The organism is Paraburkholderia agricolaris (genome assembly GCF_009455635.1).
GTDB lineage: Bacteria > Pseudomonadota > Gammaproteobacteria > Burkholderiales > Burkholderiaceae > Paraburkholderia > Paraburkholderia agricolaris.
Window position 1 is genome coordinate 857,817 of sequence record NZ_QPER01000001.1, and the last position, 56,461, is coordinate 914,277.

A 56,461-nucleotide genomic window follows, 5' to 3' on the forward strand; every position below is an offset into this window, starting at 1 on the left:
GGCGTGTCTTGATGCGTGGATCAATGCGCGGGGCGGCACGGGCAGCGCCGACCATGCGGCAATGCTGCGTCAGGTGGCTTTGTTCTTTCAGGCGCACGGCGCGGCCCGGTTCGAATGGCTCCACCGGATGCAGGACGATCATCGCGCCAACGTCATGCACCGGGCCGGGTTCAAGAAGTTGATGAGGCACGGCGCGGACGGCACTACGGCGGTGGAGACGAATGAAGCGTGGGTCGCGGAATATGGCACTGGCAAGGAGATGAGCGTTGCGGATGCCAACGATAGCGAAACGGAGTACTGGGTGTTGACCGAGGTTTTCCGCAATGAGGTTTGCAAGGGCTTTGACTACAAGCTGATTGAGCGGTTGCTGCTGGAGCGCGAAGTCTTGAGGCCGCGAGCGGACGGCCATGCAACGCGCCGTGAGCGCGTGCCGACAATCGGGCATGTTCAGGTGTACCGCGTTATGCCGTCGATTCATTCACTCGCAGCTTGATTGCGTGACCCGCGCCGGGAGGGCGGCGGCGCGGCGGTGTACTTCGCGCGCAAACTAGGTTTCAACTGCGTTCCAGCATCGGAATGGGTCGGTTCGCCTTGGTGATTAAGTCGATATCGGTAACAATGCAAGCGCATTGTCTCCATGTCTCCAGACACAAGGCGGCTGTCTCCAACCGTCTAGGAGACCCTGAAAGCCTTGTCCAGTATGGGTTGCGGCCAGAACCGTGGCGTTGTCTCCATGTCTCCAGCCGATTCGAGGCGAGGTCAAGATCGAGCACGGCGTGCCATCTTACGGTGCCTTGAATACAGGCAGCCTTGTGTGGCAAAGGGTTGACGGCTGGAGACCGTCGAAAGTGTCGTCTTTCATGGCGGGGGGTAGGGGCGCTTTACCGGGGGTAGACGTTCCCGGCTGGCGGTTGATCCTTGCGGTATCTGCAACAGCGCTCCCTCTGTCCAGGCGTCCAAGGTACTCCCGGCATCATTCCCAATGAGGGTAATTCGAACCTCGTTTTCCGCGCAGATCGGACGCCCGTAGGTTTCCTTCCTTGGTCCCCTTGTGGGTCCTTCCGATGCTTTGTCTGATGAGGGTAATTCGAACCCCACCACGCACGCCATACATAGCATTTTTCAGGGTAGCCACCAGGGTAGTCAGTAGTCACACGACAAGGGCCACGCGATGCCGCTACAGCCCATGCGGTGCCGCGCATGGGTAGCCACTAGGTATGACAGGTAGCCAGCGGGTAGTCACTCGGTGGTCATGTCGAACGGGCAAGTCGCGCCGCCTTCCGAACTTCGGCCTTGATGTGCTTCGCCCACGCTTCCATCAGCTCGCGCCGCTTGTCGAACAGATCGCCGCGACGGTACGCGCTTTCGGTTTTGTCGCGGATCGCGTGCGCGAGCGCCATCTCCACAACTTCATTGGGAAACGGAGTGCATTCGGCGGCCCAATCGCGGAACGTCGAGCGGAAGCCGTGGACGGTCAGCTCTCCCCGGCCCATGCGTTCGAGGAGTTGCAGCATCGCCATGTTCGAGAGCGGCCGGCCTTCGCGCCGCCCCTCGAAGATCGGGCCATCCGTGGACAGGGTCGGGAGTGCGCGCAGCAATACAAGCGCGTCAGCCGACAGCGGAACACGGTGCGGGCGCTTCGCCTTCATCCTCTCCGCTGGAACGGTCCAAAGCCGTGCTGACAGGTCGAACTCGGCCGGACGAGCTCCGATCACTTCGCCGGTCCGCATGGCCGTGAGAATCGCAAATTCGAGCGCCCGCGCCGCCGTTCCCACCATACCTCGCAACTCGATCACGAACGCCCCGATTTCCAGGTAGGGGAGTGCCGCATGATGGTTTGGCTTCTGCACCTTCGCCGGGGCTGCCAGCAATTGATCCAGGTGGCCGTTCCAGCGAGCCGGGTTTTCGCCTTCGCGCAGGCCGCGCACCTTCGCCCAGTCAAGGATATTTTCGAGCCGTCCGCGAAGGCGCGAGGCGGTTTCATTCTTGGTGAGCCAGATTGGTTCTAGCACGCGCCGTATCAGGTCCGTGTCAATGTCGGCGGGCCGAAGTGCGCCGATGAACGGGTAGGCGTAGGTGGTTAGCGTGTTGGTCCACTGCTGGGTGTGTTTCGGGTTCACCCATTCGGCGCTGCGCGCCTCAATGTACGCGGCGGCGCATTGCTTGAACGTAAGCGAGCGGGCTGCGTCAATCTTACGGCGGGCCTTGTCCTGCTTCCGTAGCGTGGCCGGATCATCACCGCGCGATACGGCGGCGCGGTGTTCATTGCGAGCCGTCCGCGCTGCGTCGAGCGTGACGCGTGGATATGGGCCGATCTGAATCAGCCCTTCACGGCCGTCCGGCTTCATATAGCGGAACTGCCAGTAACGCAAGCCGTTGGGCCTGACTTGCAGAAACAGGCCGCCGCCGTCGCGCAGACGATAGGCACTCGCGCGAGGCTTCGCGTTGCGGCACTGGAGGTCACGTAAAAGGCTTTCGGGCATCGCTGGAAACCCCTGAAAAAGTACCCGGAAAAGTACCCGTCGAAAATGGGTATTTTACGGTATTTTCCGGGACTTCCTGAAACTTCAGATTCGCCGGAAAGCCTTGTTGGTATTGGCTTTCTGGGATTTTGTGAGACTGCCTGAAACGTCGTTCTGGCGGAGGCGGTGAGATTCGAACTCACGGAAGGATCACTCCTTCGCCGGTTTTCAAGACCGGTGCCTTAAACCGCTCGGCCACACCTCCAAGCCCGAAATTGTAACCTGAAAAATCCCTGTTGCGGGGCTCAGCGGCTCTGCAATTACTGCGGATCCTTCAGAAACAGCGCTTGCAGATCGTTCAGGAAGGCTTGGCCAAGCGGCGTCGGGGCGATCTTTTCGTGGTCGCGCGTGATCAGCTTGCGCCGTTCCGCCTCCTGCAAAGCTGGCTCGATCGAGGTCATCGACATTCCCGTGCGTTCGATGAAACGATGAACCGGAAACCCTTCCACCAGTCGCAGCGCGTTCAACATGAACTCGAACGGCAGATCGCGCGTCCCGACCTCGTGCTCTTCCTGCACAGCCGTGCCGGTCTTGGCCTGCTCGATGAACGTGGTCGGATGCTTGTAGCGCATCTGACGCAGCACGCGGTTCGGAAACGACAGCTTGGTATGCGCGCCCGCGCCGATGCCGAGATAATCGCCGAAGCGCCAGTAGTTCAGATTGTGCTTGCTCTGCCGATGCGGCTGCGCATACGCGGATACCTCATAGCGTTCATAGCCGGCGGCCGTTGTGCGTTCGTGAATCCAGTCCTGCATGTCGGCGGATGCATCGTCGTCGGGGAGTGCCGGCGGGAATTTGGCAAACAGCGTGTTCGGTTCGAGCGTGAGGTGATACAGCGACAAATGCGGCGGCGCGAATGACAGTGCTGTTTCCACGTCGGCCTGACATTGTGCGAGCGTTTGCCCTGGCAGGGCGAACATCAGATCGAGGTTGAAGTTGTCGAAGGTGGTCGCGGCCACGTCGACCGCATGGCGTGCCTGCGTCAAATCATGAATCCGGCCAAGCGCTTTCAGATGCGCTTCATTGAAACTCTGGATGCCCACCGACAGGCGATTCACCCCGCTCGCGCGAAACTGCGCGAACTTGTCCGCTTCGAACGTACCCGGGTTGGCTTCGAGCGTGATTTCCGCGTCGGCGTCGAGCGGCAGCAGCGCGCGGATGTCGGACAGCATGCGGTCGAGCCCGGCAGCCGACAGCAGGCTGGGCGTGCCGCCGCCAATGAATACCGTGTGGACCTGACGCCCCCACACGAGCGGCAGCGCGAGCTCCAGATCGGCGCGCAGCGCGTCGAGGTACTCCGTCTCCGGGAATGTGTCGCCTTTCCACTCGTGCGAGTTGAAATCGCAGTACGGGCATTTGCGCACGCACCACGGAAAGTGCACATACAACGCCAGCGGCGGCAACGACGTCAGACGAATGCTGCCCGGCGACGTGAAAGCCTTAATGACGCCGTTGCCGATGTCGGCAGGCGCCGGTTTGATCGGAATCACGCTTCCTCCGTCAGCCGCGCGAGCAGGTGGCGCAACGCAATCGCGCGATGGCTGCTGGCGTTCTTCACGGCCGGTTCGAGTTCCGCGGCGGTTGCTTTCAGTGACGGCAGGAAAAAGTACGGGTCATAACCGAAGCCATGCCCGCCGCGTGGCGCATCCAGCATTTCGCCGTGCCAGCGGCCTTCGGCGATCAGCGGCTCGGGATCATCCGCATGACGCACGAGCGCCAGCACGCAGTAGTAATACGCGCGACGATCCGATTCGCCAGCCAGCGCTGAAACGAGCTGCGCGTTGTTCGCCGCGTCGCTCTTTTCGCCGCCGGCGCGCTGCGCGTAACGTGCTGAATAAACGCCGGGGGCACCACGCAGTGCGCGCACGCACAAGCCGGAATCGTCGGCCAGCGCGGGCAGGCCGGTCAGCTTTGCCGCGTGACGCGCCTTGGTCAGCGCGTTTTCGACGAAAGTCGGATACGGTTCTTCGGCTTCCGGCACGTTCAGCTCGCCCTGCGGAATCAACTCGATGCCCGCCGCGCCAAGCAGCGCCGCGAACTCGCGCAGCTTGCCCGCGTTGTTCGACGCCAGCACGACTTTCTTCAACGGAGAGTCAGACGCAACCCCGCCATTGTCTTGACGGCCTTCACTCACTCTTTTGCTCCAATGCTTCCTTCTGCTTCGCGATCAGCGTGTTGATGCCGTCGCTTGCCAGATCGAGCAGCGCATTCATTTCATCGCGCGAGAACGGCGCGCCTTCGGCCGTGCCCTGAATTTCGACGAAGCCGCCCGCGCCCGTCATCACCACGTTCATGTCGGTGTCGCATTGCGAGTCTTCGTCGTAGTCGAGGTCCAGCACCGGCAGGCCGTCGTACACGCCGACGGAAATCGCCGCGATGTAGTCGGTGATAGGCGAGCTTCCGATGCGCCCCGCAGCCAGCAGTTTGGCCACCGCGTCATGCGCGGCGACGAACGCGCCGGTGATGCTGGCTGTGCGAGTGCCGCCGTCGGCCTGGATCACGTCGCAATCGATATGCAGCGTGCGCGCGCCGAGCTTCTCGAGATCGAATACCGAGCGCAAGGCGCGGCCGATCAGGCGCTGGATTTCCTGCGTGCGGCCAGTTTGCTTGCCGCGCGCGGCTTCGCGGTCGCTACGGGTATGCGTGGCGCGCGGCAGCATGCCGTATTCGGCGGTCAGCCAGCCCTGGCCGCGGTCGCGCAGGAACGACGGCACGCTCTCGGCGATGCTCGCCGTGCAGATAACCTTGGTGTCGCCGAATTCGACCAGCACCGAGCCCTCCGCATGCTTCGTATAGTGGCGCGTGATGCGCACGTCGCGCAGCTGGTTGGCCTGGCGGCCGCTGGGGCGTTGGGTGTTGTTGGTCATGTTGGGATCGGTCTGGAAAAAAGCGGGAGGGAAAGCGCGATTTTACCGCCGATCGCGCCGGGCGCGGGGCGGGCTGTCGACCGGGCGCTTACCCGCATGTGCCGGGGCTTCGGGCGAGGCGGTGCGGCGCAGGCGGCGACCCGCGTATAAAGGGCCTTGCCGGTAAAAATGGGATAATGCGGATTCCCCGCCCCGCGTCTCGTACACGCCGGGCGATTCGACTCTCCGGCCATCGTCAAAACGCATGGCCACAATCGCGAGAAATACGATGATCTACAGCATGACTGGCTATGCGAGCGCCACGCGCGAACTCGTCGCGGCCTCAGGCACCGGCGGTGTGAGCGTATCGGTCGAATTGCGCACGGTGAACTCGCGCTTTCTCGATCTGAACTTCCGGATGCCGGAAGACGTGCGCGTCTGCGAACCGACGCTGCGCGAAATGCTGATGAACAAACTTTCGCGCGGCAAGGTCGATATTCGTATCAACCTGCAGCGCAGCGAACAGTCGGCCAACGCAGGCTCGGTCAATCGCGACGCACTGACGCAACTCGCGCTGCTCGAGCGCACCGTGCTGTCGACGTTCCCGGAAGCAGGGCGCCTGCGCACCGGCGAAATTCTGCGCTGGCCTGGTGTGCTGGCCGAAACCGGCGTGGCGCCGGAAGTGTTGCGCGACGCGGTGCTTGCATGCGGCAAGCAGGCGATTACCGATCTGATCGACGTGCGTGCCCGTGAAGGCGCGCAACTGGCGACGATGCTGCTCGCCAACGTCACCGAGATGGAAGCGATCGTCACGAAGATCACGCCGCTGGTGCCGGAACTGATCACCAGGCATCAGCAGAAGATCGTCGAACGTTTGCAGGAAGCGCTTGGTATTGCCGCGCCCGATACGGCGGCAACGATCGTCTCACGCGAGGAAATCAACGAGCGGATTCGCCAGGAAGTGACGATGTACGGCATCCGCATCGACATCGCCGAAGAACTGTCGCGCCTCACGGCTCACCTGAACGAAACGCGTCACGTGATCGAGAAGGGCGGCAAGGTCGGCAAGCGCCTCGACTTCATGATGCAGGAACTGAATCGCGAAGCGAACACGCTCGGCTCGAAGGCCGCCGCGAAGGAACTGGCCGATTCGTCGATGACCCTGAAGCTGCTCATCGAACAGATGCGCGAGCAAGTACAGAATCTGGAGTAAGGCAGGAGCCCCGAGAACATGACCGACCACACACGCGAAACCAGCGCCCCGCGCAACCCTTACGCCGGCGCTTACCCCGGCAACCTGTTCATGGTGGTCGCGCCTTCGGGCGCGGGCAAGTCGACGCTCGTGAACGCACTGCTCGCCGGCGACGACGCGATCCGTCTGTCGATTTCGTACACCACGCGCCCGCCGCGTCCGAAAGAGCAGGACGGCGAGCACTATCACTTCACGACGGTCGACGATTTCCTGACCCGTCACGCGGCCGGCGAGTTTCTGGAAAGCGCGGAAGTGCACGGCAACTACTACGCGACTTCGCGCGTGTGGATCGAAGAGCAGATGAAAAGCGGCCATGACGTGCTGCTCGAAATCGACTGGCAAGGCGCGCAACAGGTCAAGAAGCAGTTTCACAACGCAGTGGAAATTTTCATCCTGCCGCCGTCTCTCGACGCGCTCGAAGAGCGTTTGAAAAAGCGCGGCCAGGACGAACCGAACGTGATCACGCGTCGTTTGCTTGCAGCCGGCAGCGAGATGGCGCACGCGGCCGAAGCGGAGTACGTCGTGATCAACGACAACTTCGATCGTGCGCTCGGTGAACTGCGCTGCCTCGTGGCGGCGACGCGTTCGCGCTTCGCCTCGCAATACGCACGGCACACGCAGCTTTTCGTGCAGCTCGGCATCCACCTGCCGCACGCGTGAACGCGGCGGTGGTTCGAGCACATAAGGTAGAATAAGCGACATACTGAGAAGGAACCCAACATGGCCCGCATTACCGTCGAAGACTGTCTCAAACAGATCCCGAACCGTTTCGAACTCGCGCTTGCCGCGACCTATCGCGCGCGTCAGCTCGCTCAAGGTCACACGCCGAAGATCGAAAGCCGCGACAAGCCCACCGTCGTTGCACTGCGCGAAATCGCAGCCGGCCAGGTTGGCGTCGAAATGCTGAAGAAGGTGCCGGTTTAAGGCGCACTGTTCGGTTTTCGATTGCCTGTATTTGCCAGGTCTATTTGCTACACGTAATTGCATCACCGTGCAGACCGGCGTCTAACCCTAACCGCTACGGAGGCGAAAATGAGTACGACCCCGCCCACCGCCACGGAAGTGGAACACGACGCTGACTCGCCCTCGTCTGCACGGAAGTACATCGACGCGGTCCTCGAACAGTCGTTTCGCCATCTGTTCGGGCCGACCGCCACGCCGGAGCAACCGCGCCGGCATGACGTCGTTTCGATCGCCAAACTGACCTCCGTTCTGTCCGGCTATTTGCAGCCGGAAGAGATCAAGGACATCAAGGCGGCGTTCCATTTCAGCGACGAAGCCCACCTCGGCCAGTATCGGCAGAGCGGCGAACCCTACATTACCCATCCTGTCGCCGTCGCGGAAATCTGCGCCGGCTGGAATCTCGACGCCCAGTCGATCATGGCGGCGCTGCTGCACGACGTGATGGAAGACCAGGGCGTGACCAAGGCCGAACTCGCCGAGCGATTCGGCGCAAAGGTCGCGGAACTGGTCGACGGGTTGTCAAAGCTGGACAAGATGGAGTTTCGCAATCGCGAAGAGGCGCAGGCGGAAAACTTCCGCAAGATGCTGCTCGCGATGGCGCGCGACGTCCGCGTGATTCTGGTGAAGCTCGCCGACCGGCTGCACAACATGCGCACGCTGGGTGCGGTGCCGCATGAAAAGCGCCGCCGCGTGGCGCGCGAGACGCTGGACATCTACGCGCCGATCGCCCACCGGCTCGGCCTGAACAATACCTATCGCGAGCTGCAAGACCTGAGCTTCGCGAACTTCAACCCGCACCGCTACGCCACGCTCGAGAAGGCCGTCAAGGCCGCGCGCGGCAACCGGCGCGAAGTGGTCGGCAAGATTCTGGAGTCGGTGCAGCGCGCGATTGCCGACGCGAAGCTCGACGCCGAAGTCACTGGCCGCGAGAAAACCATCTTCAGTATCTACAAGAAGATGCGCGACAAGCAGTTGTCGTTCTCGCAGGTGCTCGACGTGTACGGCTTCCGCGTGGTGGTCGAAAGCGCGCTCGAGTGCTACACCTGCATCGGCGCGTTGCATGCGCTCTACAAGCCGGTGCCGGGCAAGTTCAAGGATTACATCGCGATCCCGAAGGTGAACGGCTATCAATCGCTGCACACCACGCTGGTCGGCCCGTTCGGCGCACCGATCGAGTTCCAGGTGCGCACGCGCAAGATGCACGAGATTGCCGAAGCGGGCGTCGCGGCGCACTGGCTGTACAAGAACGGCGGCGCGGATCTGAACGACGTGCAGAAGCGCGCGCACCAGTGGCTGAAGTCGCTGCTCGACATTCAGAGCGAAGCAGGCGATTCGAGCGAATTCCTCGAACACGTCAAGATCGATCTGTTCCCGGACGCGGTCTACGTGTTTACGCCAAAGTCGAAGATCATGGCGCTGCCGCGCGGCGCCACTGCGCTCGATTTTGCGTATTCGATCCACAGCGACCTGGGCAACCAGTGCGTCGCCGTGAAGATCAATAACGAACTGCTGCCGCTGCGCACCGAGTTGAAGAGCGGTGACATCGTTGAAGTGATCACCGCACCGTACTCGAAGCCGAATCCGGCGTGGCTCGGTTTCGTGCGCACCGGCAAGGCGCGTTCGGCAATCCGCCATTATCTGAAGACGATGCGCCTGAATGAGTCCGTCCAGCTCGGCGAGCGTCTTGTCGACCAGGCGCTGAAGGGCTACGGGCTGGCGCTGTCGGACGTGACGCCGGAGGCGTGGGAAAAGCTCGTGCAGTGGACGGGCAACAAGAACCGTCAGGAAATCTTCGCGGATATCGGCCTCGGCCGGCGTGTCGCCGCGGTCATGGCCAAGCGCATCGAAGTGCTGATGAGCGGCCGCGACGCGGACGACGACGGCTCGCGCGACGGCACAGCGCCGCATGCGCCACCGGTCGTTATCACCGGCACCGAAGGCATGTCCGTGCAGTTGTCCGCGTGCTGCCGTCCGATTCCGGGTGACGACATCATGGGCTATATCGGCATTGGCCTCGGCATGGCGATCCACACCACCGATTGCCGGGTCGCGCAGCGTATCCACAAGCGCGATCCAGGCCGCTGGATCGACGTTGCATGGGCGCCGCAGCCGGGGCGTCTGTTCGACGTCGCGGTGAAGGTGCTCGTCAAGAACACCAAGGGCGTATTCGCCCGTGTAGCGGCCGACATCACGTCGGCGGATGCGAACATCGTCCACATCGCGATGGACGAAGATCTGTCGCAGGAATCCACGGTGCTGCGCTTTGTGATCCAGGTTAGCGACCGCGTCCATCTCGCCAATGTCATGCGCCGCGTGCGGACGAATCCGGACGTGATGCGCATTGCGCGCGAGCGGCCGAGCGAGGAAGGGCATCACCGCCACGACGGCGGGATGCGGATCGACCGCGAGCGGGCGGATTACTGATCTGTGGCTGGCTGAAGCTGCTCGCAGCGGGCGTCTGAGCGCCCTGTGGGTGGCTCCGGGAAGCGCCTTCGTTGAGTCTCCGCGAACACCTCCGCCGTCGGTAAGTCTCATCTGTTCTTCAGGGAGAACCCTTATGAACGTAGCTGACCTCACCGGCGTGGCGCTCGACTATTGGGTCGCCCGCAGCCTGTACGACTTCGTGCGCGAAATCTACTTTACCGACAGCGGCGAAACGGTCTCGATTCGCGGCATTGACCGTGGCCGGCCATGGGACGGCCGTTTTACGCCGTCCAGGTCATGGGAGGCAGCCTCTGCGGTGCTGGAACGTACGCAGCGGCTGGAGGTGCGTGAGCGGACTGATCGGGGCGCGGCACATTGCATTGCGGAATTCGAGGGCGGCCATCGAACTGTGGAAGGGCGCGGAGACTCGCTGCAGATCGCGCTACTGCGGGCGTTCGTGGAAAGTCGCTTCGGCGATAGTGTGGACGACGTGTTGCGCCAGGAGCAGGCGGTTACCGGCGAGCGTGCGCGGCCGATCGGCGAGGACACGGTGGGTAGTTCGTTTGAAGATATACCGACTCCCGACGGGCAGATCGGTGATATTCAGTCGGCGCCGCGATAGTTGCCGTGACGCTGGCCCGGGCGTAAAAGCCGGACTTGGCGGCGGGGCGTGCCGATAGCAGAACCGGTCACGCAAAAACAAAGGGCCTTCCGATCGGAAGGCCCTTTATAGGTGGTGCGGCTGGCAGGATTCGAACCCACGACCCCTTGGTTCGTAGCCAAGTACTCTATCCAACTGAGCTACAGCCGCACGCTAAAGAGATGATGCCAGTTTCAGTGAAACTGCGCATAAATCCGGATAAAACAATCGGAGTAAAACACAGGGCCTCCCCGGAGGGAGGCCCTCGAATAAGTGGTGCGGCTGGCAGGATTCGAACCCACGACCCCTTGGTTCGTAGCCAAGTACTCTATCCAACTGAGCTACAGCCGCACGCAGAAACGAGATTATAGCAAAGGTTTTGAAAAAGGGAAGCATGTAACTACGATTTGTCTCATTGCCCTGATCGTGTACCCTTGATAGGCAGTCGTTTGCTGCGGTTACCGGATCATCATGAACAAGGCCTTTGTCAAAGAGTCGAGTGAAGAGAATGACGACGATCTCGACGTCGCGCAGCCCGAAATCCCACCGGGTACGAAAAACTACATCACGCCTGCCGGCTACCGGCGAATGCGCGATGAACTGCTGCATCTGATCGATGTCGAGCGGCCGGAGGTGGTCAGACTGGTGTCGTGGGCAGCCTCGAACGGCGACCGCTCGGAAAACGGCGATTACATTTACGGCAAACGTCGTCTGCGAGAGATCGACCGGCGGATCCGCTTTCTGACCAAGCGACTCGATATTGCCGAGGTAGTCGATAGCAGCAAGCAGGAAAACGTCGATCAGGTTTTCTTCGGCGCGACCGTCGAATATGCAACGGAAGACGGCGAGGAGCATACCCTGACGATTGTCGGCGTCGACGAGGTCGATCTGGATGTCGGCCACGTGAGCTGGATCTCGCCCATCGCGCGGGCGCTGCTCAAGGCGAAAATTGGTGATACGGTGACTTTGTACACGCCGGCCGGCCCGCAGCCGATCGACATACTAGACGTCAAATATCCGCCGCCCGATACCGGCGGCTAGGTCGTTATCGGCGTGTCGGAAGAGGCGGGTTGGAGTGCCCGTTTCGGGTTGTTGCGACACAAGCGGGGGCAATTTGCTCCGCTCGGCCTCGGGCAGCCAGCCCGTCTCGTTCTCGCCTGCAGCGCGTATTTTCGGTACGGCGTAAAAAAAGGCGCCGCGAACGGCGCCTTCGATACTGCGGATGCTGCCAGCTGCTTCAGAAGCGGTGACGCAGACCTGCGGTCACAGCAACCTGGCTGTTCGTTGCCGATGCACCGCCCACGCCATTGATATTCGCAACCATGCCCGAACCTTCGTTCACGCGCTGGTACACACCCTGCAGGTACACGTCCGTACGCTTCGACAGTGCGTAGTCCGTTTGCAGGTTGAACTGGTTGTAGTTCGGACGCACGCCGTTGAGGCTTGCGCGCGTGTAGGTGTACGAACCCGCGAGGCTCAGTGCCGGTGTGAGCGAGTAGCGGCCATTCACTTCGAAGTTCTGGAAGTGAGCGCTGTTGCTTGCGAAAGTCTCGCCGGCGCTGAAGCCCGATGCGGTTGCGCCAATGCCGGTCAGGCCAGTCAGGTTGGTCTGCGTGTACAGAATGCCAGCCGTTGCCGGTCCGAACGAGTAGTTTGCGCCCGCGCCCCAGGTCTGTTGACGCGTTGCGGCGAACGTGAAGTCGTCCGACACTGCGCCGCCGGTGTTCGTCGAGCCGCCGTTGTTCAGTTGCAAGTACGCGGCGGCGACGTTCAGGCCGCCCCAGTTGTACGACGCACCAGCGCTGTACTCACGGTTGTTCGCAAAGGCGCCAGCCGCGTTCGAGAAGCCGTACGTAGCGCCGAACTTGAAGCCGCCGTAGTTCACGCTCTGATACTTGATCGCATTGTTCACGCGGAACGAGTTGTTCAGGTTGTCGTTATCGAACGGGTGAGCGAACTGGGTGCCGCCATATTGCGTGCCAGTCAGCGACAGCGGGCCGACATAGTCCACCACGCTGTCATATTGACGACCGAGGGTCACCGCGCCGAACTGGTCGCTCGTCAGACCCACGAATGCCTGACGACCAAACTCACGACCACCCTGGCCAAGCTTGCCGTTGGCGATATTGAAGCCGTTTTCCAACGTGAAGATGGCCTTGAGACCGCCGCCCAGATCTTCGGCGCCGCGCAAACCCCACCGGCTACCGTTGATCGAGCCGCTGGTTTCTTGCCAGCTGCTGTGACCGTGCTGGTTATTCGTATAGGTGATGCCGGCGTCGATCAAGCCATACAGCGTGACGCTGCTCTGGGCATGTGCTGCCGTTGCAAAAACGCCCGTGAGGGCCGCGACCATGAGTGTCTTTTTCATCTTGTAACTCCGAGAGCGAGAGTGGGTTTTTTGAACCCAGGCTTAAGGAGACCTTCACGCGGGCGCAGCGAGAGGCGAAATCCGCATGAGAAGCGCGCTGTACTCCAGGCGCGCCGGTTTCCGGTTAGGCAGAGTGTAGAGAGACGCTCACAAAAGCGGACATTCCGAATTTCGCAATAAAGTATTACTGGATGTGAAACGATAGGCGAATGCCGCTTAAGCCTTGCTGATAAAGGCTTTCGGCGCTATTGATGGAGAGTGGAAAGCGAATTGGCGGAGTCGCGTTGCTCATTTGCGACAGTAATCGATGCAAAAAAGCAACGCGATAAATCGTACAAAAAAGATTGTTGTTGCTATGGAAACAGATGGTTGTTAATTATGCGAATAATCGATTGCGGTTAAACCGCTATACTGGAAGTTCTGCTTTCCGAAGCAGACTTTTTCGTTGACGAAAAAGATCTCCAAACCTTTGTCGGCGCGACTTCCCAGTCGCGCTTTTTTTTGCCTGCTGGTTATGGATTCGCGGGCGTCAGTCAGTGTGCTGGCGCGGCGTTGTCCACTTCGCTCCAGTCCGTCAAGGTTGGGATGCTCCAGTCTTCCATCACGTAGCGGCGTGCGTCCATGGGTGACGACAGCAAATTTTGCCAATGGTCCCCGTGCCACATCGGATCAAATTCGAACACTGAAGGTGACGCGGCGGCCGGTTCAGATTGAGCTGGAACCGTCTTTACGTGTGGGTGGTGCGGTTGCGTGAGCCAGGTAATAAGGCGGCGGAATTCATTGAGCAGCATAGTAATCTCCCCTGAAGCGAATTACTTCTCGCTACTGATTTCCATCATGCGGCGATGAGTGCAGCGCAACAACTCGGATAAACACTTACCAAAAACATGTCTTGTTACATATTTTCATTGGTGTGGAGAAGTTTTTGCCGATATTGCCAGTATCTGGCACCGATGGAGTAATATTGACTTGGAAGATTGTCTGGTTTTTGCTGACTATGCTGCTGTGATTTTTTGATTCATCTCGCATTGCATTATCGTGGGCCGTACTAAGGGCATATGAAAAATTCGCTTGACGGTAATTCTTCGTTCCCCGTATAACGGCAATGCTGAATTTCAATCGCCAGATCTGATTGTGCAGGCCTTCTGAAATGTTCTGTCGCGGACGCAATGGCAATGAAGTGCGGCTTGAGGGCAATGTCCCCATTTTGATAAACGTCGAGGGAAACTGGAATATGGAAACTGGTATCGTCAAATGGTTCAACGATGCTAAAGGCTTTGGCTTCATTACATCGGATTCGGGTGGCGAAGACCTGTTCGCGCACTTTTCGGAGATCCGCTCCGAAGGTTTCAAGTCGCTGAAGGAGAATCAGCGCGTTTCCTTCGAGGTCAAGGCGGGCCCGAAGGGCAAGCAGGCGGCGAACATCCAGCCGCTGTAAGTTGCGCGGCTCTGCATGTGCCTCAGGGCAGCGTGATCCTGATCGCCCAAAAGCCTTCGCTAGATGCGAAGGCTTTTTTACATCCGCTCATTATATCGACGCACCTGATTTTATTAACTATCTGGTTCGTATTAAATATATGGGCAATGCGAGCGGCAAAGTGGTGTTTCGCGAAGTTTCAAACCAGGGTCATAAAAATATAATAATACGCAGCGCAGTGAGCGGTTCATGGATCGTGCGAAATGTAGTCTTTGCAGCGCGTAGCGCCCAAGGCAAAGCAATACGGGGTGGGTGCGCGGCGGCTAACTGGTGCATACTTGCCGCAAAGCCACGCGTCCAAAGTATCCTTTTCCATGTCTGAACAGTTTGTGCCAGAGTCGGCTCTGGCTATGCCGATCGTCTTCGTCGACCTTGAAACCACCGGTGGCTCGACCAGCGAACATCGCATCACCGAAGTTGGGGTGGTTGAAATAGGGCCGGCCGGCGTATCGCGTTGGAGCAGCCTGGTTGACCCCCAGCAACCGATTCCCTCTTTTATTCAGCAACTGACCGGCATCACGAACGCGATGGTGCGAGGTGCGCCGACGTTCGATGCCATCGCCCCGGCCCTGTTCGAACGCCTGAATGGCAAACTTTTCGTGGCGCACAACGCGAGTTTCGACCGCGGCTTTCTGCGCGGGGAGTTTCGCCGGGCCGGGCTCGCGTTCGATCCGGATGTGCTGTGCACGGTGCGGCTGTCGCGCGCATTGTTTCCGGCGGAAAAACGCCACGGGCTCGACGCGCTGGTGGAGCGTCATGGCCTCGTTCCGTCCGATCGTCACCGCGCGCTGGCCGACGCCGATCTGATCTGGCAGTTCTGGCAGCGTCTGCACGGCGGTCTCGTGCCATTAGAGGTTTTGCAAGCGCAGATCGAACGCACCACACGGCGCTATCGGCTTGCGGGCGACATCACTGAAGACCTGCTCGATACCGCGCCGGCGGGATGCGGCGTGTATGCCTTCTATGGAGAAGACGACCTCCCGCTGTATGTCGGGCGAAGCGTCCGCGTGCGTCAGCGGCTGCGCTCACATCTGACGGGCGAGCGACGTTCGTCGAAGGACATGCGGCTCGCGCAGCAAGTGCGGCGGGTCGAATGGCGTGCGACGGGCGGTGAACTGGGCGCCATGCTCGCGGAGGCGCAGTTGATCGCAACACTGCGTCCCGGCCATAACCGCATGCCGCGCGTCACGAAGAGTGATCCGGTGGATGCGCCCTGGCCGTTCGAAGGTCCGGTCGTATTTGAGGAGCGTGAAGAAGCGTCACACGCACGCGCTTTTCACGTTGTCGACCGGTGGCATTACCTCGGGCATGCGCCCTCGCTCGCGCAGGCGGCGGTACTGCATGCGTCGAGCGTGACTGGCCCGTTCGAGTTGTCGACCTATCGGCTTCTGCAAAGTCATCTTGCGCGCGGCTTGCGTGTGATGCCGTTGAGCGTTTCGAACGGCATACCGGTGGCGAGTCTGGCTTAAGACGGGTTTTGCCCGGCAGCGTCCCGCCGCTGCTTGATATCGGTGCAATCCGTCTTTAGGGCGGTGGCCTGATGTAAGTTACTTGAGGCCCCGATCCGGCCGCGCAGACCGCACAGAGCGACTAGCCCGTCGCACCGACTCCACCTGTTTCGCACACATGGCCGAGCGCGCGCGTCAATGCGCTCGAGCGGGTCGAGTCGTAGCGCGTCAGCGATTTCCAGTTAGCGAGCGACTGCGCCACGCGCGACGGACAATCCTGCGCCGTGCGCAGCGGCTGCACGCGCGCGAGTCCGGCCACGAGTGACTGCGTCAACCGGTCCAACTGCGGCCTCGTGCTGGTGGCCAGGTCGGGCGCGGGACCTTCGGGCGGGCGCGTGCTGCGCCAGTTGGCAAACAGCGCGTTCTGCACGTCCTTGCTGGCGTCGATCTGATCCTGGAAGAAGGCGCGCGCAAACGCCGGATCGACGTTCGCCGCGACGGCGCGCTTTTCGACGTCGGCGAGCAGCGCGTTCTCCCGTGGCGTATCCGTAATCGGTTGATGGTTCGCCCATTTCCAGCGTGCTACCGGTTCCGCGAGCGCGAGACGCTGCGATGCCAGTGCGATCAAGCTGGTCAGCGCGGTGTCGTCGCCATCCGCGACGGCGGGAGCGGGCGCCAGCGCGAGCGCGGTGAATAAAGCGAGCGCGCATGACGCTCCAAAGCGATACGAGCGATTCATCGAAGAGGGGAGTGGCCGGATGGCCGCAGAAGAAAAACCAGAAGAATAGACGATGCGCGGAGCAAATGGCCTTAAGCGGGATTAGGTAGGCCGGGCGGGCTCAGGCTGGCGCGCCGATCGATTGCACCAAACGACCACCAAACGACCGGGTATTCAAAGACGCCCGTCAGAGACGTGCGCTAACAAGGCGCCAGGCCACATGAGCCAGGCGTCGCAATCAAGCAGGCGTAACCCGTGCCGCGCAAGCGGCAAAAGACAATCGTAGGGGCGCGTGCAAACCGTCACCGCGCGCCGGACGCGCGGACGCGGATGCTGCATCGCGCCACAGCCCAATTACTTCGAGTCGCACGACTTGCGTTGTTCGTCGAAAAATGCGCGAACGTGCTCAGGCAGTTCGGCACCCAAAAACTCGACGCCAGCGGGTTCCGGATCCGGGCTAAAGACTTTATCCGGGGTCGGAATCTTCGGTGGTTTGGCATCCATGATCTTTCTCCTTTACAAACCGATTATCTGCCTCGGTCCCCGTTTTACACCAGCGTCCGATGCGGCTCAGATGTTGTGTGTTGCTTTAACGGTACAGGCCGACATGGGAGCGGAATGTTTGAATAGAATTTATCGGTTGACTGCATCCGGCCGAATTCGCCGCTGTCAAACAAAGCAGTCCAATATCTCCGCCGTTCCTTCTTCAGCCTTGCCCCGCGCGCCTTCCGCTCATTATCTCCATTGCATCACAGTACGGCCTGTTCATCTGTGAGCATATGAACAAATCGCAGTGTTTTTTGTGCACTGCCGCATTGGAAGGATTTTCTTTGCGTTAGGCCGAACGTTCGTTAATTACCGATTCGTTCAGTGCGGTCATTCAGCCCCCCATTTGTTGGTAAACGAACGATTGCCCGAATTCGTTGACGATCGGGAGTGCTTTTCAAGTTATTTTTCGCAAATAAAAAGGCGCCGCGTCCTGGAAGAAGCGCGGCGCTTGCGTCGGATGATTTTTACGCTTTCGGCGCTGGAATTTTCACGGGTGCGGAGTAGGCCGCGGGCTTGTCGGCGACTTCGACCTGTCCGTGAATCCGCGCCTGATGGCCGTCCGCAAACATGTAGTACGGGAACGGACGGGCAGGCTCCGAGACGGCATCGAGCCGTGCGGCCAATTCCGGCGCAAGCGTGAAATCGAGCGAGCCGAGCGACTCCTGCAACTGTTCCGGCCGGGTCGCGCCGACAATGATGCTCGACACGCCGCGCTTCTGATGCAGCCAGTTCAGCGCGACTTGAGCCATCGGCCGTCCTGCCAGATTCGCAACAGCCTCGAGTTCCGCAACGATGCGAAAGTTGCGCTCAGTCAGCTTGTCGAATCCCGGCGGCGGTGCGCTCGCGAGGCTCGCAAGGCGCCCGTCGCCGGAAATGGCTTTTGCCGCTCCGCTTTGCGAAGGATGATATTTGCCCGAGAGCACCCCCATACCTAGCGGACTCCACGGCACGAGACCCATGCCGAGATTGGCGGCGAGATCCGCGAACTCGTTTTCGGCGTTGCGTTCGATCATCGAGTACTCGAGTTGCATGGCCGCGACGGGCTCGAAACCGCGCCAGTCAGCCAACGTCTGCGCGCGTCCGGCGAACCACGCGGGCGTGTCGGACAGGCCAACGTAGCGGATCTTGCCCGCGCGCACAGCGTCGTCCATCGCGCGCATCACTTCGTCGACCGGAGTGACGCGGTCCCATGTGTGCAGGTAGTACAGGTCGATGTAGTCGGTGCCCAGGCGCTTGAGCGAGCCGTCGAGCGCACGCAGCAGATTCTTCCGGTGGTTGCCGCCCGCGTTTGGATTGCCGGTCTCGGCGTTGTAGCCGTACTTGGTGGCGATCACCAGCCGGTCGCGCAGACCGCGCGCCGCGACGAATTTGCCCAGCCATTTTTCGCTGGTGCCTTCGGTGTACAGATCGGCGGTATCGATGAAGTTGCCGCCGGCATCCACATACAGGTCAAACAGACGTTGCGCCGATTGTTCCTCTGCGCCCCAGCCCCATTCGGTGCCGAAGGTCATCGTGCCAAGTGCGATCGGGCTTACGCGAAGGCCCGAGCGGCCGAGCAGGTTGTAGCGGTCCATCGTCATGTCAGTCTCCTTGAGTGATCAGGCGGGAAGAGTTGAATCGATGGAGTTATCGTGCGCTGATTTTTTACTTGGAAAAATGCCCTCTGTCTGCAAGCATTGTGAAGTGCGACTTAATAATGGAGATCGAGATGGATCCAGCCCAGCTGCCGGCGCTGACAGCGTTCGTATGCGTGGCGCGTCACGGCAACTTTACGCGCGCGGCTGCTGAATCCGGGGTGACGGCGTCGGCGCTGTCGCAAAGCATTCGTTCGCTCGAGACGCAGCTAAATGTGCGCCTCTTCAATCGGACCACCCGGCGCGTCGCCCTGACGGAGGCGGGCGCACAATTCCTCGCTCGCGTGCTGCCTGCGCTGGGTGAGTTGGAAGCCGCTTTCGAGGCGCTCGATGAAACCCGCGATCAGCCTACCGGCACGCTGCGCATTAATTTGCCGAGGGTCGCGAGCGAGATGCTGGTGCTGCCGCATCTGGCTGAGTTCACACAACGATATCCGCAGATCCGCCTCGACCTGACGCTTGACGATGGTTTCGCGGACATGGTCGGCGAAGGCTTCGACGCGGGTATCCGGCTCGGAGAACGGGTCGCGCAGGATATGGTGGCGGTGCAGCTGGGCGGCGATATCCGCATTGCCGTCGCTGGCTCACCGGCTTACTTCGAACGCTACCCGGTACCGGTGACGCCTGCCGATCTCGCTGCTCATGATTGTTTGCGTTACCGCTTCTCGACCAGCGGCGGTATTTATCGATGGGAGTTCGCGCCGCCCGACGATTCGTCGCGCGTGTTCGAAGTCGAGACGCGCGGGAGTCTGGTCACTAACGATCTGCGTACGATGGTGAGGGCGGCAGAGCAGGGCGTGGGCCTTCTTCACGTGATCGACGACTACGTGAAGGAGCAACTCGCAGATGGTCGTCTGGTGAGTGTGCTGGACGCATGGTGTCCAAGCTTTCCGGGTTTTTATCTGTACACGGCGAGCCGCGCGCAGATGCCTTTCAAGTTACGCGTGCTGATCGATTTCCTGAAGGAGAAGCGCGGGTTTCAATAGAGATTCCGCGCCATTTTAGTAGCGAATTGCGCCATCGGGCGGTGAGTACGCGCCTCGCCGTCTATGGTTGTTGCAGCGATCCACGGCGTACGGTGCGCTGGCTAACGGACGCACCGGGCCTCGCGCGGAAGATGGCTGTCTTCGCCCCTCAGAGAGTTCACCATGGAAAACGCTGTCTACTGGAAAGGATGCCAGGTAGGAATCGAGTGTGCCGGCCGGATCTCGTGGTTTCCGTCGGCGCCGCAGGAAGCGGTGTTGGCGTATGACACGAAGCCGGCTGAGAACCTGATCGTTGCAGATGCAGTGGTCGCTCGCAATCTTGGCATGACCGCGCGAAGCGATCGATGGGACTTTGGCGGGTAGATTCCGCGGACTCATAAAGTCGCCGATAGAAAGCAAAAGCCCGGTCACGAGGACTGGGCTTTTTGCTTGAATCTTGTGGTGCCGGAAAGAGGAATCGAACCCCCGACCTTCGCATTACGAATGCGCTGCTCTACCGTCTGAGCTATTCCGGCATCAGGAGAAACGAGATTATAGGGACTTTTTTACGAACTTGGCAAGCCCCTGCGATTACTTTTTTGCTTCCAGATGGTAACGGGTGACGCGGTCGACTTCGTTCTTCGAGCCGAGGAACACCGCCACACGCTCGTGCAGGCTTTTCGGCTGGATGTCCAGAATGCGCTTCTCGCCGTTGGTCGCGGCGCCGCCCGCCTGCTCGACGATGAACGCCATCGGGTTCGCTTCGTACATCAGGCGCAGCTTGCCCGGCTTGTCCGGCGTGCGCTTGTCGGCCGGATACATGAAGACGCCGCCGCGGTTCAGGATACGGTGCACATCGGCCACCATCGACGCGATCCAGCGCATGTTGAAGTCGCTCTGGCGCGGACCTTCCTTGCCTGCCTTCAACTCGCCGATGTATTTCTCGACCGGGGGATACCAGTGGCGCTCGTTCGATGCGTTGATCGCGTATTCACGCGTCTCAACCGGAATGCGCATATCGCTTTGCGTGAGTACCCACGAACCCAGCTCACGGTCGAGCGTAAAGCAGTTCACGCCGTTGCCGGTGGTCAGCACCAGCACGGTTTGCGGGCCGTAAACCGCATAACCTGCCGCGACCTGCTGCGTGCCGGGTTGCAGGAACGACTGTTCGGTGGGTTGCTGGCCGTCCGGGCAGCGCAGCACCGAGAAGATCGTGCCGATCGAAACGTTGACGTCGATGTTCGACGAGCCGTCGAGCGGATCGAACACCAGCAGGTATTCGCCCTTCGGGTAGTTGGCCGGGATCGGGAAGAACTGTTCCATTTCCTCGGACGCCATGCCCGCGAGGTTGCCGCCCCATTCATTCGCTTCGAGCAGGATTTCGTTCGACAGGATGTCGAGCTTCTTCTGCACTTCGCCCTGAACATTTTCGCTGCCTGCCGTGCCGAGTGCGTCGCCCAGCGCGCCCTTGCTGACGTGGTAGCTGATCGCCTTGCATGCGCGCGCGACGACTTCAATCAGAAGGCGCAGGTCGGCCGGCAGGTTGTTGGTCTCGCGCTGCTGCTCGATCAGGTACTTTGTGAGAGTGGTACGACGTTGCAAAGCCATTGCTGTACTCCGGGAAGGCTTGAGGAATGTCTCGATTTTAACCGCTCGCCGTGTCGGTTCCGTGCTTTTGAGATGCAAGGGCCGGCGACGGGGCTGCCGGGCCCTGCAAAAGCCCGTGAATTCAGGCTTTGCGGCGAGCCTTGATGGCCGTGACATTGCCGGTGAGGCTCGCCGCAAGCGCTGCCGCCCGGGCGTGTTCGGCCGAGACTTTCGGCAGTTTCGGCCGGTTCGCCCTAGGCATCGGCTCGATCTCGCGTTCGATCTGCTCGCCGGCCGCGGCGGTGGCGATGCGCAGGTCGTACGCGATCTGCAGATTTAGCCAGAACTGCGCACTCGCGCCAAAGTAGCGTTCGAGCCGCAGTGCGGTGTCAGCCGAGATGGCGCGTTTGCCGCGCACGATGTCGTTGATGCGCGGCGCCGGTACACGCAGCGCAAGTGCGAGCGCATTGACGGACATGCCGAGCGGGTCGAGGAACTCGCTGCGCAGAATCTCCCCCGGGTGAGTCTCCGGGATGCTTTCTCCCGTGCCGATGTCGGAGAAGTCGATGCTGCCCAGATCGGAGCGTTTGATGACCATGCTGGTCTCCCAATAATCAGTGATAGTCGACAACTTCGACATTCAGCGCCGCCCCGTCGACAAAATGAAAACAGATGCGCCACTGCGCGTTGATGCGAATGCTCCACTGCCCGCTGCGCTGGCCTTGCAAGGTTTCGAGCCGGTTGCCCGGCGGCGCATGCAGGCTGCGGATGGACTCCGCGGCGTCGATCATCAGCAGCTTGCGGCGTGCGAGCGCCTGCATGTAGAGCGGCAGTGAATGCACGAACTTGCCCTGGAAGATTGCTGCCGCAGCCTTGTCGCCAAATGTCGTGATCATGGGATGATATAACGCGATGCGTTAAACGTAAACCGTTAAATGAATGCGTTTACTTTCACCCTGCCACGCCGGCATGAACAGTCGTCCAGACGGCTAACGTCGAGGACTGCAACGCCGCGCCACGGCGCAAATTCAAGACGCAAAAAAGCCGGCAACACGTGCCGGCTTTCCGCTGCGGGAAGCGTCTTCAGAAGCGCCTTCAGAAGAACCTCAGGCCAACGCTTTCTCCACGATCTCGCGCACGTCACGCGATTTCGCCTGCGACGCCACTTTCTCCAGCGCCGCGCGCATGCCGTCACGCAGCGCCGGCGTGAAGCGGCGCCACAGTTCCAGCGAACGGGCGAGGCGGGCGGCCACTTGCGGGTTGATGGCGTCGAGCGCGATCACCTGGTCGGCCCAGAACGCGTAGCCCGAGCCGTCTTCGGCGTGGAACTGCGCCGGGTTTGCCGCACAGAAGCTGAAAATCAGCGAGCGAGCGCGGTTCGGGTTCTTCAGGTTGAACGCCGGGTGCGCCATCAGCTTGCGCACGGTTTCGATCACCGGACGCTGTGCGCTGCCGCGCTGTGTGGCTTGCAAGGCGAACCACTTGTCGATGACGAGCGGCTCCTTTTCGAAGCGCCGGTAGAAGTCGTCCAGCGCCTGCTGCGCCTGAACGCTGCCGCCGTTCGCGGCCGATGCATTGAGCAACGTGGAGAGCGCCGCGGAGCGGTCGGTCATGTTGTTGGCGGTGTCGTATTGCGCGGACGCGAGGCGCACGGCTTCAGCCGGATCGTCCAGTTCCGCCAGATACGACAAGGCAAGATTCTTCAACGCGCGATGACCGGAAGCCTCCGGCGTGGCTTCGTAGGCGCCCGGCGTGCGGTGCTTCTCGTACACCGCAAGCCAGTCTTTCCTGAGCGCATTCGCGAGGCGCTTGCGCACGAATTGCCGCGCGGCGTGCACGGCCGCCGGATTCGATTCGGCCATCTGCTCAGCCAGATAGGCTTCCGACGGCAGCATCAACGCCAGCTCGCGGAAAGCGGGCGAGAGCGTTTCGTCGGTCAGCACACGGGCGAACGCGTCGACAACCGAGTCGTCGAGTTGCAGGGGCACGCCGGTAGCAGCGCGCCCGGCGAGCGTCAGCAACTCGCGGGTGGCGAGCCGCTGGCCGGCTTCCCAGCGGTTGAACGGATCGCTGTCGTGTGCGAGCAGGAACGCGAGCTGGTCGGCTGAATAGTCGTATTCGACAATCACCGGCGCCGAGAAATTGCGCAGCAACGAGGGCAGCGGTTCCTGCGCGACGTTGACGAACGTGAAGGTCTGTTCGGTCTGCGTGAATTCCAGTACGCGCGTGGTGGCGTCCGAAGCTTTGCTTTCGCCTTCCAGTTGCAGCGGCAGGTCGTGGCCGTCGTTGCCGATCAAACCGATCGCGAACGGAATCAGCAACGGCCCCTTTTGTGTTTCACGCGCGGACGGCGCTGCATCGCCATAAGCTTGCGTGAGCGTCATGCTATAGCGCTGTTGTGCGGCGTCGTACCTGGTACGGACCGAGACGCGCGGTGTGCCGGCCTGGCTATACCAGCGCTCGAATTGCGCGAGATCGCGGCCGTTCGCGTCGGCGAGCGCGTGACGGAAATCGTCGCACGTCACCGCCTGGCCGTCATGACGCTTGAAGTACAGGTCCATGCCCTTGCGGAAGCCGTCGCGGCCGAACAGCGTCTGATACATCCGCACGACTTCGGAGCCTTTTTCGTAGACCGTCATCGTGTAGAAGTTGTTGATTTCGACGTAGCTTTCCGGGCGCACCGGGTGCGCCATCGGACCCGCGTCTTCGGCGAACTGCATCTGGCGCAGCACGCGCACGTCTTCGATGCGTTTGGTGGCGCGTGCGGCTTCATCGGTCGCGCCGCCTGCCATGTCGGCCGAGAATTCCTGATCGCGGAACACCGTCAGGCCTTCTTTCAGGCTCAGCTGGAACCAGTCGCGGCACGTCACGCGGTTGCCGGTCCAGTTGTGGAAGTACTCGTGGCCGACCACCGCCTCGATGTTCGCGAAGTCGGTGTCGGTTGCCGTTTCGGGGTTCGCCAGCACGTACTTCGTGTTGAAGATGTTGAGCCCCTTGTTCTCCATTGCGCCCATGTTGAAGTCGCTCACCGCGACGATCATGAAGCGGTCCAGATCCAGCTCCAGCCCGAAACGCTGCTCGTCCCAGCGGATCGAGTTGATCAGCGAATCCATGGCGTGACGCGTCTTGTCCAGATCGTGCGGTTCGACCCACACCTGCAGCAGCTTTTCCTTGCCCGAGCCGCTCGTCACGCGTTCTTCGAGCGCAACCAGCTTGCCCGCGACCAGCGCGAACAGATAACTCGGCTTCCTGAACGGGTCTTCCCAGCGGGCGAAATGGCGGCCGTCCGGCAGATCGCCTTCTTCGAGCAGATTGCCGTTCGACAGCAGCACCGGATAGTCGGCCTTGCTGGCGCGCAGCGTGACCGTGAAGGTCGCCATCACGTCAGGGCGGTCGAGGAAATAAGTGATGCGACGAAAACCCTCGGCCTCACACTGCGTGAAGAAGTTGCCGCCCGACACATACAGGCCCGACAGCGTGGTGTTTTCCGCCGGATTGCAGATGCTGGTGAGCGTGAGTTCGAAGTTATCCGGCACGTTCTTGAGCGTGAGGCCGTGCTCGTGCGCATGCGCGCTGGCGAACGCGGCGCCGTCGATCGCGGCGCTGACGAACTCGAGTTGTTCGCCCATCAGTTCGAGATTCGAAGCGCGGGACGCGTCCGGGTTGCGGCGCACCCGCATCGTGTTCCTGACGACGGTGCGTTCGGGGACCAGATCGAACTCCAGCGCGACGGTGTCGATCAGGAAGGCGGGTGGCGCGTAGTCTGCGCGGCGAATCACATTGGGCGTTGCGGTATCGGCCATGGCGTTCTGTAGTGATGGGACTCGAGCCGTCACGCGTGCTCATGGCGCGCGAGCCGGGCTTGTCGAGCCATTGTACAAAGGCTCGGCGGATCGTGCGGGTCGAACTTTTTACCGAATTGCCAGGTCAGCGTATTATCGGACGCCCGCGCGGCAACGGCCGCGCGCCAACGAACCCGATCAGGACTGGCAATAACAGGCAACACGAGGTAGACCATGAAAACCAATCGATGGACCCGCCACGCCGCGCTGCTGCTGGGCGCGCTGACGGTGCTGCTGTCCGGCTGCACAAGCTACGTGACTTCCCAGGTCACGGCGTTTTCCGACTGGAGCGGCAGCGACGCCACCCGTACGTATGCCTTCACGCGGCCGGCGGATCAGAAGAGCAATCTCGAACTCACTACTTACGAACGTATCGTCTGCAACGAACTCGCCACGCACGCATTCCGTCAGGTCGACGCTTCAACGGCGCGCTACCTGGTCGGGCTGTCGTACGGGATTCGTTCGGACATGGTGACAGTCGCGCAGCCGGTGTATTACAGCCCCTGGCCGTCGCCGTACTGGGGCCGGCCGTTCGATCCGTGGGGCCCGTGGGGTCCATGGGGACCGTATCCGACGGCATACGTGAACCAGAGCTACCCGATTTTCACGCATCTGCTCGGCGTGCGGATCACCGAGCGTGCTAGCGGCAAGGAGGTCTATAACGTGACGGCGCGTAGCTCGGACGACGAGTCGTCGCTGGTGAGAGCCATGCCGTATCTGGCGCGCAGCGCGCTGGCCGACTTCCCGCTCGGCAATGGGGTGGTCCGTACGGTGAAGATTCCCGTCGACAAGAATGGCGGGATCTCGAACGAGGTCGCTACGACGAGCGCCTCACCGGCGGCTGCGCCGGCAGCGGCGTCGGGCGCGAAGGTCGTGCAGTAAGCGGAAGCGACGGGTCGTTACATCGAACGGCCTGCATTGCGATGCAGTAAAAAAACGGCCCGGCAGGTTGTTCCTGCCGGGCCGTTTGCTTTGCAAGCCCGGGTGTCTCCGATCGGGCGAGATCCGATAGCAGCAGGCACGACCTTGCAAAAATGGCTGAAGGGTAAGCGTCCGTAAGTCGTGAGTATGATTGACCGATCGCACTGAAGCATTGAAGTGTTCCGAAACGAAACACGAATTTTCGAAAGTTAGTTGAAAGTTTCGGCATCTATTGCTGTGTACCGATCGAGACCGCTCACCGCGAGCTTGTCCGCGAAGCTCGCGGCAAGTGGCTTTGCGGGCCGGTCGCCGGTCGTGCAAGGGCCGCCAGGCTTGCCTCTTTGAGTTTGTCCAGTGATCCGTCGCACCTGCGACACGGATACAGATAGATACGTCTTTTGTGGCTGATTTAATCCACAATATTCAGTATGATTCCGGCGACCGTAGGGAGCCTGAGCCAATCCGCAGATTAATTGTCAAAAGGCACCTAAATAATCGGGGCCACGTGCCGTTAAATCGCTGAACCTATATAACAAGATTGGATTGACCCCCGGCTGGAGATTGTCGTTCCGCGCGGCGCGCACACGCTGTGACGGTTGCATATTCCGTCAGTGGCCCTCAGCCCTCATCGCTTTTACGCGCGAACACCGATATGCCCGATCTGCACTGGACCATTCCGGTCGCTCGCTGGTCTAGCTGGCCTGCTGCCGCATCTGTCGCACCCGATATCGGCTTTATCGAGCCGATTGTGCGGCGTCGTCTGAGCACGCTGTCCAAGGTTGCCCTGAAGGTTGCACACGATTGCGTGGCGCAAGACGAGGTGCGGGTCGTGTTTGCTTCACGCCACGGCGAATTGCGGCGCACAACGGACATTCTGCGCCAGATCAGCGCGGGCGAACCGGTCTCGCCGACCGCCTTCAGCCTGTCGGTGCTGAACGCCATGACCGGCGTGTTCGGTATCGCGCGCGACGATCGCTCCGCTGCCAGCGCGATTTCGGCCGGCGCTCAGACGCTCGGTTATGCGCTGCTGGAAGCGTATGCGCAGTACGCAACGCAACCCGGCTCGCCGGTGCTGCTGGTATACGCCGACGAGCCGGCCGATCCTGCATACGGCACGATTGAAGACGAAGTGCAGGGCGGCGCGGTCGCGATCCTGCTGAACGGCGCAGCGGCGGCGGGGCAGTTGGCCTGCACGTTGTCCGGCGCGGGCGAGCCGGAGGCTGCAGAGACCGTGCAACCGGCAAACCCCGCAAGCGAGGCAGGCGCGGAGGAAAGTTTCGCGACCCAGAGCCAGGCGCTGCTGCACTGTCTGGAAACCGGCAAGCCTGCCGTCTGGCAAGGCGCCGGCGCCACCTGGCATTGGAGGTGGCATGAACAAGCGGTTTGATTATGTTTGGCGGTTCTGCGCGACAGGCATGGCCTTCGTCGTGTTTGGCGTCTGCGGCCTGCTGTTTTCGGTGCTGGTGTTCCCGCTCGCGTGGCTATGGCCGCACCGGGCCTCGCGCCAGCTTGCAGTGACAACAGTGATCCACTGGTTCTTCCGCGCACTGGTTGCGGTATTGCGGTACATCGGCGTGATGGAGCTCGAGGTGTCGGGCGCGCACGCATTGCGCGCGGGCGCCCCGGCAATCGTGGTCGCGAACCACCCGACCTACCTCGACGTGATGGTGCTGTTGTCGCTCACGCCGCGGGCCTGTTGCGTGGTGAAAAACGCGCACTGGGGCAACCCGTGTTTCTGGGGAATCGTGCGTTCGGCGGAGTATGTGAGCAATGCCGATCCCTCGGAACTCGTCGAAGCCGGCGCGCGGCAGCTCGCAGCGGGCTACACGATGATCATTTTTCCCGAAGGCACGCGCAGCCCCGCGCCGAACCGGCTGCACGCGTTTTCACGCGGTTTCGCGCACATGGCGTTGAAGGTCGGTGCGCCGATCGTGCCGGTTCTGATGGATTGCGATCCGCCGGCATTTACGAAGCAGATGCGCTGGTACGACGTGCCGGCGCGCGCGTTCCGGATACGCGTGAACGTGCTCGAGCCGTTCGGCGTCGAGCAACTTGCGGACCATGACACTTCACCGTCTCTCGCGGCGCGCAGTGTGACCAGCGCCATCGAAGCACATATCACCCAGCACCTGTTCGATTATGGATTCTTTAAAACTGGAAATTAAACAGCTCCTGATCGAAGCCCTCGATCTGGAGGACCTGAGCCCGGCCGATATCGACGACGATGCACCGTTGTTCGATACCGACGGCATCGGTCTCGATTCGATCGACGCGCTCGAAATCGGCATCGTGCTGCGCAAACAATACCAACTGACCATCGCAGCGAACGACGAACGCACCCGCGAACACTTCCGCTCGATCAGCACGCTGGCCGCGCTGGTTGCGAGTCAACGCGAAACGGTGGACGCTGTGAACGAAACCACAAAAAAAGGGGATTAATCGTGTCCGAGGCAGAGATTCTTGAACGCATCCGCGCCATCTTCAAAGAGAACTTCGCGATCGAGCCGGAGCGCGTGACGCCCGAGGCGCACCTCTTCGAAGAACTCGATCTCGACAGCATCGACGCCGTGGACCTTGCGATCAAACTGCAGGAAATGACCGGCCGCCGGATCAAGCCGGAAGAGTTCAAGTCGGTACGCACGGTCGGCGATGTGATCGTTGCGGTCGAGTCGCTGCTGGCGGCACAGGGCTGATGCCATCCGTGCGCTCGCGAATGCAAGCGGCGACGAGCGAGCCTGTCGAGGTATCGTCCGGTGCTCAGCGCCACTGGGCCAAAGCGGCGCTGCAGCTCCTGTTGAAACTCGCGTATCCCGCGTTGATTCTGTGCGCCTGGCGCTGGGACACGCCGCGCTACATCGGCTGCATGCTGTTTGCGATTCTGTGGCTGCAGCGCTGGGCCGGCAGCGGTCCGGTCGCGACCTCGTTGCGCCGGCTTTCGTCGATAGATTGGACCGTGGTCGGCTTGCTGAGCTGCGCCTCGGCGGCGATCGTGTTCACCAACAGCGAGTTGTTACTGCGCCTCTATCCGTCGCTCGTCAATCTGGGGCTGCTGATCGCGTTCGGCGCGACGCTCGTGCGCGGGCCGTCGATGATCGAAAAATTCGCGCGGCTGGGCAATCCGAACCTGTTGCCAGGTGCCGTGCGCCATACGCGGCGCGTGACCCAGGTATGGTGTGCTTTCTTCGCGCTGAACGGCGTGTTCTCCGCTTATACAGCGCTGTACTGGAGCCGTGCGAGCTGGTCGCTCTATAACGGCGCGATCGCTTATGGATTGATCGGCGTGCTGCTGGTAGCCGAGATTATCTGGCGTTATCTGGTGGTGCTGCCGCGAGCCGCGCGTTCGGAGGCGGCATGATTGCGTTGCATGATTTGTTGTCGGCGGCCCTTGAGGCCTCCGTCGCGAATGCACCGGTATGCCGCGACGGCGCCACGGTGCTCGACCGTGCTGCGTTTCGCGCGCGCGTTTCAGCGCTGGTCGCGTTACTGCAAGCGCAAAATGCGCAACGCTACGCGCTGTGTATCGACGATCCGTTCGATTTCGCCTGCGCGCTGTTTGCGTTGTTCGCATGCGGCAAGGAGCCGGTGATTCCGGCCAACGCGACACCGGGCTATCTCGCCGATCTCGCCGACGCGTACGACGCCGTGCTGACCGACGCCGACCTGCCGCATCGTATGCAGGACGCCGATGCGGTACCCGGGCCGGCCACCCATACGATCGATCCGCACGCCCCGTTGACGCTCTATACCTCCGGCAGCAGCGGTATCCCCAAACCGATCCGCAAGTCACTCGCGCAATTCAATGCCGAAGTGCACACGCTCGAAAAGCAGTGGGGCGTGCTGGTCGGCAATGCGACGATGCTTGCGAGCGTGCCGCATCATCACATCTACGGTTTGCTGTTTCGCATAATGTGGCCGCTCGCAGCGGGCCGCGCCTTTGACCGCGCGATCAGTATCGAGCCGATGCATTTGCAGGCGCAGATCGAGCAGTGTGGGGCGACGGTGGTCGTCTCCACGCCCGCTCAATTGTCGCGTTGGCCCGCGTTGCCAGGCTTCGCCGCGTTGACGCCGGCACCGCGCGCATTCTTCTCTTCAGGTGGCCCGCTTGCCTCGGAAGCCGCGCAGGAATATGCGGCTGCCTACGGTGCCGCGCCGCTCGAAATCTACGGCAGTACGGAAACCGGCGGCATTGCGTGGCGTCGTCAGGATCAAACCGATGCCTGGCAACCGGTGAGCGGCATCGAAGTGCGCTGCGACGAAGACGGTGCGCTGAACGTTCGCTCGCCGCATCTCGATCACACCGGCTGGCATCGTACGGACGACAAGATCGCGTTCGACGCCGAGGGCCGCTTCCGCCTGCAGGGCCGGCTCGATCGTGTGCTCAAGCTGGATGGCAAGCGCGTGTCTCTGCCGGAGCTCGAAGCGCGTCTCGCACTGCATCCGTATGTCGCGCAAGCGGCGATCGTGCCGCTGGAAGGTGCCTCGCGCGAGCGCGTCGGTGCCGTGGTGGCGCTCACTGAAGCCGGCAGCGAAGCATTGCGCACCGAAGGCCGTGTGCAATTCGCGAAGATCTTGCGTCGGCATCTCGCTGCGTATTTCGATGTGGTGGTGCTGCCGCGCCATTGGCGTTTTCGCCTCGCATTGCCGTTCGACGCGCGCGGCAAACTGCCGGTGGCGGCGCTCGCTGCGGCGTTCGCGCCGCGCGCGGACGGCATGGAAATGCTTGCCGAAGCCCGCAGCGTCGATACCTTGCACTACGAATTACGCGTGCCGCCCACGCTCGTGCATTTCGCCGGCCATTTCCCCGGTTTGCCGATTCTGCCGGGTGTCGTTCAGGTGCACTGGGCCGTGCATCTGGCTGCCGAGCATGTGCCGGCCGTGAGCGCGCTGGCATCGATCGACCGGCTCAAGTTCATGGCGCCGGTGCCCCCTGGCGCGGTGCTGAATCTCACGCTCGCGCACGACGCAGCACGTGGACGCGTGCAGTTCAGCTACCGGTTGAGCGGGCGTGAATGCGCGTCCGGCGTGATCGTGTATCGGGAGGCTGCATGATGAGCATCGCTGCATGCATCGTGATTCCGATTTACAACCACAAGGACGCGATCGGCGCGACCGTTGCGCACCTCGCGGTGCACGGCTTGCCGATCTTTGTTGTCGACGATGGCAGCGATGAGGCGACCCAACAGGTGCTCGCCGCACTCGCGCAACAATACGCAGGGCAGCTCACGCTGCTGCGTTTGCCGGTCAACGGCGGCAAGGGTGCGGCGGTGATGGCGGGGCTGCGTGCCGCGCGCGCCGCGGCTTACACGCATGCGCTGCAGATCGATGCCGACGGTCAGCACGATGCGACGGATGTGCCACGCTTCATCGAAGCGGCGCGTGCGGAACCGGGTGCGGTGATCCTCGGTCGCCCGGTCTATGACGAGAGCGTGCCGAAATCGCGCCTTTATGGCCGTTATCTGACGCACGTATGGGTGTGGATCGAAACGCTCTCGCTGACGATTCGCGATTCGATGTGCGGCTTTCGCCTTTATCCACTGGCGCTGGCCTGCGAGCTGATCGACAGCGTGCAACTGCCGACCCGCATGGACTTCGACATCGAAATTCTCGTGCGTCTCTACTGGCGGCGCGCGGCCTTCCGCTCGATCCCAACGCGCGTCACGTATGCAAGCGACGGCGTCTCGCATTTCGATGTGCTGTGGGACAACGTGCGTATCAGCCGCAGTCATACGCGGCTCGTGTTCGGCATGCTGTGGCGTCTGCCGATGCTGCTCGCGCACAAGGTGATGCCACGCCGCGCGGCTGTTGCAAGTGAGCCGGATCAGCCGGGTGAACCGGGCAAGCCGGCCGGGTCGCGCGAACAGAATCAGCAAGACTGGTGGCGCATCGCCGAACGCGGCAGCCACCTGGGCATGTCCTTGCTCGCGCTCAGTTGCAAGCTGTTCGGCCGCCGTTTCACCGCGCTCTGGCTGCATCCGATCGTCGCGTATTTTCTGCTCACGGGCCGTGCCGCGCGCGAGGCGTCGAGCAATTACTTCACGCATCTCAGTCAAACCGCGCCGCACGGCGATACGCCGCGTCCGGGTTGGCTGTCCGCCTATCGCCATATGCTGGCGTTCGCGCAATCGGGCTTCGACAAGCTGGCGGCATGGTCCGGCCGTGTCAACAACGGCGACGTCAAATTCGAAGATCCGTCGGCATTCGAAGCCCTGGTCGCGAGCGGCAAGGGTGCGCTCGTGATCGGTGCGCATCTCGGCAATCTGGAAATGACTCGTGCGCTCGCCGCGCAAGGCGCCTACGCGAAAGTCACCGCCGTGGTCTACACCGAACACGCGCGGCGCTTCAATAGCGTGCTGGCGTCGGCGAATAGCCAGTTCGCGCGGCATCTGCTCGAAGTCAGCGACTTCGGTCCGGAGACCGCCATGATGATGCAGGAGCGCGTCGACTCGGGCGAGTTGCTGGTGATCGTCGGCGATCGCGTGCCGGCTCATGAAGCGGGACGCACGATCGATGCGCAATTTCTCGGCTCGACCGCTCCGTTCGCGCAAGGCCCCTACGTGCTGGCGCATGCGCTGGGCTGCCCGGTCTATCTGTTCTTCTGCCTGAAAGAGCGTGATGGTTACCGTCTGTACTTCGAACCGTTTGCCGAGCGCATCGAGTTGCCACGCCGTGAACGCACGCAGCATCTTGCGGCGTGGGCGCAGCGTTACGCCGCGCGGCTCGAACACTATTGCCGTAAGGCACCTTATCAATGGTTCAATTTCTTCGACTTCTGGGCCAGCCCCAAGCGAGGCACACATGGCCGAACATGATCTGATCGACGCACCGAATGCCAGCGCGAATGAGAACACCCGCGCAAACACGGCGGCCGTGACGATCGGCGGGCGCAAGCTGACGATCGAAGAGGTCGTCGCGATTGCCCAGCACCGCTTGCCGGTTGCATTGAGCGCCGATCCGGCGTGGCGCGCACGCATTCAGCGCGGCGCGGATTTTCTGCGCCGGCATCTGGCAGCGGGCGCGACCGTGTACGGCGTCAACACCGGCTATGGCGACGCATGCGTGGTCGACGTGCCGATGGAACTCGTCGAGGCCTTGCCGCTGCAACTGACGCGCTACCACGGCTGCGGAATGGGTCAGTATCTCGACGATGCGCAAACGCTCGCGGTGATCGCCGCGCGTCTGAACTCGCTCGCGTACGGTTTCTCCGGCGTGCGTCCCGTGTTGCTCGAGCGTCTCGCCGATCTGATCAATCATCGCGTGCTGCCGCGTATTCCGTCCGAAGGTTCGGTTGGTGCAAGCGGCGATCTGACGCCGCTCTCGTATGTGGCCGCCGCGCTTGCCGGCGAGCGCGACGTGATGTTCGAGGGCGCGTTGCGCAATGTGCGCGAGGTATGGACCGAACTCGGTCACACACCCTTGACGCTCGCGCCGAAAGAAGGTCTCGCGCTGATGAACGGCACCGCGGTGATGACGGGCCTCGCGTGTCTCGCCTTCGCGCGTGCGGATCATCTGACGCGCCTGAGCGCGCGTCTCACGGCGCTCTCTACCGTGGCGCTCGACGGTCGCGCCGCGCATTTTGATGCAACGCTGTTCGAGGTGAAACCGCACGTAGGCCAGGCCGAAGCCGCCGCATGGATTCGCAGCGATCTGAGCGGGCGCGACGATACGCCGGGGCATCGTCTGCAAGACCGCTACTCGATTCGCTGTGCGCCGCATGTGATCGGCGTCGCTCGCGATGCGTTGTCGTGGGTGCGCCGCGATGTCGAGAACGAACTGAACAGCGCGAACGACAACCCGTTGATCGATCCCGACAACGAGCGCGTGCTGCACGGCGGCAACTTCTACGGCGGCCATATCGCGTTCGCGATGGACTCGCTGAAAGTCGCGGTCGCCAATCTTGCCGATCTGATGGACCGGCAACTCGCGCTGCTGGTCGACGTGAATTTCAATAACGGCTTGCCGCGCAACCTGTCGGGCGCGGCTCCTGCGCGCGCCGCGATCAATCACGGTTTCAAGGCGGTGCAGATTTCATCGTCCGCATGGACCGCCGAAGCGTTGAAGAACACGATGCCCGCGAGCGTGTTCTCGCGTTCGACCGAGGCGCACAATCAGGACAAGGTCAGCATGGGCACGATCGCGGCGCGCGACTGTTTGCGCGTGCTGGAGTTGACCGAGCAGGTCGCCGCCGCGCATACGCTAGCAACGGTGCAAGCGGCCCGTCTGCGCTTGAAGATCGACAGCAGCACGCCGGTTCCCGTACCGCTGCAAACCTTTATCGATAGCGTGACGGCGCACTCGCCGTTCGTCGACGAAGACCGCGCGCTGGAAAGCGATCTGCGCGCGCTGACCGCACGCATCGCCGCATGCGATTTGCTGCACGACTATCGCGGAGGCTCGAACGCATGACCGGCTCCCCTAAGGTGCTGACAGCCAGCGCGACGGTCGAAGTGCCGTTTCACGACGTCGACGCGATGAACGTGTGCTGGCATGGCCACTATCTGAAGTACTTCGAGATCGGCCGCGCGGCGCTGTTACGCACGTTCGACTACGATTACCGCGAGATGCAGGCTTCGGGTTACCTATGGCCCATCGTGGAGGCGCATCTGAAGTATGTGCGCCCGGCCACCTACGGCCAGGCGATCGAAGTACGCACGCAACTGCTCGAACACGAAAACCGCCTGAAAATAGGCTATGAAATCGTCGATTGTGCATCCGGTACACGGCTGACGAAGGGTTACACGATCCAGGTCGCGGTCGACGCCGCGACCCAGGAATTGCAGTTCGTGTCGCCGCCGGTCGTGTTCGAAAAGCTGGAGCGCGTATGGGGACGATGAACTTGCGCAGCAGGGTAGCGGGCACCGCCGCGTGGCTCGTGCTGGGCACGTTGACCCTGGTTGGCGTATCAGGCCTGACAGCCTGGCCGACAGTAGCGTTTGCGGTAGAGGCAACGCAGGCCGCCGGTAACCCGGCGCTGGTTTCGCAAATCGCCTCCCATCTTGCACAAGCCAAAGGCGTGCGCGCGCAATTCACGCAGACGCAGACGCTCGCCGCGATGAAGCAACCGCTCGTCAGCACCGGCTCGCTGCTGTTCTTCCGCGAGCGTGGCGTGATCTGGCAGATCGAGACACCGTACAAGGCCACCTACGTGATCACCGATGCGGGCGTGACCGAAATCAACGCCAACGGTCAGCGCGTAACGGCTCGCAGTGCTCAGGGCACGCGCGGCGTCGCTCAGGTCTCGAAGATGATGCGCGCGATGCTCGGCGGCGATCTGTCGGCGCTGTATTCGCAATTCGACGTGCAGGCCGAAGGCAGCGCCGCGCAGTGGCGCATGCAACTCACGCCAAACCAGCCGCAGATTGCGCAGTCGATCAAAGGCTTGCAGATGAATGGCGGCGACTATCTGCAAAGTCTGCGCATCACGCTCGCGAACGGCGACGTCACGAAGCTCGATTTTGCAAAAAGTGCGGCAGTAAGCGAGCCGACGCCGGCTGAGCGCAGCCTGTTCGGAGTGCCGTAATGCAGGTGCTGCGCCAGCGGTCCGCGAAACAGGCGTGGGGCATACGCGCCGCGTGGCTGCTGCTCGCGCTCGCCGCGGCGCTTTACTGTGGCTGGCGTTTCGCCGGACCTTCGCCGTTGCAGACCAATCTGCTGGTGTTGCTGCCTGCCACCGAGGCGGATCCGGTCGCCGAAAAGGCGGTCGACACGCTGGCAGGTGCGCTTGGCGACCGCACGGTTTTTCTCGTCACCAGCAATGACGACGCGCATGCGAAGGCGGCCGCAAAACAGCTCGGCGCGTCGTTGCAGAAGAGCGGGGCGTTCGGCTCGGTGACGGCGGAATTGCCACCGTTCGATCTGTCGCAGATCGCGGCGCTGTATCTGCCTTATCGTTTCGGTCTGCTGACACCTGCCGACCGCGCGACGCTCGCGCAGAGCAGTGCTTTGAATGCGAGCTTGCGCGACGCGCTCGCGCAGCGTATCTACAGCCCGTTGCGCGGTGCGCTGAGCACGTCGCTCGCCGACGATCCGTTCGGCTGGCTCGAACACTGGCTCGGCGGCTTGCCGCTCGCCACGTCGAATCTCGAACTCGAAGACAACATGCTGGTGTCGCATCGCGGCGCCGCGACGAGTGTGCTGATCGTCGCCACGCTGCCAGGTTCGGCTTACGAATCGAAGACCCAGCGTGCCGTGCTCAGCGCGCTCGCGCACGGCGAGAGCGCATTGAAGCAGGCGTTCCCCGACGTGTCGGTAGCGAGAACCGGTGCGGTGTTTTACGCGGAATCGGCGCGCAGCGCATCGGAGCGCGAGGTGCACCTGATCGGCATCGCGTCGCTGTGCGGGATTGCGCTGTTGATGATGTGGGTGTTCCGCTCGCCGCGGCTATTGCTGCTGGGTTTTGTCTCGACAGCGCTCGGCATTGTCTGCGCGCTCGCGGCGACGATGCTGGTGTTCGGCCAATTGCATCTGTTGACGCTGGTATTCGGCGCGAGCCTGATCGGCGAGGCGGTCGATTACTCGATTCAGTATTTCGTGGTCTATCTTGGCGCGGGCCGTGATTGGGATTCGCGCCGCGGTGCGCGCGCGGTACGTCCGGCCTTGACGGTTGCCCTTGCCACCAGCCTGCTCGGCTACGCGATTCTCATGTGGGTGCCGTTTCCCGCGCTCAAGCAAATTGCCTGCTTCGCGATGGTGGGGATTACGACGGCGTTTGCCTCCGTGCTGTGCCTGTTGCCCGCGCTGCTCACGCGGCCGCCGAAACGCAGCCCGCAGCGCCTGTTTGCTGGCGCGGCGCGGCTGCTGACGGTTTGGCATCGGACGATCGGCGGCAAGCGCGCATGGTTCGTCGCGGCGCTGCTGCTGATCGTGGCGATTCCCGGCTGGCTGCGTTTGACGAGCGACGACGATATCCATTTGCTGATCCAGCGTGATCCTTCGCTGGTCGCGCAGGAAGACAAGGTACGCGCGGCGGTTGGCGTGGATAACAGCGCACAGTTTTTTGTGGTCCGTGGCGAGACGCCGGAGATCGTGCTGCAACGGGCCGAAGCGCTGGGTGCGAAGCTCGACGAACTGAACGGCACCGCGAACAGGGTCGGCACTTATCAGTCGGTGGCGCAGTTCGTGCCGTCCACGAAACAGCAGAACGAAGACCGTGCATTGCTCGCGCAGCACGTCTTCAACGATCCCGCGGCATTGCGTGCGCTGCTGCTGCAGGCCGGGTTCAAGGACGAAGTCGCTGACGCCTGGCTTGCCGCGCAGGCGAAACCGCAACCGCTGCTCACCGTCGATACGTGGCTCGCCACACCGTGGTCACGGCCGTACCAACATCTGTGGCTAGGCGTTGTCGACCCGGCTACCAGAGCGTATGCAGCCGTTGTGATTCCGCAAGGCGTGACGCCACAGAACGAACCCGCGCTGATCGCCATCGCGCGGACGGTTTCCGGCGTCGTATTCGTCGACAAGGCGGCGAGCGTGTCGAAACTGTTCGGCGAGTATCGCGTGGACAGCGGCTGGTGGCTCGGCGGCGCGCTGGCGCTCGTGCTCGTTTTGTTGATTCTGCGATACGCCCGGAAGGACGTTTCTGTGGGGGACCGGTTGCGCGGCGGCATCGCCGTGACGCTGCCGGTGTTGCTCGCGGTCGGCGTCACGCTCGCGGTGTTCGGTTACGTTCACGTGCCGCTCAATCTTTTCAATTGGCTCGCGCTGATGCTGGTGCTCGGTGTAGGCGCAAACTATGCGGTATTCCTGCGCGAAGGCTGTTTGCGCGCGGACGCCGATCTCGGCGCGGTGTGGACGGGCGTGCTGCTCTCGGCTGCCACCACGTTGTTGTCGTTCGGCATGCTCGGCATGAGCGCGATGCCTGCGCTAAGGAGTTTCGGCGCCACGCTCGCACTCGGCATCGCGGTGTCGGTGCTGCTTGCGCCGATCGGCATGCCATCGGAATCAAGGAGGGCCGCATGAAGGCGCCATCAGTTTATTTGCATGCGCTCGGCATGATCAATGCGCTCGGCAACGGCCTCGACGCGATCGTTCCGGCGCTTGCCGCCGCTCACGCACCCGGTATGGCGAACGCGCACACCGGCATTGGCGAAGCGTTTGTCGGCAGCGTGCTCGCACCGCTCGATCTGGCGCCGCCGGCCGCGCTCGCGCGTTACGACTGCCGTAATAACCGCTTGCTGCTGGCCACGCTGGAGCAGATCGCACCGGCAGTCGCTGCGGCGCGCGAGCGTTACGGCGCGCATCGGATCGGTGTGGTGCTCGGCACCAGCACGTCGGGGATCGAAGCGGCCGAAGCCGCGTTCGTTTACCAGGCGCAAGCGGGCAACCTGCCCCCCAACTTCAATTACCGGCAGATGGAGATCGGCACCGTCGCGCCATTTGCCGCCGCCGTGCTCGGCGTGCAGGGTCCGGCGTTCACGATCTCGACCGCTTGTACGTCGAGTGCGAAGGCTTTTGCGTCAGCGCGCCGGCTGCTGCAATTACGGCTCTGCGATGCGGTGGTGGTGGGGGGCGTCGATTCGTTGTGCGAGCTGACGGTGCAAGGTTTCGCCTCGCTCGAATCGACCAGCGCCATGCGTACCAATCCGATGAGCCGCAATCGCTGCGGGATCAACGTCGGCGAAGGCGCCGCGGTGTTCCTGATGAGCCGCGACGAAGCGGAAGTACGGCTCGCGGGCGTCGGCGAATCGAGCGACGCCCATCACATTTCCTCGCCGGACCCGCAGGGTGTGGGCGGCGAACTCGCGTTGCACGCGGCGTTGGCCGACGCGGGCATCGCGTCGTCGGCGATCGGCTATGTGAATCTGCATGCCACCGCTACGCGCAAGAACGACGACATGGAAGCGAAATTGATGGCGCGTGTTTTTCCCGCAGGCGTGGCGACGAGCGGCACCAAACCGCTGACCGGCCATCAACTCGGCGCGGCGGGTGCCACCGAACTGGCCTTCGCGTGGCTGACGCTGGCGCGCGCGAACGAGGCCCAACCCGTGCCGCTGCCGCGTCATGTGTGGGACGGCGAGGCCGACCCCGCTTTGCCGGCCCTGGACCTGGTCGAAACCGAACGTTTTCTGCCGCACGGCGCGGGGTCGCAGTACGTGATGAGTAATTCGTTTGCGTTTGGCGGCAGCAATGTCAGCCTGATCCTCGGACGGTGACCACGCGATGATTCAGGCGCGCTCTACTCAGGACCTCGTCCAGCAACCGATCGAAGCGATCATCCCGCATCGCGGCACGATGCTGCTGCTCGATGGCGTCAATACCTTCGGCGAAGACACCGTGAGCGCGCGGGCGACCGTTCGCGCCGACGCCTGGTATGCCGACGCCGCCGGCGCGATGCCCGCATGGATCGGCATCGAGCTGATGGCGCAGACCATTGCGGCGCACGTCGCGCTGCTGGCCATGCGCGGCGGCGGCAGGGCGCGTCCTGGCGTGCTGCTCGGCTCGCGCAGCTTCCGGGCCTTGCAACCGTCATTCGCCGGTGGTGCCCAATTGCTGATCCAGGCAACGGAATTGCTGCGCAGCGAAGAAGGCCACGGCGCCTACGAATGCACGATCCACCACGGCGAGGTGTGTTGCGCCGAGGCGGTTATCAAGGTTTTTCAGCCGCGCGATTTTCAGTCATTCATCGAAGGGAGTTTCAGTTCATGAGCCGGCGTGTTCTCGTTACCGGCGCAAGCCGCGGCATTGGCCGTGCGATTGCGTATCAGTTGGCCGCCGACGGTTTCGCGGTGTCCGTGCATTGCCGCACGGGCCGTACCGAAGCTGAAGCAGTCGCCACGGGCATTGCCGCGCAAGGCGGCACGGCGCGCGTGCTGCAGTTCGACGTGCGTGAGCGCGCCGTGTGCCGCGAAGTGCTCGAAGCGGATGTCGCCGCACACGGCGCGCACTACGGCATCGTGTGCAGCGCGGGCGTGACCCGCGACGCTGCGTTCCCCGCGCTCACTGAAGAAGACTGGGACATCGTGATCGAAACCGGTCTCGACTCGTTCTACAACGTGGTCCATCCGTTGACCATGCCGATGGTGCGGGCGAAGAAGGGCGGCCGCATCGTCACGATTGCGTCGGTCTCCGGCGTGATGGGCAATCGCGGCCAGGTCAACTACAGCGCAGCGAAGGCCGGTCTGATCGGCGCGAGCAAGGCGCTTGCCGTCGAACTGGCGACGCGCAACATCACCGTCAATTGCGTGGCGCCGGGCTTGATCGAAACCGGCATGCTCGACGAGATGCCGCTCGAGCACGCGTTGAAGACGGTGCCGATGAACCGCGTCGGCCAGCCTGCGGAAGTGGCGTCCGTGGTCAGCTTCCTGATGTCGGATGCGGCCTCGTACGTCACGCGCCAGGTGATCGGCGTCAATGGTGGGATGGTGTGATGAAACGCGTCGTCATTACCGGCATGGGGGGCGTCACGGCGTTTGGCGATAGCTGGGACGTGATCGAAACGCGCCTGAAGAGCGGCGTGAACGCGGTGCGCCGGATATCCGAATGGGATTATTTCCAGTCGCTGCATACGCGGCTCGCGTGTCCGTTGCCGGGCTTCACGGCGCCCGCGCATTATCCGCGCAAGAAAACCCGCTCGATGGGTCCGGTCTCGATGTATTCGGTGCGCGCGAGCGAACTGGCGCTCGCCGACGCGGGCCTGACCGAAGACCTCAGCATCAAGGACGGCCGCATGGGCGTTGCTTATGGTTCGTCGTCAGGTTCGGTGCAGCCGATTCGCGCGTTCGGCACGATGCTCGAAACGGGCTCGATGACCGACGTTACGTCGAACAGCTACGTGCAGATGATGCCGCATACCACCGCGGTCAACGTCAGCCTGTTCTGGGATCTGAAAGGGCGCATCATTCCGACCTCGTGCGCGTGCGCGTCGGGCAGCCAGGCGATCGGCTATGCCTATGAAGCGATCCAGACCGGCAAGCAGACGCTGATGCTGGCGGGCGGCGCGGAAGAACTTTCGGGCCCGGCGGTTGCGGTGTTCGATACCTTGTACGCGACCAGCACGCGCAACGACGAGCCGCATCTCACGCCGCGTCCGTTCGATGCCTCGCGCGACGGTCTTGTGGTCGGCGAAGGCGCGGCGACGCTGGTGCTCGAAGAATACGAACACGCAGTGGCGCGCGGCGCGCGCATTCATGCGGAGATCGTCGGCTTCGGCTGCAATTCGGACGGCGCGCACATGACCCAGCCGACCGCCGAAACCATGGCGATTGCCATGCAACTCGCCCTCAAGGATGCGCAACTGGCGCCGGAAGCGATCGCCTATGTGAATGCGCACGGCACGTCGACGGACCGCGGTGACATTGCCGAAAGCCATGCGACCGCGCAGACCTTCGGCGCGCGCATGCCGATCAGTTCGCTCAAGAGCTATGTCGGCCATACGCTCGGCGCGTGCGGTGCGCTGGAAGCGTGGTGGACCATCGAGATGATGAAACGCAACTGGTATGCGCCGACCTTGAACCTGGATAACGTCGATCCGGCCTGCGCACCGCTCGATTACATCGTCGGTGCGGGACGCGAGATCGACGCCGAACATGTGATGAGCAATAACTTTGCATTTGGCGGCATCAATACGTCGCTGATTTTCAGGCGCGTTCGATGAGCATGGCGCTGCACCGCGTGGTCATTACCGGCATGGGGATCGTATCGTGCCTCGGCAATACGCTCGACAGCGTGTCGGCCGCGTTGCGCACGGGCCGCTCGCGTATCGAGCGGATCGACGCGTGGCGTGAGCGCGGTTTCGGCTCGCAGGTGGCAGCCGTCGCGTCGGTCGCACAGGAGCCGCCGTTCGATCGCAAGCTCGAACGCTTCATGGGCGACACCGCGCGCTTTGCCTGTCATGCCGCGAAAAAGGCGATCGACGACGCCGGGCTCGATCCCGCCGCGTTGCGTTCGCCGCGCGCCGGTACGGTGATCGGTTCGGGCGTCGGCACGATGTCGAGTTACGACGTGGCGATGTCGATTGCGAACGCCCGTGGCGTCGATAGAGTGCCGCCGTACACGGTTCCGCATGCGATGAGCAGCACTGCATCGGCCAATGTCGCGCAGGTGTTCGGACTGGAGGGCGTGAGCTATTCGCCGTCGTCGGCGTGCACGACGTCGGCGCTCGCCATCGGTCAGGCAATGCAACTGATTCAGACCGGGCGCCAGCAGATCGTGCTGGCCGGCGGCAGCGAGTCGTTGCACGACAACATGACGCTGATGTTCGATTCGATGGGCGCGTTGTCGCGCGGTTTCAACGACACGCCCCAGCGCGCTTCGCGTCCTTACGACACGGCACGCGACGGCTTTGTGATCGCGTCGGGCGGCGGCGTGCTGGTGCTCGAGGCGCTCGATCATGCGTTGGCGCGCGGAGCCCGTATTTACGCCGAGCTGACCGGGTTCGGCGACTGTACGGATAGTGCCGGCATGGTTACGCCACGTGCGGCCGGTATCGCGCGAGCGATGCGCGGCGCGCTGGGCGAAGCGGGTGCGACGGGTGCAATGAGTGCAACGGGTGCAATGGATGGCAGCGCCAGACGTCCGGACTACATCAACACGCACGCGCCGTCGACCCCGCTTGGCGATGTCGAGGAACTGCATGCCTTGCGCGACGTATTCGGCGGCGAAGTGCCCGCGTTCTCATCGACCAAAGGCATGACCGGACATCCGCTCGGCGCATGCGGCGCGCATGAGGCGATCTACACGCTGCTGATGATGCGCGACGGTTTCATCGCGGGGACGGCGGGCATTGAGACGCCGGAGCCCGCCGTCGACGGGTTGCCGCTGGTGCGCACGACGCGTGACGCGCGCATCGGCACGGCGATGTCGAATTCATTCGGGTTCGGCGGCAGTTGCGCGAGCCTGATGTTTGCAGTGTGGCAGGGCGGTTGAAACGGCCGTCATTTAAAAACGAGGGCAACAAAAATGAAAAAACGTTTTGTACTGGGAGCACTCGCGGTGGTGGTGCTGACGCAGGCGGGCTGCGCGACCGACGTGAAATCGGTGCCGCTCGCGGCGGCGGCCGGTCAGTCGCGTGGCGGCGTGCCGGTCTATTTCGGTCAGCAGGACCACCCGCCGGTGACGGCTAATCTGGGGGAAGTGTCCTACTCGGCGCGGATCGCGCGCAAGGTATCGAGCCCGGACGACGCATGCCACGAAGCGCTGGCTGAAGCCGTGCAGAAGCTGCGCGCGGCAGCTCACGAACGCAACGCGAACGCCGTGATCGACGTGTCGACGCGTTTTCACAGCACGAAGACCGACTCATCGACCGACTTCACCTGTGGCGTGAGCCCCAGCGCGGCAGCGGTCGCGGTGAGCGGCCAGCTCGTCGTGCTGCAGGCGAACTAGGTCAAATCGAATCTGGAACTCACTAAAGCAACAACAACCACCAAGGAGTCTCAATGAAACGCAATGTACTGTTTGCCGCGCTGTTTGCTTCGCTCGCCACGCTGAGTGCCACTCAGGCTTTTGCTCGCGATACGGTCGACAACTATCCGATCGCGCCGGCGCTGCAAAGCGAACCGGGCAAGGTCAGTGACGACGTTGCGCTGTATTTCGCGGGTCAGCCGCATCCGGGCGTGCTGAAAAAGATGGGTGAATTCGCCACCAACAAGAAGACCAACGCTTTCGGCAAGAGCGACCTGGAAGCGTGCCAGCACGTATTCCTTTCGGCTGTGATCGAGTTGCAGGATCGCGCGCGCAAGGAAGGCGGCAATGCGGTGATCAACATCAAGAGCAACTACAAGAACGAAGTGCGCGAGAGCGCGACGGAGTTCACGTGTGGGGCGGGTGCGGTGATCGCCGGCGTGGCGTTGACGGGTGAGGTAGTGACGCTGCGCGGCAAATAAGTACGCCGCGAAGCTTGCCAGGGCGATGGCGACGCCACCGCCCTGGCAAGAAAGATTCAATCCGCCTTGACCGCCGCGACATTGACCAGCGTTTCACGGCGCTTGCCAGGTTGCGGATGGTACAGGCCGAGTCGTTCGAGCAGGCCGAAGTCTTTCGCGCGGCTCCACCAGAGATACGGCAGCGAGACGTTGCGCTGCTCGAAGCGAAAACCGCCAGCGCGGATCATGTCGAGGTACCCGTCCGCGCTTTTCTGCACGTGCATGGGATGGCGGAACAGCAACCGGATCACCCACGATTTGATGTACGCGTCGGTGGATTCGGCGAACAGCAGGATGCCGCCCGGTTTGAGCACGCGGCGGAACTCGGCGAGCGCGCGGTCCTGCTCGACCAGATGGTGGAAGGTTTGATGGCAGAACACGATGTCGGCGCTGGCATCGGGCAACGGCAATTGCGCGCAGTCGCCGTGCAGCACGTCGATGTCGGCGAGCTTGTCGCGGCAGGCGCGGGCCGCATTGGCGGCAAGCGTCAGCGACGGTTCGTGAAAATCGACGCCGACAATGCGGCGCGGCTTGAACGCGTCGGCCAGCAGGTGGAACGAAATGCCTTGTCCACAGCCGACGTCGACGATAACCGGTGCCACAGGCAGGGGCGCGTCGATCAGCCGTTTGAGGTCGTTGATCGCGACCCGCAGAACATGATGTTCCCACGTATAGGTACGCAGGAACCAGATCCCGAAGGCCGTTTCCGGCACGAAAGGCACGCTGGATGTTTCGGATGGCGACACGCTGGGCTCCCCGGCGAAATGGTGTTTTTGCTGCGAGTGTTCTTGCTGTGATGCGTAATTGTAACGAGAAGTAAGGATGCAGCGTAACGCTGCCTAGAGCAAGCAAACGATTGAGGCAACCTTGAGTACACATTCGTCAAAGCGCGTGACCGTCGATGTCGCGATCATCGGCGCAGGTCCGGCAGGTGCGGTCGCGGCGGCGCTCTTGCGCCGGGCTGGGCGTTCGGTGCTGGTGCTGGAGCGCCAGCATTTTCCGCGTTTCTCGATCGGCGAGAGTTTGCTGCCGCAAAGCATGGCCTACCTCGAAGAAGCGGGCATGCTGCAGGCAGTGGTCGAGGCCGGGTTCCAGTACAAGAACGGCGCGCATTTCATTCACCGCGGCCAGTCGTCGGCGTTCGACTTCCGCGATAAGCATTCCGCTGGCTGGGGCACCACTTACCAGGTCGAGCGCGCGGTGTTCGACGATATTCTGATTCGTTGCGCAGCCCAGCAGGGCGCCGACGTGCGCTTTGGCCACACGGTCCGCGCGATGCATCCGGGCACGGCGGGCGAGGGCGGCAATAAACCGGTACTCGAGGTGATCGACGAAGCGGACAACGCGTACGAAGTGGAGGCGCATTTCGTGTTCGACGCGAGCGGCTTCGGCCGGGTGCTGCCGCGCTTGCTGAACCTCGAAGCGCCGACGCGCATGCCGACCCGCGCCGCGATCTTCTCGCACGTTCTGGACGGCATTCCGGCCGGCGCGACCGACCGCAACAAGATTTGCGTGGCGACACACCCGGAGCGCCGCGACGTGTGGTTCTGGATGATTCCGTTGGCGGGTGGCCGCTCTTCAGTGGGTTGCGTGGCCGAGGCGAATTTCCTCGATGTGCCGGAAGCTGAACGCGACGCGAAACTGCGTACGTTGATCCAGCAGGAGCCGACACTCGGGCCGCTGATCGGCAACGCGCCGTTCCTGATGCCGGTGCGTCATATCGGCGGCTATGCGGCGAATGTGGAGCGTTTGCATGGGCCGGGCTATGCCCTGCTCGGCAATGCGGGCGAATTCCTCGATCCGGTGTTTTCATCCGGTGTGACGATCGCGCTGCGTTCCGCACATCTCGCGGTACAGACCTTGAACCGGCAACTGGACGGCGAGCAGGTCGACTGGTCGGCTGCTTACGACGTGCCGTTGCGCAAGGGGATCGATACGTTCCGCGCCTTCGTCGAACGCTGGTACACGGGCGAATTGCAGGACATCATTTTCTATCCGGACCAGACGCCTTCGATTCGCCGCATGATCAGCGCGGTGCTGGCGGGTTATGCGTGGGATGAATCGAATCCTTACGTCGCCGATCCGGTGCGCCGTCTGAATGCGTTGCACGACGTGTGTACGCATCGTTGATCGGCCCGCATCGCATGGGCAAATAAAAACGGCGCTTCTTGAAGGAAGCGCCGTTTTTTATTCAACTGTCCGAATCGGCTCGGGACTCAGCCCAACAATCCCATCAGGCCGCGATTTTCGCCGCACGCGGCGCATGCTGACGCACGTCGTCGCGACGATGCACACGCTTGCCCGCCGCATACGTTTCGTAGATCGCGCGGTCGTCGCCGAGCAGCGCGAACGCGAACAGCAGTTCTTCGAGCGATTCCGTGCGTGCGGTACGGCGCGCGAGCAGCGGCGTGGCTTGCGGATCGAGCACGACAAAGTCGGCTTCCGACTTTGGCTTCAAGGTGCCGACCTTGTCGGCCAGATCGAGTGCTTCCGCTGCGCCTGCCGTGGCCAGATAGAACATACGCGTAGCCGTCAGATGATGGCCGGTCAGGCGCGCGACCTTATGCGCCTCGTTCATGGTTTGCAGCATCGAGAACGAGGTGCCGCCGCCGACGTCCGTTGCCAGCGCGATCGGCGTGCCGGCTTCGTCGGCTTTGTCGAAGTCGAACAGGCCGCTGCCGAGGAACAGGTTCGAGGTCGGGCAGTGCGAGGCGACCGTGCCGGTTTGCGCCATGCGCTTGCGGTCTTCGTCGTCGAGGTAAATGCAGTGGCCATACACCGCGCGGCGGCGCAGCAGACCGTAGTGATCGTAGATGTCCAGGTAGCTGCGGTGCCCCGGGAACAGATCGGCGACCCACTTCACCTCGTCGGTGTTTTCGGCCACGTGGCTCTGGATGAAGATGTCCGGATGCTTGCCCGCCAGCACGCCGCACGCTTCGAGCTGCGCTTCGGTCGAGGTCGGCGCGAAACGCGGCGTGAGCGCGTACATCTGGCGGCCACGGTTGTGCCAGCGGCCGATCAATTCGGCGCTGTCGTCATAGCCCGATTGCGCGGTGTCGCGCAGGAATTCCGGGCAGTTGCGGTCCATCAGCACCTTGCCGGCCACCATGCGCAGATTGCGCGCTTCGCTTTCGGTGAAGAGCGCGTCGGCCGAGTCCTTGTGGACCGTGCAATACACGAGCGCGGTGGTCGTGCCGCAAGCCAGCAGTTCGTCGACAAAGAAGCTCGCCGTGTCGCGTGCATAGGCCGGGTCGGCAAAGCGGCGCTCCGTCGGGAACGTGTACGTGTCGAGCCACGGCAAGAGCCCGGGCGCCGGCGACGCGATCATGTCGGTTTGCGGATAGTGGATGTGCGTATCGATGAAACCCGGCACGATCAGCTTGTCGCGCATCTCCTGCACATGGGTGCCCGGCGCGAGTCGGGACGCGAGCTCGGCATACGCGCCTGCTGCGACGACATGGCCGTCTTCGACGATCAGCAAGCCGTCTTCGTTGAAGACCGCCGCGTTGGGCGATTGCGCGGGGTCACCGTTGAAGGTCAGCAGTTGTGCGCGGAATGCTGATTGGGCGGGTTGTGCCGAGGGTGCCGCTGGTGCCGCTGGTGCCGATTGAGTCATGGGAAAAGCCGTCTCCGTATTGTGGGGAGCTACGCAGCACGGGCGGCGGTTTTAGTCTGGCTCTGAAACGAACCCGTGCCGCCGCCGGCTGCTATTCATTGGCCCGTCAGTGCGGGCCGCCTGGGTGCCAGTGCGCGTCGAGCTTCGCGATCAGTTCGCTGCGTTGCTCGGGCGTGACGAACGACGCTTCGAAGCTGTTGCGGATGATCGTGTAGACCTCGGCATCGTTGAGCTTCAACGCGTCGATGATGGCGAAATAGTTGGCGTTCACGTAACCGCCGAAATAAGCCGGATCGTCGGAATTCACCGTGACGGCGACGCCGCGATCGAGCAGGTCCTTCAGTGTGTGTTGAGTCATGTCGTCGAACACGCAGAGCTTGAGGTTCGACAACGGGCACACGGTCAGCGCGACGCGCGTGTCGGCGAGGCGCGTGACGAGCGCCGGATCTTCGATGCTGCGCACGCCGTGATCGACGCGATCCACGTTCAGCAGATCGAGCGCTTCGTAGATATACGACGGCGGCCCTTCTTCGCCCGCATGTGCGACCAGTTTCAGACCGAGCGCGCGCGCCTTGGCGAAGACGCGTTCGAACTTCGACGGCGGATGGCCACGCTCCGATGAATCGAGCCCCACGCCGATCAGGCGGTGTTTGTATTGCTCGAACAAGGGCCGCGCTTCTTCAAAGGTTGCGAGCGCATCTTCTTCCGATAGATGGCGCAGGAAGCACAGAATCAGCTTGCTCGTCATGCCGCGCTTTTCCGCGTCGGCGAGCGCGCGTTCGATGCCGGCCACCGCCGTTGCGATCGGCACGCCACGCTCCGTGTGCGTCTGCGGGTCGAAGAAAATTTCGCTGTGGATCACGTTGTCGGCGAGGCAGCGTTCGACATAGGCCGTCGTCATGTCGTAGAAATCCTGCTCGTGCAGCAGCACGCTCGCGCCGGCGTAGTAGATGTCGAGGAACGATTGCAGATCGGTGAACGCGTACGCGGCGCGCAAGGCGTCGATCGAGTCGTACGCAAGCTTCACGCCGTTGCGCTCGGCGAGCGCGAAGATCAGCTCGGGTTCGAGCGAGCCTTCGATATGGATGTGCAACTCGGCCTTCGGCGCGCGAGCGGCTTTCTCGACGAGCGAAAGAGGGGTAGCGGTTGTTGTATTCATGGTCGGTCAGGAGTTCGTTGGAGTCGGTTCGCGCCGGATGCGGGATGCGTGGCAGGATGCAATCGCGTTCGGCGGCAGGTCGATTGTGCTGCAAATCAGACCGTCTGCGCCGCACGCGCGCCCGCATTCGCCTCCACGGCTTGCAACACCTGGGCGGCCGCCGAGATCGCGATGATCTCCGGCGACTTGTCGACGATACCGTCGACGCCAAGCGGGCATTTCATCCGCGCAATCTGCGAAGGATCGATGCCGCGCGCGGCCAGCCGATGTTCGAACTGCTTGCGCTTGGTGTGCGAGCCGATCATGCCGAAGAACGCGAAATCGCCGCGCCGCAGAATGCGCTCGGCCAACTCGAGATCGAGCGCATGGTTGTGCGTCATCACGATGAAGTACGTGTGCGGCGCGGCCTGGTCGATGGCTTCGTCAGGCGCGTCGTTCGGATCGATCTTCACATTCGGCGCATGCAGCGTTTCCAGCGGCGCAAACTGCGCGTCGCGCTCGTCGACCCAGCGCACGGTGCAAGGCAGCGTGGCGAGCACGCGAACCAGCGCCGCGCCCACGTGACCGGCGCCGAACAGCACGACCTGGAAGTCGCCTGGCGCGATGGTTTCGGTGAGCAGTGCGCCGCTGTCGTCGAAACCGGCGCCGTCCCATAGCAGGCAGTCGGCGGCATCGACACCCGGTTCGGGGTCGGACAGCATCACCGCATCCGGTGCGGGGCCGAATGATACGCTACGCACCGTCGAAAGGCCCGCGGCCACGCGTTTTGCGAGCGACGTGATCCAGCCGAGGTCGCCGATGTCGAGGCGCTCGAAGGCGAGAATCACCGCGCCGCCGCAGCATTGGCCGAGACTCGGCCCAAGCGCGAAGCGTTCGAGGCGGCGTGTGTGCGGCGAGCGCATGCCGTCGCGCAGCACCTGGCGGGCTGTCTCGATGGCTTTCCATTCGAGATGGCCGCCGCCGATCGTATGTTTGGCCGATTCGCGCGTGACGATCATCTTGGTACCGGCTTCGCGGGGCGCCGAACCTTCGACGCGCGCGACCGTTACCAGCACGGCGGCGTCGCCGTGCGCGAGCAGTTGTTGCAGGTCAGGTAGCCAGGCTTGCATCCGGCGGTTCTCCATACGTGGCCGCGCGGGGTGTCCGTGCGGCCGGTTGAGCGTGGCCCGACGCGTTCGTGTCGCGTCGGGCTCTGGCTTAAATTGCTGAAATCGTTGTGGTTGGGGGCGCGCTTGCCGCTTGCGTCGATTGTCCTGGTGCGTGTTCCTTTGCTGTCGTCAGCGATTGCAACGCGTCCAGCGCGTCGAGAATCGCTTCGGGTGTCGCCGGCGCGCGTAACGGCGGCGCATGATCCGCATCCGGCGCCGCAGCCGCAATCGCGTCACGAATCGCGAGGAATACCGAGAACGGCAACAACAGAGGCGGCTCGCCCACGGCCTTCGAATGGAACACCGTCGGCTCGGCGTTCCGGTTCTGATAGAGCTGTACGTTGAACGCCGCTGGCGTATCGCTCACGGCGGGAATCTTGTACGTCGACGGCGCGTGTGTCATCAGGCGGCCATCGCGGTTCCACCACAATTCTTCCGTGGTGAGCCAGCCCATGCCCTGAATGAAGCCGCCTTCCACCTGGCCGATATCGATCGCCGGATTGATCGATTGGCCGGCGTCGTGCAACACGTCCGCGCGTACCAGTTTCCATTCGCCGGTCAGCGTGTCGATCACCACTTCCGACACCGCCGCGCCGTATGCAAAATAATAAAACGGGTGACCGGTTAGCGTTTGCGCGTCCCAATGCACTTTCGGCGTTGTATAGAAACCGTCCGACCACAACTGCACGCGCGCCAGATACGCCGCGCCGACCAGTTGTTCGAACGGCATCGCACCGCCGTTCACCGACACTTCGCCGTGGGCGAATTCCACCGCATCGGCGCTACCGCCGAGCTGCCTCGCGGCGAGTTCGGCGAGCCGGCTGCGAATAGTCCGCGCCGCGGCTTCGGCGGCTTTGCCGTTCAGGTCGCTGCCGGTGGAGGCCGCCGTCGCCGAGGTGTTGGCGATTTTCGACGTATCGGCCGCCGTGACGCGCACGCGCGAAAGCGGCAACCCGAGTTGATTCGCGACGACCTGGGCGACTTTCGTGTTGAGCCCCTGGCCCATCTCGGTGCCGCCGTGATTGACGAGCACCGAACCGTCTTTGTACACATGTACCAGCGCGCCGGCCTGATTCAGAAACGGCACGTTGAACGAGATGCCGAACTTCACCGGCGAGAACGCGAGGCCGCGTTTGAGCACCGGACTCTGCGTATTGAACGCGGCGATCGCTTCGCGGCGCGCGCGGTAGTCGCTGGTTTCCAGCAGCTCGTCGGTCAGCGGCGCGATGATGTTGTCTTCGACGCGTTGTCCGTACGGCGTCGTATCACGTTCACCGATCCCGTAGTAGTTGGCGAGCCGCACGTCGAGCGGATCGCAATGCAATTGACGCGCAATGCTGTCGAGCATTACTTCCATCACCAGCGCGCCTTGCGGGCCGCCGAAGCCGCGAAACGCGGTGTTCGATTGCGTATTCGTCTTGCAGCACAGCGCGACGATATCGACGTCGGACAGGTAGTACGCGTTGTCGAAGTGACAGACGGCGCGGGTTGCGACCGCGCCCGACAGGTCGGCGGAATAGCCTGCCCGCAAAGCGATTTCCACGCGCGCGCCGAGAATCCGGCCGCTATCGTCGAAGCCGGCTTCATACTCGTAGACCGCGTCGTGACGCTTGCCGGTGATCATGAAATCGTCGTCGCGATCGGCGCGCAGTTTGACCGGGCGGCGCAGCAGTTTCGCAGCCAGCGACGCCGCACACGCAAACAGCGCCGATTGCGATTCCTTGCCGCCGAAGCCGCCGCCCATACGCCGGCATTCGCACACGACGTTGTGCGCCGGCCAACCGAGCATATGCGCGACCACCTGCTGCATTTCGCTCGGGTGCTGCGTCGAACTGTAGACCAGCATGCCGTCCATTTCCTTCGGCACGGCGTACGCGATCTGGCCTTCGAGATAAAACTGTTCCTGGCCGCCGACCTCGAAGGTGCCGCGGATCTGATGCGGCGCGGCGGCGATTTTCGCGTCGGGGTCGCCCCGCTTCAGGTGTAGCGGCGGCAGGACGAACTGCTTGTTGGCTTTCGCTTCGGCGGCCGTGAGGACGACTTCGAGTGGTTCGTAGCGCACCACGTCGTCGCTTTTGGCCAGCGCGGCGGCGCGGCGCGCGAGTTCATGACTCTCGGCGATCACCGCGAACACCGGTTGGCCGAGATACAGCACTTCGTCAACGGCGAGAATCGGATCGTCGTGCAGCACCGGGCCGCAATTGTTCTCGCCGGGGATATCTTCGGCAGTCAGAACCGCGACGACGCCAGGCGCTTTTCGTACGGCATCCAGATCGAGCGACACGATCCGCGCATGCGCGTGCCGCGAGAGTCCCAGCGCAGCGTGCAGCGTGCCTTGGCATTCGGGAAGATCGTCGGTGTAGGTGGCCTCACCGCTCACATGCAGCGTGGCGGATTCGTGCGGCAGCGACACACCGATCGCCGTCTCGCTTTCGTGGGCGGCAGCGTGCCTCGCGGCATGTTCGACAAAAGCATCGGTCCGGTTCATCACGACGACTCCTTTGCAACGGCCACGGCCCCGTCCGGTACACCGGATTCGTACGCGAACGCATTCACGTCGCAGAGGGCGAGCGGCGCTTCATCGCGCGTTTCGAGGTGGAAGCGCCACAGCAGGTTGCGCGCCACGTTGAGCCGATAGGCGCTCGATGCGCGCATGTCGGTGAGCGGCTGGTAATCGGCGACGAGTGCGTTCATCGCTTGCCGCGCGGTGCTTTCGTTCCATGTTGCGCCGGTGAGCGCAGCTTCGGTTTGCGCGGCGCGTTTCGGGGTCGCGGCCATGCCGCCGAAGGCGATGCGGGCATCCGTGATCACGCCGTTTTCGCCGATGTGCAGTGCAAACGCGGCGCACACAGCGGAAATGTCCTGATCGTAGCGCTTCGACACCTTATACGTGCGGAACCGCAAATCGCGAGCCGGACGCGGCACGCGTAGTGCCGCGACGAATTCGCCTGCCGCGAGCGCGGTTTTCTGGTAGCCGAGGTAGAACGCGTCGAGCGTGAGCGTGCGGGTTTTGGCGCCGTGGCGCAGCACGACTTCGGCACCGAGCGCGAGCAGCGCGGGCATCGAATCGCCGATCGGCGAGCCGTTCGCGACGTTGCCGCCAAGCGTGCCGGCATTGCGGATCGGCAGCGATGCGAAGCGCGTCCACAACTCAGCCAGTTCGGGATAATCGACGGCGAGCGCGGCGTAGGCGTCTTCGAGCGTAACCGCGGCGCCGATGGTCAGCGTCTGCGCATCGCGTTCGATCGTCTTCAATTCGGCGACATTGCCGATGTACAGAATGTCACCGAGATCGCGGAATTGCTTGGTGACCCACAGACCGACGTCGGTGCTGCCGGCCAGCAGGCGTGCCTGCGGATGTTCGGCGCGCAGTCTGGCGAACGCGTCGAGTTTGACCGGTGCACGGAAGATGAGCGAGCCGAATTCGGCGCCACGCGTATCGGGTGCGCTGTACTCGAAGGTGTCACGGCGCTGGATCTTACGCAGCGTGTCGGCGACCGCCTTGCGGTCCAGCGTCACGCGGGGGTATTGCGGATAGTCGAACATCTTCTGCGATGCGTCGACAATCGGGCGATAACCCGTGCAGCGGCACAGATTGCCGGACAGCGCGGCATTGATTTCGTCACGGGTGGGCAGGCCGGCGGCGGCCGGCTGGTTTTCGTACAGCGCCCACATCGACATCACGAAGCCAGGGGTGCAGAAACCGCACTGGGAGCCGTGGCAATCGACCATGGCCTGCTGGACGGGGTGCAGGGCGCCGTCGGCGGCGCGCAGGTCTTCGACGGTGAAAAGGGCTTTGCCGTCAAGCGTCGGCAGAAACTGGATACAGGCGTTGACCGCTTTCAGCGCGAGGCTGCCGTGCGCATCCAGTTCGCCGATCACAACCGTGCAGGCGCCGCAGTCGCCTTCCGCGCAACCTTCCTTGGTGCCCGTGCAATGCAGATCCTCGCGCAGGTGCTGAAGCACGGTGCGCGTCGCCGGGACGCCCGCGACCTCACGGACGGACCTCTGGTGATAAAAGCGGATGGTTTGCGTTGTCATGGCGAATCCGAAAGACAGTGCGGACCGGGCGCGCGTTACGCATGGGGTCGCGCCAAAGCCGGCCTCGCGCACGTAGATCGCCATCCAGTTCCGAAGATAGCATTACCTTGTCCCGAAAATATTTCCCAACTCGCATGAAGCTTATTCGGAAGCGGTCATGTAATTAATACGATTCGCGCCGCGCCGGGAAGTTGCGTGAGGCGGGGTGGGTCGGGAAAATCAGGCGGGATGGGGCAGAGCGGGGGAGTGACGAGCGTTGGGTGATGGTTCGCAGGGCGCCGGTGGTCAGGTTTTACCGAAGCCGCGGGGTCAGAGCCGGCATGAAAACGCCGGCCTTCGAGCCGCCATAACAGACGGTGCAAAGGCCGGCGCGAAGCCGGTTACGTCAACCGGAGCAGCCGAGAAGGCTGGCTCGGCGGGCTCAGGCGAACCGGCGGCGATTCTTGGCCAGGCTTAGCGCTAGCGGCACGAAGGCTACGACGAAAGCCACCAGCGACCAGGTGGGCAGCGACAGACCCAGAATCGGCGGATAGGCGGTTTCGCAGAGCCCTGCCACCTTGAAGACGCCCGGCAGCCAGTGCGCGGGCGGCAAACTGTCGACGACCGGCTGCAGTGCGTCGAAACCGCAGCTGAAACCCGGATTGGCCTGCACATACACGTGCCGCGCGGCGGTCACGATGCCGCCGAGGGCCGACAGGGCCGCCAGTACTTCCAGTAGCCGCACGCCGCGCCAGCTGTTGAAACGCGCGCCGAGGAACGCAAAAATCGCGATCAACAGGAAGAAATAGCGCTGGATGATGCACAGCGGGCAGGGATCTTCATGCAAGCCGTATTGCAGATAGAGCGCGCCGGCGACGAGGCCGACGCAGATCAGGCCAAGCAGAACCAGCAGGGAGCGCTCGCGGCGCAGCATCGCATTGTCGTTATTCATGGGTCGTGTGGCTGTCTGGAAACGGAAAGGGCGGGTGCCCGCGATTCTAGCGCGAACCCCCGCCCTGGCGCTTATCGCGCTTTTAAGTCGCAATCCGGCTGAATGCCCGCTCAGTGCCCCGATCCTCCTGATCAGCGAATCGCATTGAGTACCGCCTGGGCGCCGCGGCCGATGGCCAGCAACGCGTCGTCGGCGTGCGGCGCGCCTGCCAGCATCAGACCTACCGGTGCGTCGCCGCGCAGATGGCAGGGCAGCGACAGTGCGCAGGCGTCGAGGAAGTTGAACGCGCTCGGATTGCGCAGGATCAACGCGTTGGTGCGGCCAAAAGCGTCGTCATCGTGAATCAGATCGGCCACGCGCGGCGGCACCACCGGCACGGTCGGCGCGACAACCGCGTCGAAACGCTGCCACAGTGTGCGCGCGGCTTCGTCGAGCATGGCCTGACGCTCGGCGAGCAGGTCCAGATAATCGGCGGCGCTGGCGGGTTGACCCTTCAGGATGCGCACCAGCACGCGCGGATCGTACTGCTCGCGGTGTTTTTCCAGCAGCGGACGGTGCCACGCATACGCTTCGATCGGCGAAAAGCCGAAGCGGTTGATCTCGGCCAGACGGTCGAGCGGCGCAAAGCGCACTTCCGTAACGATAGCGCCGGCCGCTTCCAGATGCTTCAGGGCCGTGTCGATTGCGGCGGCGACTGCCGGTTCGACACCGTCGGTCACGAAATTGGTCAGCACGCCAAGGCGCACGCCTTCGAGCGGCCGGGCCGACGGAATGCGCGGCTCGAGCCCGGCCAGCATGCGATCGACCAGCGCGCAGCAGGCGACCGAGACGCCGATCGGCCCGAACGAGTCGAGCGTCGGAGAAAGCGGCACGCCGCCTTGCTTGGGGATACGGTCGGCGGTGGGCTTGAAGCCGGTCAGGCCGCACAGTGCCGCCGGGATGCGGATCGACCCGCCGGTGTCGGTGCCGAGCGCGACGGCCGCCATGCCGTCCGCGACCGACGCCGCCGCGCCCGACGACGAACCGCCCGAAATTCGCTCGTCGCCCTTCACGCCGCGCTGATACGGCGACAGCGGGTTCCCGTAATGCGGATTCAGGCCGAGTCCGGAAAATGCGAATTCGCTCATGTTGGTGCGCCCGACGATCACCGCGCCGGCCCGCTTCAGTCGCGCGACGGCGACAGCGTCTGCCTTGGCGGCGGGCGCGTCGGCCAGCACCACGGAACCCGCGCGAGTCGGCTGGCCTTCAATATCGAACAGATCTTTGACCGACACCGGGATGCCGGCGAGCGGCGAGAGGACCGTGCCGGCGGCGCGCAGACGGTCGTGCGCATCGGCGGCGGCGCGGGCGCTGTCGGCGTCGACGTGCATGAAGACGGCAGCGCCCTGGCCGGCCGGATCGGCGATCCGTTCGAGCGCGGTTTCGACGAGCGCGCGACTCGTGGTGCGGCCGGCGGCGAGGTCGGCGGCAAGCTGGGCTAGCGGCGGGAAGGGCGTGAATTCAGTAGCCATGGTGTCGGGGGAATCCGGTTGAACCGGCTAAAACCGGTCGAGGT

The 56,461-nt window shown here is 62.8% G+C and carries 52 protein-coding genes and 4 tRNA genes (1 of these 56 running past the window's edge); 31 read left to right on the forward strand and 25 right to left on the reverse strand.

Annotated elements, in window-relative coordinates; all coding sequences use genetic code 11:
- A protein-coding gene (locus GH665_RS03890) for a DUF927 domain-containing protein (protein ID WP_153134749.1) crosses the window boundary here: on the forward strand, nt 1–493 show its 3' end. Its footprint begins 2,387 nt before the window's first position; 493 of the gene's 2,880 nt are visible here — the last part of the coding sequence; its start codon lies off the left edge, out of view; its stop codon occupies nt 491–493.
- A gap of 757 nt (nt 494–1,250) precedes the next feature.
- Here the strand turns inward: GH665_RS03890 and GH665_RS03895 are convergent.
- The 5 genes from GH665_RS03895 to rph all read right to left on the reverse strand — a co-directional run bounded on the left by GH665_RS03895 (nt 1,251) and on the right by rph (nt 5,389).
- On the reverse strand, nt 1,251–2,483 hold the full coding sequence (locus GH665_RS03895; protein WP_153134750.1) for a tyrosine-type recombinase/integrase: 1,233 nt from the start codon (nt 2,481–2,483) through the stop codon (nt 1,251–1,253).
- 154 nt (nt 2,484–2,637) lie between these two features.
- Nucleotides 2,638–2,727, reverse strand: a tRNA-Ser gene (locus tag GH665_RS03900).
- Nucleotides 2,728–2,782: 55 nt separating this feature from the next.
- The gene (gene hemW / locus GH665_RS03905) at nt 2,783–4,012 is read right to left on the reverse strand and encodes a radical SAM family heme chaperone HemW (protein WP_153134751.1); all 1,230 of its coding nucleotides are present in this window, start codon (nt 4,010–4,012) and stop codon (nt 2,783–2,785) included.
- Nucleotides 4,009–4,656: an RdgB/HAM1 family non-canonical purine NTP pyrophosphatase gene (gene rdgB / locus GH665_RS03910; RefSeq protein WP_153134752.1), complete on the reverse strand. Its 648-nt coding sequence runs from the start codon at nt 4,654–4,656 to the stop codon at nt 4,009–4,011. Before rdgB ends, hemW begins: the two co-directional genes overlap by 4 nt.
- Nucleotides 4,649–5,389 (reverse strand): ribonuclease PH, encoded by a 741-nt coding sequence (gene rph / locus GH665_RS03915; protein WP_153134753.1) that lies wholly within the window; start codon nt 5,387–5,389, stop codon nt 4,649–4,651. Before rph ends, rdgB begins: the two co-directional genes overlap by 8 nt.
- Nucleotides 5,390–5,657: 268 nt before the next feature.
- Between rph and GH665_RS03920 the strand changes: the two genes are divergently transcribed.
- The 5 genes from GH665_RS03920 to GH665_RS03940 all read left to right on the forward strand — a co-directional run bounded on the left by GH665_RS03920 (nt 5,658) and on the right by GH665_RS03940 (nt 10,629).
- A complete protein-coding gene (locus GH665_RS03920) occupies nt 5,658–6,581 on the forward strand; it encodes a YicC/YloC family endoribonuclease (protein WP_153134754.1) in 924 nt (307 codons plus the stop codon).
- An 18-nt stretch (nt 6,582–6,599) separates the two neighbouring features.
- Nucleotides 6,600–7,280 carry a guanylate kinase gene (gene gmk / locus GH665_RS03925; RefSeq protein WP_153134755.1) on the forward strand — a complete coding sequence of 227 codons (681 nt, stop codon included), beginning with the start codon at nt 6,600–6,602 and terminating at the stop codon, nt 7,278–7,280.
- Between the two features lie 60 nt (nt 7,281–7,340).
- Nucleotides 7,341–7,544 carry a DNA-directed RNA polymerase subunit omega gene (rpoZ, locus tag GH665_RS03930; protein WP_006025620.1) on the forward strand — a complete coding sequence of 68 codons (204 nt, stop codon included), beginning with the start codon at nt 7,341–7,343 and terminating at the stop codon, nt 7,542–7,544.
- Nucleotides 7,545–7,652: 108 nt separating this feature from the next.
- Entirely contained in the window at nt 7,653–10,007 is a 2,355-nt protein-coding gene (locus tag GH665_RS03935; RefSeq protein ID WP_153134756.1) for a RelA/SpoT family protein, read from the forward strand.
- Nucleotides 10,008–10,140: 133 nt separating this feature from the next.
- The gene (locus tag GH665_RS03940; protein ID WP_153134757.1) at nt 10,141–10,629 is read left to right on the forward strand and encodes a phage protein NinX family protein; all 489 of its coding nucleotides are present in this window, start codon (nt 10,141–10,143) and stop codon (nt 10,627–10,629) included.
- A gap of 112 nt (nt 10,630–10,741) precedes the next feature.
- Here GH665_RS03940 and GH665_RS03945 read toward each other — a convergent pair.
- Both GH665_RS03945 and GH665_RS03950 read right to left on the reverse strand, forming a co-directional pair.
- Nucleotides 10,742–10,818, reverse strand: a tRNA-Arg gene (locus tag GH665_RS03945).
- A gap of 103 nt (nt 10,819–10,921) precedes the next feature.
- Nucleotides 10,922–10,998, reverse strand: a tRNA-Arg gene (locus GH665_RS03950).
- A 120-nt stretch (nt 10,999–11,118) separates the two neighbouring features.
- On the opposite strand from GH665_RS03950, the gene greB reads away from it, so the two are divergent.
- A complete protein-coding gene (gene greB / locus GH665_RS03955; protein ID WP_153134758.1) occupies nt 11,119–11,688 on the forward strand; it encodes a transcription elongation factor GreB in 570 nt (189 codons plus the stop codon).
- 196 nt (nt 11,689–11,884) lie between these two features.
- On the opposite strand, the gene GH665_RS03960 is transcribed toward greB, so the two are convergent.
- Both GH665_RS03960 and GH665_RS03965 read right to left on the reverse strand, forming a co-directional pair.
- Nucleotides 11,885–13,015, reverse strand: coding sequence for a porin (locus GH665_RS03960; RefSeq protein WP_153134759.1), 1,131 nt, complete (start codon nt 13,013–13,015; stop codon nt 11,885–11,887).
- A gap of 533 nt (nt 13,016–13,548) precedes the next feature.
- Nucleotides 13,549–13,806 carry a hypothetical protein gene (locus GH665_RS03965; protein WP_153134760.1) on the reverse strand — a complete coding sequence of 86 codons (258 nt, stop codon included), beginning with the start codon at nt 13,804–13,806 and terminating at the stop codon, nt 13,549–13,551.
- Nucleotides 13,807–14,249: 443 nt separating this feature from the next.
- Here GH665_RS03965 and GH665_RS03970 point away from each other — a divergent pair, with 443 nt between their 5' ends.
- Entirely contained in the window at nt 14,250–14,453 is a 204-nt protein-coding gene (locus GH665_RS03970; RefSeq protein WP_028200148.1) for a cold-shock protein, read from the forward strand.
- 353 nt (nt 14,454–14,806) lie between these two features.
- Nucleotides 14,807–15,961 carry an exonuclease domain-containing protein gene (locus tag GH665_RS03975; RefSeq protein ID WP_153134761.1) on the forward strand — a complete coding sequence of 385 codons (1,155 nt, stop codon included), beginning with the start codon at nt 14,807–14,809 and terminating at the stop codon, nt 15,959–15,961.
- A 121-nt stretch (nt 15,962–16,082) separates the two neighbouring features.
- On the opposite strand, the gene GH665_RS03980 is transcribed toward GH665_RS03975, so the two are convergent.
- The 3 genes from GH665_RS03980 to GH665_RS03985 form a co-directional block, all read right to left on the reverse strand.
- Nucleotides 16,083–16,679 (reverse strand): chorismate mutase, encoded by a 597-nt coding sequence (locus tag GH665_RS03980; protein WP_153134762.1) that lies wholly within the window; start codon nt 16,677–16,679, stop codon nt 16,083–16,085.
- Nucleotides 16,680–17,012: 333 nt separating this feature from the next.
- Nucleotides 17,013–17,162, reverse strand: a complete 150-nt coding sequence (locus GH665_RS38650; protein ID WP_028200145.1) for a hypothetical protein — start codon at nt 17,160–17,162, stop codon at nt 17,013–17,015.
- Between the two features lie 509 nt (nt 17,163–17,671).
- Complete coding sequence (locus GH665_RS03985) at nt 17,672–18,787, reverse strand: aldo/keto reductase (RefSeq protein ID WP_153134763.1); 1,116 nt, start codon at nt 18,785–18,787, stop codon at nt 17,672–17,674.
- Nucleotides 18,788–18,915: 128 nt separating this feature from the next.
- Between GH665_RS03985 and GH665_RS03990 the strand changes: the two genes are divergently transcribed.
- A complete protein-coding gene (locus GH665_RS03990; protein WP_246216134.1) occupies nt 18,916–19,827 on the forward strand; it encodes a LysR family transcriptional regulator in 912 nt (303 codons plus the stop codon).
- A gap of 162 nt (nt 19,828–19,989) precedes the next feature.
- On the forward strand, nt 19,990–20,190 hold the full coding sequence (locus tag GH665_RS03995) for a hypothetical protein (RefSeq protein WP_153134764.1): 201 nt from the start codon (nt 19,990–19,992) through the stop codon (nt 20,188–20,190).
- Between the two features lie 76 nt (nt 20,191–20,266).
- Here the strand turns inward: GH665_RS03995 and GH665_RS04000 are convergent.
- From GH665_RS04000 to pepN, 5 genes are all read right to left on the reverse strand, one after another.
- Nucleotides 20,267–20,342: transfer RNA gene (locus GH665_RS04000), tRNA-Thr, on the reverse strand.
- 55 nt (nt 20,343–20,397) lie between these two features.
- A complete protein-coding gene (locus GH665_RS04005) occupies nt 20,398–21,414 on the reverse strand; it encodes a class 1 fructose-bisphosphatase (RefSeq protein WP_153134765.1) in 1,017 nt (338 codons plus the stop codon).
- A 121-nt stretch (nt 21,415–21,535) separates the two neighbouring features.
- Entirely contained in the window at nt 21,536–21,991 is a 456-nt protein-coding gene (locus GH665_RS04010) for a HigA family addiction module antitoxin (protein WP_153134766.1), read from the reverse strand.
- A 16-nt stretch (nt 21,992–22,007) separates the two neighbouring features.
- Nucleotides 22,008–22,289 carry a type II toxin-antitoxin system RelE/ParE family toxin gene (locus GH665_RS04015; protein ID WP_153134767.1) on the reverse strand — a complete coding sequence of 94 codons (282 nt, stop codon included), beginning with the start codon at nt 22,287–22,289 and terminating at the stop codon, nt 22,008–22,010.
- Between the two features lie 210 nt (nt 22,290–22,499).
- On the reverse strand, nt 22,500–25,196 hold the full coding sequence (gene pepN / locus GH665_RS04020) for an aminopeptidase N (protein WP_153134768.1): 2,697 nt from the start codon (nt 25,194–25,196) through the stop codon (nt 22,500–22,502).
- Nucleotides 25,197–25,409: 213 nt separating this feature from the next.
- On the opposite strand from pepN, the gene GH665_RS04025 reads away from it, so the two are divergent.
- From GH665_RS04025 to GH665_RS04115, 19 genes are all read left to right on the forward strand, one after another.
- Entirely contained in the window at nt 25,410–26,117 is a 708-nt protein-coding gene (locus GH665_RS04025; RefSeq protein ID WP_153134769.1) for a DUF4136 domain-containing protein, read from the forward strand.
- Nucleotides 26,118–26,808: 691 nt separating this feature from the next.
- Nucleotides 26,809–27,543, forward strand: a complete 735-nt coding sequence (locus GH665_RS04030; RefSeq protein ID WP_153134770.1) for a beta-ketoacyl synthase chain length factor — start codon at nt 26,809–26,811, stop codon at nt 27,541–27,543.
- The gene (locus GH665_RS04035; protein ID WP_153134771.1) at nt 27,527–28,321 is read left to right on the forward strand and encodes a lysophospholipid acyltransferase family protein; all 795 of its coding nucleotides are present in this window, start codon (nt 27,527–27,529) and stop codon (nt 28,319–28,321) included. Before GH665_RS04030 ends, GH665_RS04035 begins: the two co-directional genes overlap by 17 nt.
- Complete coding sequence (locus GH665_RS04040; RefSeq protein ID WP_028200133.1) at nt 28,296–28,595, forward strand: phosphopantetheine-binding protein; 300 nt, start codon at nt 28,296–28,298, stop codon at nt 28,593–28,595. Before GH665_RS04035 ends, GH665_RS04040 begins: the two co-directional genes overlap by 26 nt.
- 2 nt (nt 28,596–28,597) lie before the next feature.
- On the forward strand, nt 28,598–28,849 hold the full coding sequence (locus GH665_RS04045) for an acyl carrier protein (RefSeq protein ID WP_028200132.1): 252 nt from the start codon (nt 28,598–28,600) through the stop codon (nt 28,847–28,849).
- Nucleotides 28,849–29,511 carry a COG4648 family protein gene (locus GH665_RS04050; protein WP_153134772.1) on the forward strand — a complete coding sequence of 221 codons (663 nt, stop codon included), beginning with the start codon at nt 28,849–28,851 and terminating at the stop codon, nt 29,509–29,511. Before GH665_RS04045 ends, GH665_RS04050 begins: the two co-directional genes overlap by 1 nt.
- Nucleotides 29,508–31,205, forward strand: a complete 1,698-nt coding sequence (locus tag GH665_RS04055) for an ApeI family dehydratase (protein WP_153134773.1) — start codon at nt 29,508–29,510, stop codon at nt 31,203–31,205. Before GH665_RS04050 ends, GH665_RS04055 begins: the two co-directional genes overlap by 4 nt.
- Nucleotides 31,205–32,965, forward strand: coding sequence for a glycosyltransferase family 2 protein (locus GH665_RS04060; RefSeq protein ID WP_153138220.1), 1,761 nt, complete (start codon nt 31,205–31,207; stop codon nt 32,963–32,965). The genes GH665_RS04055 and GH665_RS04060 overlap by 1 nt, the downstream gene beginning before the upstream one ends.
- Complete coding sequence (locus GH665_RS04065) at nt 32,952–34,559, forward strand: HAL/PAL/TAL family ammonia-lyase (protein ID WP_153134774.1); 1,608 nt, start codon at nt 32,952–32,954, stop codon at nt 34,557–34,559. The genes GH665_RS04060 and GH665_RS04065 overlap by 14 nt, the downstream gene beginning before the upstream one ends.
- Complete coding sequence (locus tag GH665_RS04070) at nt 34,556–34,987, forward strand: acyl-CoA thioesterase (RefSeq protein WP_028200127.1); 432 nt, start codon at nt 34,556–34,558, stop codon at nt 34,985–34,987. Before GH665_RS04065 ends, GH665_RS04070 begins: the two co-directional genes overlap by 4 nt.
- Nucleotides 34,975–35,673 (forward strand): LolA family protein, encoded by a 699-nt coding sequence (locus GH665_RS04075; RefSeq protein WP_153134775.1) that lies wholly within the window; start codon nt 34,975–34,977, stop codon nt 35,671–35,673. The genes GH665_RS04070 and GH665_RS04075 overlap by 13 nt, the downstream gene beginning before the upstream one ends.
- Nucleotides 35,673–38,111, forward strand: a complete 2,439-nt coding sequence (locus GH665_RS04080; protein ID WP_153134776.1) for an MMPL family transporter — start codon at nt 35,673–35,675, stop codon at nt 38,109–38,111. Before GH665_RS04075 ends, GH665_RS04080 begins: the two co-directional genes overlap by 1 nt.
- Nucleotides 38,108–39,304, forward strand: a complete 1,197-nt coding sequence (locus GH665_RS04085) for a beta-ketoacyl-[acyl-carrier-protein] synthase family protein (protein ID WP_153134777.1) — start codon at nt 38,108–38,110, stop codon at nt 39,302–39,304. Before GH665_RS04080 ends, GH665_RS04085 begins: the two co-directional genes overlap by 4 nt.
- A 7-nt stretch (nt 39,305–39,311) precedes the next feature.
- Complete coding sequence (locus GH665_RS04090; protein ID WP_153134778.1) at nt 39,312–39,797, forward strand: hotdog family protein; 486 nt, start codon at nt 39,312–39,314, stop codon at nt 39,795–39,797.
- Nucleotides 39,794–40,519, forward strand: coding sequence for a 3-ketoacyl-ACP reductase FabG2 (locus tag GH665_RS04095; RefSeq protein ID WP_153134779.1), 726 nt, complete (start codon nt 39,794–39,796; stop codon nt 40,517–40,519). Before GH665_RS04090 ends, GH665_RS04095 begins: the two co-directional genes overlap by 4 nt.
- Nucleotides 40,519–41,745 (forward strand): beta-ketoacyl-ACP synthase, encoded by a 1,227-nt coding sequence (locus GH665_RS04100; RefSeq protein ID WP_153134780.1) that lies wholly within the window; start codon nt 40,519–40,521, stop codon nt 41,743–41,745. The genes GH665_RS04095 and GH665_RS04100 overlap by 1 nt, the downstream gene beginning before the upstream one ends.
- A complete protein-coding gene (locus GH665_RS04105; protein WP_153134781.1) occupies nt 41,742–43,016 on the forward strand; it encodes a beta-ketoacyl synthase N-terminal-like domain-containing protein in 1,275 nt (424 codons plus the stop codon). The genes GH665_RS04100 and GH665_RS04105 overlap by 4 nt, the downstream gene beginning before the upstream one ends.
- A gap of 33 nt (nt 43,017–43,049) precedes the next feature.
- Complete coding sequence (locus GH665_RS04110) at nt 43,050–43,472, forward strand: signal peptidase (protein ID WP_030101220.1); 423 nt, start codon at nt 43,050–43,052, stop codon at nt 43,470–43,472.
- 53 nt (nt 43,473–43,525) lie between these two features.
- Nucleotides 43,526–43,972 (forward strand): excinuclease ABC subunit A, encoded by a 447-nt coding sequence (locus GH665_RS04115; RefSeq protein WP_153134782.1) that lies wholly within the window; start codon nt 43,526–43,528, stop codon nt 43,970–43,972.
- A gap of 56 nt (nt 43,973–44,028) precedes the next feature.
- Here the strand turns inward: GH665_RS04115 and GH665_RS04120 are convergent, their stop codons facing one another.
- Nucleotides 44,029–44,757, reverse strand: coding sequence for a class I SAM-dependent methyltransferase (locus tag GH665_RS04120; protein ID WP_153134783.1), 729 nt, complete (start codon nt 44,755–44,757; stop codon nt 44,029–44,031).
- A gap of 121 nt (nt 44,758–44,878) precedes the next feature.
- Between GH665_RS04120 and GH665_RS04125 the strand changes: the two genes are divergently transcribed.
- Entirely contained in the window at nt 44,879–46,141 is a 1,263-nt protein-coding gene (locus GH665_RS04125) for an NAD(P)/FAD-dependent oxidoreductase (RefSeq protein ID WP_153134784.1), read from the forward strand.
- Nucleotides 46,142–46,244: 103 nt separating this feature from the next.
- Here GH665_RS04125 and guaD read toward each other — a convergent pair whose 3' ends face one another.
- The 7 genes from guaD to GH665_RS04160 all read right to left on the reverse strand — a co-directional run bounded on the left by guaD (nt 46,245) and on the right by GH665_RS04160 (nt 56,417).
- The gene (gene guaD / locus GH665_RS04130; RefSeq protein ID WP_153134785.1) at nt 46,245–47,627 is read right to left on the reverse strand and encodes a guanine deaminase; all 1,383 of its coding nucleotides are present in this window, start codon (nt 47,625–47,627) and stop codon (nt 46,245–46,247) included.
- 106 nt (nt 47,628–47,733) lie between these two features.
- A complete protein-coding gene (locus GH665_RS04135) occupies nt 47,734–48,786 on the reverse strand; it encodes an adenosine deaminase (RefSeq protein WP_153134786.1) in 1,053 nt (350 codons plus the stop codon).
- A 95-nt stretch (nt 48,787–48,881) separates the two neighbouring features.
- Entirely contained in the window at nt 48,882–49,895 is a 1,014-nt protein-coding gene (xdhC, locus tag GH665_RS04140) for a xanthine dehydrogenase accessory protein XdhC (protein WP_153134787.1), read from the reverse strand.
- Between the two features lie 88 nt (nt 49,896–49,983).
- A complete protein-coding gene (xdhB, locus tag GH665_RS04145; RefSeq protein WP_153134788.1) occupies nt 49,984–52,422 on the reverse strand; it encodes a xanthine dehydrogenase molybdopterin binding subunit in 2,439 nt (812 codons plus the stop codon).
- A complete protein-coding gene (gene xdhA, locus GH665_RS04150; protein WP_174771698.1) occupies nt 52,422–53,975 on the reverse strand; it encodes a xanthine dehydrogenase small subunit in 1,554 nt (517 codons plus the stop codon). Before xdhA ends, xdhB begins: the two co-directional genes overlap by 1 nt.
- A 421-nt stretch (nt 53,976–54,396) precedes the next feature.
- On the reverse strand, nt 54,397–54,906 hold the full coding sequence (locus tag GH665_RS04155) for a disulfide bond formation protein B (protein ID WP_153134790.1): 510 nt from the start codon (nt 54,904–54,906) through the stop codon (nt 54,397–54,399).
- Between the two features lie 131 nt (nt 54,907–55,037).
- Nucleotides 55,038–56,417, reverse strand: coding sequence for an amidase (locus tag GH665_RS04160; RefSeq protein ID WP_153134791.1), 1,380 nt, complete (start codon nt 56,415–56,417; stop codon nt 55,038–55,040).
- Between the last annotated feature and the right edge of the window lie 44 nt (nt 56,418–56,461).

Excerpts from the sequence above, each read along its gene's own strand:
- GH665_RS03920 (WP_153134754.1), top strand. The coding sequence starts at position 5,658 with ATGATCTACAGCATGACTGGCTATGCGAGCGCCACGCGCGAACTCGTC.
- GH665_RS04075 (WP_153134775.1), top strand. The coding sequence starts at position 34,975 with ATGGGGACGATGAACTTGCGCAGCAGGGTAGCGGGCACCGCCGCGTGG.
- GH665_RS04155 (WP_153134790.1), bottom strand. The coding sequence starts at position 54,906 with ATGAATAACGACAATGCGATGCTGCGCCGCGAGCGCTCCCTGCTGGTT.
- GH665_RS04060 (WP_153138220.1), top strand. The coding sequence starts at position 31,205 with ATGAGCATCGCTGCATGCATCGTGATTCCGATTTACAACCACAAGGAC.
- GH665_RS04105 (WP_153134781.1), top strand. The coding sequence starts at position 41,742 with ATGAGCATGGCGCTGCACCGCGTGGTCATTACCGGCATGGGGATCGTA.
- pepN (WP_153134768.1), bottom strand. The coding sequence starts at position 25,196 with ATGGCCGATACCGCAACGCCCAATGTGATTCGCCGCGCAGACTACGCG.
- GH665_RS04055 (WP_153134773.1), top strand. The coding sequence starts at position 29,508 with ATGATTGCGTTGCATGATTTGTTGTCGGCGGCCCTTGAGGCCTCCGTC.
- GH665_RS04010 (WP_153134766.1), bottom strand. The coding sequence starts at position 21,991 with ATGGTCATCAAACGCTCCGATCTGGGCAGCATCGACTTCTCCGACATC.
- GH665_RS03980 (WP_153134762.1), bottom strand. The coding sequence starts at position 16,679 with ATGAATCGCTCGTATCGCTTTGGAGCGTCATGCGCGCTCGCTTTATTC.
- GH665_RS04080 (WP_153134776.1), top strand. The coding sequence starts at position 35,673 with ATGCAGGTGCTGCGCCAGCGGTCCGCGAAACAGGCGTGGGGCATACGC.
- GH665_RS04015 (WP_153134767.1), bottom strand. The coding sequence starts at position 22,289 with ATGATCACGACATTTGGCGACAAGGCTGCGGCAGCAATCTTCCAGGGC.
- GH665_RS38650 (WP_028200145.1), bottom strand. The coding sequence starts at position 17,162 with ATGGATGCCAAACCACCGAAGATTCCGACCCCGGATAAAGTCTTTAGC.
- GH665_RS03965 (WP_153134760.1), bottom strand. The coding sequence starts at position 13,806 with ATGCTGCTCAATGAATTCCGCCGCCTTATTACCTGGCTCACGCAACCG.
- GH665_RS04030 (WP_153134770.1), top strand. The coding sequence starts at position 26,809 with ATGCCCGATCTGCACTGGACCATTCCGGTCGCTCGCTGGTCTAGCTGG.
- GH665_RS04070 (WP_028200127.1), top strand. The coding sequence starts at position 34,556 with ATGACCGGCTCCCCTAAGGTGCTGACAGCCAGCGCGACGGTCGAAGTG.
- gmk (WP_153134755.1), top strand. The coding sequence starts at position 6,600 with ATGACCGACCACACACGCGAAACCAGCGCCCCGCGCAACCCTTACGCC.
- GH665_RS04005 (WP_153134765.1), bottom strand. The coding sequence starts at position 21,414 with ATGGCTTTGCAACGTCGTACCACTCTCACAAAGTACCTGATCGAGCAG.
- xdhC (WP_153134787.1), bottom strand. The coding sequence starts at position 49,895 with ATGCAAGCCTGGCTACCTGACCTGCAACAACTGCTCGCGCACGGCGAC.
- xdhB (WP_153134788.1), bottom strand. The coding sequence starts at position 52,422 with ATGAACCGGACCGATGCTTTTGTCGAACATGCCGCGAGGCACGCTGCC.
- GH665_RS04025 (WP_153134769.1), top strand. The coding sequence starts at position 25,410 with ATGAAAACCAATCGATGGACCCGCCACGCCGCGCTGCTGCTGGGCGCG.
- GH665_RS04095 (WP_153134779.1), top strand. The coding sequence starts at position 39,794 with ATGAGCCGGCGTGTTCTCGTTACCGGCGCAAGCCGCGGCATTGGCCGT.
- GH665_RS04115 (WP_153134782.1), top strand. The coding sequence starts at position 43,526 with ATGAAACGCAATGTACTGTTTGCCGCGCTGTTTGCTTCGCTCGCCACG.
- GH665_RS04110 (WP_030101220.1), top strand. The coding sequence starts at position 43,050 with ATGAAAAAACGTTTTGTACTGGGAGCACTCGCGGTGGTGGTGCTGACG.
- GH665_RS03985 (WP_153134763.1), bottom strand. The coding sequence starts at position 18,787 with ATGACGATGGACCGCTACAACCTGCTCGGCCGCTCGGGCCTTCGCGTA.
- GH665_RS03995 (WP_153134764.1), top strand. The coding sequence starts at position 19,990 with ATGGAAAACGCTGTCTACTGGAAAGGATGCCAGGTAGGAATCGAGTGT.
- GH665_RS04085 (WP_153134777.1), top strand. The coding sequence starts at position 38,108 with ATGAAGGCGCCATCAGTTTATTTGCATGCGCTCGGCATGATCAATGCG.
- GH665_RS04040 (WP_028200133.1), top strand. The coding sequence starts at position 28,296 with ATGGATTCTTTAAAACTGGAAATTAAACAGCTCCTGATCGAAGCCCTC.
- GH665_RS03940 (WP_153134757.1), top strand. The coding sequence starts at position 10,141 with ATGAACGTAGCTGACCTCACCGGCGTGGCGCTCGACTATTGGGTCGCC.
- rph (WP_153134753.1), bottom strand. The coding sequence starts at position 5,389 with ATGACCAACAACACCCAACGCCCCAGCGGCCGCCAGGCCAACCAGCTG.
- greB (WP_153134758.1), top strand. The coding sequence starts at position 11,119 with ATGAACAAGGCCTTTGTCAAAGAGTCGAGTGAAGAGAATGACGACGAT.
- GH665_RS04135 (WP_153134786.1), bottom strand. The coding sequence starts at position 48,786 with ATGAATACAACAACCGCTACCCCTCTTTCGCTCGTCGAGAAAGCCGCT.
- GH665_RS04035 (WP_153134771.1), top strand. The coding sequence starts at position 27,527 with ATGAACAAGCGGTTTGATTATGTTTGGCGGTTCTGCGCGACAGGCATG.
- GH665_RS04100 (WP_153134780.1), top strand. The coding sequence starts at position 40,519 with ATGAAACGCGTCGTCATTACCGGCATGGGGGGCGTCACGGCGTTTGGC.
- GH665_RS03990 (WP_246216134.1), top strand. The coding sequence starts at position 18,916 with ATGGATCCAGCCCAGCTGCCGGCGCTGACAGCGTTCGTATGCGTGGCG.
- guaD (WP_153134785.1), bottom strand. The coding sequence starts at position 47,627 with ATGACTCAATCGGCACCAGCGGCACCAGCGGCACCCTCGGCACAACCC.
- xdhA (WP_174771698.1), bottom strand. The coding sequence starts at position 53,975 with ATGACAACGCAAACCATCCGCTTTTATCACCAGAGGTCCGTCCGTGAG.
- GH665_RS04160 (WP_153134791.1), bottom strand. The coding sequence starts at position 56,417 with ATGGCTACTGAATTCACGCCCTTCCCGCCGCTAGCCCAGCTTGCCGCC.
- rpoZ (WP_006025620.1), top strand. The coding sequence starts at position 7,341 with ATGGCCCGCATTACCGTCGAAGACTGTCTCAAACAGATCCCGAACCGT.
- GH665_RS03935 (WP_153134756.1), top strand. The coding sequence starts at position 7,653 with ATGAGTACGACCCCGCCCACCGCCACGGAAGTGGAACACGACGCTGAC.
- GH665_RS04050 (WP_153134772.1), top strand. The coding sequence starts at position 28,849 with ATGCCATCCGTGCGCTCGCGAATGCAAGCGGCGACGAGCGAGCCTGTC.
- GH665_RS03895 (WP_153134750.1), bottom strand. The coding sequence starts at position 2,483 with ATGCCCGAAAGCCTTTTACGTGACCTCCAGTGCCGCAACGCGAAGCCT.
- GH665_RS04090 (WP_153134778.1), top strand. The coding sequence starts at position 39,312 with ATGATTCAGGCGCGCTCTACTCAGGACCTCGTCCAGCAACCGATCGAA.
- GH665_RS03960 (WP_153134759.1), bottom strand. The coding sequence starts at position 13,015 with ATGAAAAAGACACTCATGGTCGCGGCCCTCACGGGCGTTTTTGCAACG.
- GH665_RS03970 (WP_028200148.1), top strand. The coding sequence starts at position 14,250 with ATGGAAACTGGTATCGTCAAATGGTTCAACGATGCTAAAGGCTTTGGC.
- GH665_RS04065 (WP_153134774.1), top strand. The coding sequence starts at position 32,952 with ATGGCCGAACATGATCTGATCGACGCACCGAATGCCAGCGCGAATGAG.
- GH665_RS03975 (WP_153134761.1), top strand. The coding sequence starts at position 14,807 with ATGTCTGAACAGTTTGTGCCAGAGTCGGCTCTGGCTATGCCGATCGTC.